We start from the raw sequence: 57,250 nt of genomic DNA, 5'->3' as shown, positions 1-57,250 counted from the left end.
TATAGATTGTCACATTCTTCGCATATGTATAAGAATCCTATACCCAATCTCGTGATAGGTTAAATCCAAAAGGTGCATATAAAAAAACCCTTTTGGATTCTTTTCTCCAAAAGGGGTTCGTGTGTGGACAAGATTACATTATCCACCGATATACGACATTTCAATTTTCTTTCGTTTTACTGCCGATTCCTCTGTTCTTTCTTCTGAGTAGCGGTCGTTTCGATTATTCCAGATCTGATTTAATTTGTTCATAAGTTCAGTATCTGTCATTCCATTACGCAGGTCCTCTTTCAAATCCACTCCACTTTGCGCAAAAAGGCATGTATAAAAGCTGCCATTGGCAGATATTCTGCCTCTTGTGCATTCGCTGCAGAATGTTTCGGAAACTGAAGTAATAAAACCGATTTCACTATCTGATCCCTTTAAACGATATCGTTTCGCCACTTCTCCATAATAATCAGGCTCAATAGGAATCAATTCATACCGGCTGGCTAGGATGCCCATCATTTCTTTTTTGGTCACAATTTGATCCCAATTCCATCCGTTTGAATTCCCAACATCCATGAATTCGATGAACCTGAGCGGAATTTCTTTCACCTTGCAATATTCAGCCATCGGGATTATTTCATCCTCGTTGACTCCTTTTTGGACGACCATATTGATTTTGACCTTAAGACCTGCTTGAATGGCAGCATCAATGCCAGCCTTTACTTTTTCAACACTGGCCCCAACCCCATTCATTTTTTTGAAGAGATTTTCTTCAAGTGCATCAAGACTTATATTGATTCGTTTTAGACCTGCTTCCTTTAAGCGATCGGCATAGGTCGGTAAGAGGATTCCGTTTGTTGTTAGTCCAATATCCTCTATTTCTTCTATTTCATATAATTTTCGAATTAATTGATGCAGGTTTTTTCGAATCAACGGCTCTCCACCGGTTAACTTCACTTTCCTTACCCCGAGGTTGACGGAAGCTTTTGTAATCCGTTCAATTTCTTCGAAAGAGAGAATTTCTTGTTTCGGCAGGAAAGCATAGTCCGGACCAAAAATTTCTGCAGGCATGCAATATCGGCATCGGAAATTGCAGCGGTCGGTTACAGAAATTCTCAAATCTTTAAAAGGACGCGAAAGTTGATCAATAGCTTTTTTCATAAAACGCCTTCCTTTTCAACAAAATTGGTTGGTTTTACTATAGCATTCTTTTTTAATAACGAAAAGAAATCCGGAGAGTGCTGTCTTTAACAGTTCTCTCCGGATTATGGTTTAGGCACTTGATTTCTTTATTTTTTTAAATAAAATAGTGATGCATATTAACAGGAAAATCCCCGAACACAATAAGAGATTTAATGAGGAATGCTTTTTAGCTGAATCCTCTGATGTGGAATCCTTATTGCCTTCTGAAGCTTTTGCCTTTAACTCATGCAGCGGGAACACTGCTACTACCTCTCCTGTTTTAGAAATAATTTTTAAGAATCCGCTCTTTTCCACTTTTTTCGTTACATTCTCTCCGCTGCCTTTTGTAAAGTACAAGTCATGTTCAGCTTTATAGGCATTATCTTTTTTCTTAAAGATGCTTCCTTCCGGCACTCTCTCCGTTTTGTAATGAGTCATCCCATATTCCAAAAGCTTCTTTGTATCACCATAGGCACTCTTTTTCGTAGTCCCATTCAGTGTTATGGCAGTGAGATCAATATTCTGATTTTGTGCGGTAGTGGCAAGCGTCTGACCGGATTGATCCACATATCCCGTCTTTCCTCCTGTAATACCCGGAAACGGAATTTCTTCCTTCAGCATTTTATGATGAGTGATCAGGGTTGTATCCCAGCCATCCCCATGCCACTTTAACGTTTTCGTTCCGAATATTTGCCTGAATGTTGGATTTTTCATTGCATAGTCTGTAATCTTTGCCAAATCATTAGCAGTTGTGAAATGTTCCTCATCAAACAGACCGTTCGGATTAACGAAATGTGTATGATAAACACCCACTTTACTCCGCAAATAGGCATTTATATTCTTTGAAAATTCATCTACGCTGCCGTCAAGATGTTCAGCGATTGCAATGGCTGCATCATTCCCACTATTGACCAGCATACCTTGAATCAAGTGTTTAAGTGTGACATCTTCACCTTCTAAAAGGTATACCCTTGTACCATCAACATTTGCTGCATTATGTGAAACGACGACATGGTCATTCAAATGCCCATTCTCAATCGCATAAATAGCAGTAGCAATTTTCGTCAGACTGGCTGGGTATAGCTTTTTATCACCATTCTTCTGATAAAGGATTTTTCCTGTCTTTGCATCAACAACTGATGCTGCTTCACTTTTAATATCCAATTCTTCTCCCTCTGCAGCCAATGCAGAATAGGGAGCCAAACTTCCCAGTATTAGCAAGGATAAAAAACTCACTACAATTTTTTTCATACCTTTAAACCCGCCTCATTCTATTTTCAGGTCTAGTCTACCATTTAACTTAAACAGAATGGCCGGCTTTTAGTATTTGTCATTTGAATGAAAATGAATTGAAAAAATGCAGGAAAAATACCACTGTATTGCCATGCATATAAATGAAATATTCAATAAGATTATTATTCTTCCAGCAAATCTTTCTGGGCACGGAAGAATTCAGTCCCATCATCCCGGTAATATGAATTGAGTGCAATGCTGCTGTGCATAAGTAAATTTAGCATCTTCACAGAATCATTTAGAAATTCTCCCTTATTTAACATGATGCATTCCGTCTGGCTTGCCAAGAAGACATCTGAGATTTCAGCTCGCGTCGGGGTGCCGTTTTTTGTCAGTTGATTCAAAACCCCCGTAGCCCAGATGACAGGAAGATGTGCTGCATGGCACATTCTTAGGATGTTTTCTTGGGCTGTAAGTAAGTTTTGAAATCCTGCTTCAACTGCCAGATCCCCGCGTGCAATCATTACACCAAAATTGGAATAGGTCAGACCCGTTTCTATAATTCTGGACAACTGGCGAATACCTTCTTTCGTCTCTATTTTCGCCACTAACCCAATATCCTCTCTCCCATAGGCATGCAGAATATCAGCCATTTTCTTAATATCCTTTGGATGATTTACATAGGATAAACCAATGATATCCGCATGTTCAATAAGAAAAGGAAGCAAAGCAAGATCTTCCTGATTGGGGGTGGACAATAATAAATGAACGAACGAATCAGGAAAATTGATTCCTTTTCCTTCCTTAATCTTTTTGCTTTTTTCATTTGGTGATAAAATTAGCAATTCGATAAAATCCGGCGTTAATCTTGTGACTTTCCCAAAAATAATTCCATCATCGAAATATACGCTGTCATTCAACCCTGCATTTTTCAGTGCTTTCGGGTGGCTGACTGTTAAGCATGCACATTGCCGATTCCCCCTCATTCTTCTAAATGATTCTTCGTTAAAGTAGACCCTGATGACACTTCCTTTCTTTACTTTAATAGAGGAAGGAGTTGTCTTGATATTTGTGATTTCCAACTCTTGACCACTGAAGTTAAGTTGACATTTTTGATTGATTTCAAATGGCCCTTCAGCTTCCACCAATAGAACTTGTTCACTGAGTATATCAACGACTTTTAATGTTCCATGCAGGGAATCGATTAATTTTATATGAATGTCATCCCCTGGATTTACCTGTTCAAAGAGACTAGATTGCTTTATTTCTATTTCAAAAAGGGAATCAATATTTTTAGTAAAGGGATGAGAGTCTTTCTTAATGATCCCAAGAATTGATTTCTTTACATTTTTCGATTGAATTTTTACGGTATATGGATTGAATAGGATTTTCTCAATCCTTATTTTTGGACCGGGAATATCCATAAAAATTTTGCACCGATGCAAATCTTCACCGAAACCCCTTATGAGTTGAATCAATCTGAGCCAATCTCCAGGCGAACCGTGGGCACAATTGATCCTGGCAATATCCATTCCATTTTTAATGAGCGAATCAATTTCCTCCTTCGTTGAAGTATTATCTAATGTGGCCATCACTTTTACATTTTTTTCGGTTTGATATTGGCCAAATAATTTATCAGATCTCCATTTTTTCAAACTTTTTGCTTTCCACCAGTCATACATCCTCCCGTTGTCAAATGGAGGACATCCAAGATTATATAGAATTTTTTTAATGTAGTGCTCTACATGAAAGTCTGCCATCTTAAGCGTGCCCAACCCTTCTGAATGGAGATTCTCTTCTAAAGAAACATTATTATTCGCCCATAGCTTTAAAAATTGGGATAAATTCCTGGAACTGAATTCACTATCTGTTAAATCACTTTCATCACTCTGAATAATTTCAGTAAAAAGTTCGGTCATTTTCTTATATAGGCGGCGTCTCTCCGACCAAAATTCTTTTCTTTCTGATTCCATACACTTCCACCTCTGCCTATTTGCGAATATTATCAATATATTCCTTATTGGAGATATGGTGTTTTTCCTCAGATGAAAGCGGCTGATTTTTTTTCCTTTTTGCTGTAAAATAAATTTATAAGCTGTACGAACGTAACTTTTTTCATTTTATTTCATAATACTATAGATTGAACTTATCAGATTGGGGCTTAAGACTATGATGTCATTCATTCGTTTTGCCGTAAGAAGCTTACTTGGGGTATGCTCTGGATTCATCGTATGGCTCTTTAGTTTTTTTAATTTGGATTTCACTTTTCTCCTCTCTTCCTTAACAGCAGTAGGAGCGTCTATAATCATTTATTTCATCGTAAAGTGGATTCAGCTGGCTAAAATCTATAGGAAATATGGATTGACTCGAAAAGAATATCAGTTCATCCTTAAAAATCTAAAGCAGGCAAGCAGCAAATTAAGAAGACTTCAAAGGTCCATCATGAATCTCAGGTCAATATCTGCTTTTCGCCAGTTCTATGAAACCCAAAAGCTTTCACGAAAAATCGTAAAGACAGTTAAAATCCAGCCGCATCTATTCTTCGCAAGTGAAGAATTTTTTTATAAGGATCTGGATTCTGCTGTAGAAATTACAGAAAAATATTCTCTTTTATCAAGCCAGGCGCCTGTGAATCCGGATGTGCGCCATACGCTTCAAGAAGCAAAAAACAGCATCTCGATTGTCAATTCCAAGTTGGAATCAGACTTGATGAAACTCCTCTCACCTGAAATCCAAAAGTTGAATGTTGAAATAGACTACATTAAGCTCCATAATCAATGGGACCAAAATAAGAATGGAATTAAAAAATGAGCGAAGATAGCATCATCCGCAGCAGACTTCATGCATACTCTTCCGAACTATTGACTTTTTTAAATTCCAGCCGACTCCGTCAGGTCGATAAACAGTTAAAACAATTAATCCAAACAATTGAGAAGGCAGACTTTAAAAAATTATCAGCTGCGGGCGGAATTAGAGGATTCTTTCGTATTGGCAGAGTAAAAAAATCACGTTCCACATTTTCAAATTTCAAACAGCTGGAGGTTCAAATAGATAAACTTCATCTGCATCTCGAAATGATTTCAAAAAATGAACTCATCAATGAATTGGAAAGAATTGAAGTATTAAAAGTAAAATACCAAAAGCTTTTAATAGAATTGAATGACCAATCGAGTTCAATCAGTGAGGATGAATCTAATTGGAATCAATCCATCCTATCTGAAGCATTTTCACAAGTATTATCAATGGAAGCTTCCTTGAATTACTATTTAAAATCAGTGGAGAAAGTCATTATTACCACAATACCTTCCTGGAAAAAGCAATTTCAAGCAGCCATGGATCTTGCTGTGGAGGCCGCCAGCTTTAAAGAAATGAACAAAATCCATTCTGAATTGCTGACGGACATTTCTATACTTGCATATCACGAAAAAAACTGAACCTTGTAAATAAGGTTCAGTTTTTTTTGCCTAAATGTTTGAAGTTGGGCTGGCAGGTAAAATGTATATAAACATGTATTTTACTAGGAAAGGAGGGAGAATATTGTGCTGCATCTATATAAATGCAAAGATCTAAATAAAACGAGATCTGTGATCCTCCCTTGCAAATGGAGGGAATCATTCGGACTTCAGACTGGAATGTTTGTAGAGATATTTCTTGAAAAAGAGACAATCGTCATCCAAAAAGCCGGGAATAATTCCACTCATAATCATCGGATCGTATCAGAAAAGGGAAGTGTACAGATTCCAAAGGAATTACTGAAATTGATGAAGTTTGATGAATTTGAACACTATTGCATCTTCATCGATGACAATAAAAAACGTTTTATGCTGCAGCTCATCCCTTAAGGCTCTTTTTTCAAAGTTTGTTGCTTTAACCATTAAAGCATGGTAATTTATGCAATCTATGCAGAAACTTTAGTTTAAAAAGAGCCTGGATAATCCATTTCAACGCGCAAATCAGCTATTTTCACGTTAAAATCGGCATTAAGATTTTAACAATAATCTTTACGAAAACAGCTTTCCTTAATGATGTTTTTCAGCTATTTGAACAATAGAATCAATGACTTCTTCGTGCTCCTTTTCAGCTACTTCGCTAGAAATGATTTCATCACCTAGAAGTTTGTCAATCGCCTCATGTTCTGCATATAGAACATGCTTTTGAAGGGTATCCAGCTGTTTTTCTTTAAATGCTGGATTACTTTCATATAAATCATTCAACTGGGCTTTTACTACATCTTTTCTTTTTTCATATTGTGCAATCAACTCACCCGAAACTTGCTCTGTTATATATAATTTTTGTTTGATCCGATGTATTTCCTGCACCGCAGTATCATAGCGGTGGAGCTCGGCAATCAAGTATTCGTATTCCACCATTTGTTCACTTTTCGGTTTGATTCCCAAAAATGAAATTAACGGTTTCACCGTCAAGCCTTGCACTATCAATGATGTTAAAACTACACTGAAGGAGAGAATGACGATATCCTCCCGCCCTGGAAAATTCTGAGGAAGACTTAATGCCAGAGCAATGGACAACGACCCTTTCAAACCGCCCCAATTAATGAGATGTTTCCAGTTTAAAGGGAAGCTCTTTATGAAAAACAAACTGGTATAAACGGCTATGCTGCGGGCTACTAATACAATGACGATGGCAGCAATGATCAGCCACCATTTATCTGCAAGATGTATCCTGGTTATTTCCAAGCCAACCATTAAGAAAACGAGTGAATTAGCCAATAAAGCAGCAACTTCCCAAAAGTTGCTGATATTCAACTTGGTTGTCGGGCTCATCCCGATTTTTGCTCCAAAATTCCCAAAGATGATCGATGCTACGACAACCGCAATAACACCTGATCCTTGAAGACTTTCCGAAAGCAAAAAAGAGCCGTAAAATAAAATGATGCTGAAGATAATCTCAAGAGGATAATCATCATAATACTTCGTCAGAATTGAAAATGCGTAGCCGAGACCCCCGCCAACAATCAGTCCGATTGAAATGACTTTGATGAATTCCAGAAGTCCGCTGCCGAAACCACTCCACCCTGCGTCGAGGTAGGATAATAGATAGAATGAGGAAATATTGAAGAATACGACCGCTAATCCATCGTTAAATAAACTTTCCCCTTCTACTACAATGGACAGCCTTTTCTGCACTCCTAAATTTTTAAATATGGACAGGACGCTCACGGGATCAGTTGCACTCATTAGTGCTGCAAAGACAAAGGCAGTAGAGATATTGAAGTCGAATAAGTAGTACATGCTGAACCCGACGACTAAAAAGGAAATAAGCGTACCGCCAAATGCCAGGGCAAAAATGGGCTTTTTATTATCCTTTAAATGGCTGTAAGGAAGCTTAAGTGAGGCTTCACCAATAAGCGCTGGGAGAAATAAAGTAATGACGACAAAGTGAAAGATTTCCCCTTGAGTGATAAATGTCTTTAAAGGTTCAAGTGCTGGAATGTTAAAGCTTCCAATCAAAGCCCCAAATACAACTAAAACGATTGGATATGGCTGCTTGAATTTCTTGGCTGCCGCAGTAATACCGGCAGCGATCATGATCATCAGCAGTCCAAGCTCAAATACATAATGCGGATCTAATTGATGCAAAAAATCACCCCAACTGTTTTCTGGAAATTTATACATCTATTATACCCATACTTTACTGCTGGAAAATAGAGAAACGACAAAAAAGATCGCCTCATTGGAGGCAATCTTTTTAATGGCAATGACAGCTGGAACGCTTGGAAAGAACCGGGACATTGCACCATAGAGGAAGTTTTCTTTGTTTCTTTAGGTACTTCCATCCGTTTTCATTAATATCCTCAATATTGTTCTTCACTTCATTCAATTTTGCTGTCATCATGATAAAAGTTCCATATTCCATATTAATCATCTCCTGTTCTTGATGATTTCATTATATGGAATAGAATATCCAGCCACATTCTCTTTCCGAATGATTTTCATTTCATTCCGAAGACTGATTTTTCCTCAGCCTTTTTAAATACTTTTAAAAAGCAGCTTGCGAAGCAAAGGAAACAGGATTTCCGGAAGCTCTTCAATATTGCTTACAAACAAACTGAACCTGCCATACATATTTTGAATGACCTTCTTCTGACTTTCTTCGATGGGATCCTTTGAAAGGAACACATTAATGACCTCAATGCCATTCTTCCTTGCATCCAATACTGCTTCATGTGTATCAACAATACCATTTTGTTCATAGCCAGCCGCTGCAGGCTCACCGTCAGAAAATACAAGCAGGAATTTTTGTTTTTCAAATCTTCTATTCAGTCTTTCATGTGCGAGCCTTATTGCAAATCCATCCCTGTTATCTTCTTCAGGCTGCAGCTGGAGAATTTCAGGACCGCTTTGCTTCAATAATGAAGTCGAGAAGTCGATGACCGTTTTAAAATAGTTTGGCTGGCTTTCGGCAGTGGCATCGTTTGTATCCTCCCAAAAGCCCACAATTTCGTGAGGTACTTTAACTCCCTTGAGTGCTTCATGGAATAAAGTTATTCCTAACTTGGTTTCGTCCATCTTATCAAACATGGAAGCGGAACAATCGACAAGCAGACTAAAAACAGCATCGATTTCCCTGGAAGGCTCAGATTTCTTATAAAAAAGCCTGGGAAGTTCATCCGTAAAATAGCGGAGAAGCTTATTGTTCAGCCTGCCTGCATGCAAATCATTTCTGGGCTGAACCCTTTTATGCTCCAATGTTTTTTCAATCATGTTCTTTAGTTTCTTTTGGAAACTGCTTATCTCAGACACTTGTTTCTCATATATAAAGGTGTCTTCCAATTCAGGTTTCTTGGGCTCCAAATATATAGGGTAGGCAAACTGATTTTCTTTCCCATAATGATGAGAGTCTTCTGCATCTTCCATCATTTTATTTCCTTCTGATTCCAGTTTGGAATAGTCCTCCCTATCAGCCTTTTTAGATGACCCCTGGACAATCCCCAGTGCCTGATCACCCGCATCTCCTTCCCTGACCCCTTCTCCGAGCAGATCTGTCTGGGTGCCTTGGTCAAGATCAAACTGCAGGAAGCTTTTGCTCATATCCTTTGTTTCCCGATGCCATGTTTCCATTTTTTCCTCATGGACCTCTTCGTCATCTTCCTTTTTCTTGTCTTGAATATCATGATTCTTTAAAGGATCTTTTCTTTTCAAATCATCAAAGTCCATATTGAAGGAATCCAACGACGAGTATACATTTTCGGGAAGATGGAAATATTCGTTCAGCATATCCTTTTCTAAAATTTCATCCAAAACTTCTATGATCTCTAAACAAATCTTGATTGTTTCTTTAGTGGACTTTGTCTCATAAAATCTCATCATCTGCTGTTTTAAAAATGGGATTGCCAAATCGATTTCTTCATTGAAAGATGGTATATGCTCAATTGGCGAGTCAGATTGAAGCAGTAAATATAATGTATTGAAAAGGGCATCCGTAAACACACTTTTGACCATATTCACATTTTGCTGCGTTTCAAAGTAGCGTCTGTATAAAGTCCTTCGATTCTGAAAGGATTTTTTCGTTCCTGGACGTCCCTTTTTTACTAGCTCCTCAATCCTCAAGTCTTCTGCTGTCATGAACAGCTGCTTCCCAAAGCTAGTGCATCCTGTTTTTTTCAGTTTAGAAATGTAGGACAGGATTTCATTGAAGTCAGTGAACTGATGGTTTCCGATCGAACGCAGATAAACATCTGTTTTCATGCCGTCTCTCATATCCTGTTCTGATCGATGATCCCAAAAATGGCTCACAAATACTTTCTTCGCACTTACATCCAAGTAAGAATGTTTGCCAAACTCGACTTCTGTTTCTTCATCCTTTGTCAGTGTCTTGGCTAAATCAGCCAATTCCATAAATAGCATGGAGTCAATTTTCTCGTCATTAAATTGAATAAATCTCTGCATGAGATCACCCTTGCTCAAACAATGTTTCAGCTATATTTAAGATGGCTTTTTTCTCTCTGTCATCCTCCACTTTATCGATGATTGCCCGTTTAATGGCCCTGATTGGAGGCATATAGACGGCTAGATCACACGCATCAAGGAGTGCACGGATAGATGCTGCCTCCTCTGTTACCTGCCCATTGTGGACTTGTGTGACTAAATCATTGGAAAGGGAAACAAATTGATTGATCATGTTTAAATCTTTCAATTTACTTTGTTTATGGAGGACTCCCTTAAGAACATCGTTTTGAATATACGGCACCTCAATGACCACAAAACGGTTCATAAGAGCTTCATTCAATGCCACAGTCCCGACATATCCTTCATTGATGGCTGCTATAACCCCAAAGGATTCAGAAGCTTTGATGACTTCCCCTGTAAATGGATTTGTAATCATCCGGCGATAATCCAGCACCCCATTCAATATCGGCAGAGTTTCCGGCTTCGCCATGTTTATTTCGTCAATATAAAGCAGCTGGCCGCTTTTCATTGCTTTTACAACGGGCCCTTCTACAAAATCAATCACTGCTTTCCCCTCAGAATGAGTAATAGTTTTATACCCCAGCATTGCTTCAGCATCCAAATCGACTGAACAGTTGATGCTGTGCATTGGCTGCAAAAAGAATGAAGAAAGAGTTTCAGCAAGCTTCGTCTTCCCCGACCCGGTCGGTCCTTTCAAAAGGACATTCTTACCTATTGATAATGAAACTAAAGCGTCAGTCATAATGGAGACATCAGAAGCTTGATATCCTCCTTCTCCTATCAGCCTGCTTTCAACTGCACCCTTAAAATGTTCTCTTCTTTTATTAATCATTTTTTGAATATCTATTGGTAAATTCAATTGCAAATCTTCTAAGTTCATATCAGTTATTTCCTCTCTATACAATACTCATAATCCATAGTCCAAGAAGTATTCTACATGCTAAAACGTTTTCAATGCAAAGATTTGCGCTATTTAGCCCCTCTGCACGGAAATGTTCTAAATAATAGAACCTAGCCATATGTTTTGAATAGCATGAAGAAACTATTATAGAAGTTCAGATAAAATATCAAAGTTAACTATTCTGTGAATTTTTTCACCTTTAAAATCCCTTTAAAGAGAAAAAGAATTTGAGAATGAAGGAAAAATAAGCTATACTCAAACAGACAATATAGAAGGTGGCGAAAGGAATGGATTATTTGTTCGAATGGACGAGCGATCCGGTCGTTTATGCCTTTTACGCAAGTATAATATTCAGCTTCGCTGTCTTTAAAACATGGCGTTGGTTCCAGAGCAAGCCGCTTGCACAAGATGGAGTGCGTCCATCCCTGATAGGATGCTTTACAATTGCAGGAACAGCAGAAGAACAACTTTTCCTGCCTCACGTCTCTATTGCAGCACGAATATTGAAAACGGTTAAAAGACTAGAGCGGCCAACTGATGAAGAAGATCATTTGCTCCTTCTCACTGCATAATATTATTTGATTGAAATTTGAGGAGGATATACTTTGAAACGTATTATTACAATTTTAATGCTAGCAGGTTCTACACTATTACTTTCAGCATGTTCAGCAGCAACCAATAACGACAGCCTTTTTCATAAATCTTTGGTTTCCCCATTCGCTAAGGCTATAAAGGGTATTGCAGATATTACTGCAGGAAACTATGGGATTGCCATTATCATCATTACCATTTTGATTCGTACAATCCTGTTGCCTTTAACTTTAAAAACTTATAAAAACCAACAGCAAATGAAAAGCAAAATGGAAGTTTTGAAGCCAGAAATGGATAAAATCCAAAAGAAATTGAAAGCAGAAAAAAGTCCTGAGAAACAGCGTGAACTTCAGGCTGAAATGATGGGACTTTATAAAAAGCACGGCGTAAACCCATTAAATATGGGATGTTTGCCAATCCTGATTCAAATGCCTATCTGGATGGGCCTTTATTATGCGATTCGCAGTTCACATGAAATTGCAACGCACAACTTCCTATGGTTCAATCTCGGTCAGCCCGATATTCCAATGGCTATCCTTGCAGGTATCGCTTATTTCTTCCAATCAAAAGTAACTATGGTCGGGATGACAGAAGAACAGCAAAAACAAATGAAATTCATGACCCTATTATCCCCAATCATGATTCTGGTCATTTCCTTCAGTGCACCAGCAGCCCTTGCATTATATTGGGCAGTCGGAGGAGTGTTCTTGATCGCTCAGACATTGATTGCAAAGAAAATCTACAATCCGAAGGCAGAAGTGAAGCCTTCCAAATAAAACATATAAAAAGAACCTGTTTCTCCAGGTTCTTTTTGTATGTTTATTTTTTCTAATTTGAATATAAAAAACCGATTCGATTGGGAGGAGCATGTTCTTCTCGTTTAGGCAGTGCCATAAGGAGAAAGCTGATTTGACTGACATGCTGAATTAGTTTTACTTTTGAGCCATCCTCAAGTATTCCCATAAACGATATGAGACTCGGGTTAAAATAACTGATGGCATCAACATGAAATTGCATGGCATTCCCAAAAGACACAAGTCTGAGCCCTACTTCCTCTTCTTCATTCAACTGTGATTCAAAAAGAAGGATCATTTCAATGATCTTGCGATAGAAAGCACTTGCCAATTCAGGATTAATGGATTCATCTTGTAAAAGGGCATTCTCCCTTTCAGTTATGATGTTTGGCGTTTTTTTCATATAAATGCACCTCCATCTTGGATGAATCTGCCTCAGTATTTTAATCAGCAAATTAAAACATGCTGTTTGAGCCTCCTTTCGACTTTTACTATTAATTCGACAACAAGCGACATTTTTCCTTCTTATTGAGTAACAATATGTAAAATGACTTCCTCTAACATCCAACCTGGATTTACCGCTTTGGCATTCTCTTCAATGCTTCCAGATCTTCATCTACATTCTCCATTTTTTGAATGACCATTTTCTTTGAGTCTTCAATCCCTTGGTTGTAGATGCTTGGTCCTAGTTCATTAAGAAAAAAATGATAAAGGTTTTCAGCAGCTAAATCGCCTATTTCTTCACCTCTATCTTGATAAAAATATGTCTGGATTTTCCCAAGAAGCATTTGTTTTTCCTCTCTGGAAATCTTGATATCTATCATATTAAAACCGCCTTTCTTTTTTCTTCAGTATATTATAACACTGAATGCACACTTCCCTGACTGACCATTCGTTCTTTTTCTGTATAGGTATGTGAAATAACAAAAAAGGTATAATCCGATACTAACTGGATTATACCTTTCATAGAGCTTATTACATCATAGTTTGACTTCCGTCTGATGTCCCGAGAGAGTCTGCCTGGTCACATGCTCTCAAAGCCTGCTGAATTGAATTTTCCACAGATTGTTGATTGTGCGGCTCCTTGCATGCATTACAAGCTTGCTGTACTGCATGATGAATATCTCTTAGCTGGTCAGCGTGGCTCCCTGCCTCTACAGAATTCATACATGCTTTTAAGGACTCAACAGCCCTTTCCAGACTGTCGACGGATCCGAAAGCATTTTGACCCGCCTGCTGCAGCGCCTGCTTTGCTTCTTGAATTGCTTGCTGTGCATTTGTATTTGCCATTGTTGTTCCTCCATTCGCATCTTCTTCAATAGTACAAAAGTTAAGATGCGACGGCAGGAAGAAAAATATACTTAATCCCGATTATTTTACTTCTTCAAAATAGTCTTTATAAAATCCACCCATCTTGCCGCTGTTATCAATGACAAAATAATATTCTTCCGTTTCATTCTTTACTTCGTATACATTTCCTGCTGTCAGGACATTTTCCACCATATATTTCTCTGCATTTGTATGCAGGCATTTCACCTTTTTGCCTCCATTGCGCTCAGTCCAATTATAATGAATCATTGTTTTCTGCACCCTCTCTATCTTCTATGTATATTTAAGTATAATTTTTTTTATTTCCAACGGCAACCTCTTTAATACCGCACCATTGTCGATTTTGCGCATATTTTATCAAAAACTTTTTATTCTGATAAAAATAATATTATTGAATTTTTAGAATATTAGTAGTACGATATATGTTGTAAGCGTTATCAAAACGTCATGTTTACAGCTAAAACCGCTGCACCAAGACCATACATAACACTTCATTATCAGGAGGTAGAGAGAATGAGTCAATTAATGGTGAAAGTAAACAAGAAGGTAGAAGAATTTTTACAGGGCACTAAAAAAATGTATATCAATGGTGAGTTTGTCGAAAGTGCAACCCAAAAGACTTTTGATACACCGAATCCAGCCACTGGAGAAGTTCTGGCAACTGTTTACGAAGCTGGCCCTGAGGACATCGACCGCGCTGTAAAAGCAGCACGCAAAGCTTTTGATGAAGGCCCTTGGTCTAAGATGAGCGCTGCCAAGAGAAGCCGTCTGATGTATAAGCTTGCAGATTTGATGGAAGAAAATAAAGAAGAATTAGCACAATTGGAAACATTGGATAACGGTAAACCAATCCGTGAAACGTCTGGAGCCGATGTTCCACTTGCAATTGAACATATGAGATATTATGCTGGATGGTCTACAAAGATCGTTGGACAGACAATCCCTGTCAGCGGTCCATATTTTAACTATACACGCCATGAAGCAGTCGGTGTAGTAGGACAGATCATTCCTTGGAACTTCCCTCTATTAATGGCGATGTGGAAGCTCGGGGCTGCTCTGGCTACGGGTTGTACAGTAGTGTTGAAGCCTGCTGAACAGACACCTCTATCTGCACTTTATTTAGCAGAGCTCGCTGATCAGGCAGGCTTCCCTCCAGGAGTATTGAATATCGTCCCTGGATTCGGTGAGACAGCAGGACAGCCGCTGGTCGATCATCCACTTGTTGATAAGATTGCTTTTACTGGCTCTACAGAGGTCGGAAAAGTCATTATGAGCCGCGCATCTAAAAACTTAAAGAGAGTCACTTTGGAACTAGGCGGAAAATCGCCTAACATCCTTCTTCCAGATGCTGATTTGTCAAAAGCGGTGCCCGGTGCATTAAATGGCGTAATGTTTAACCAAGGCCAAGTGTGCTGTGCAGGATCCCGTGTATTCATTCAGAAGAAGCACTTTGACAACGTTGTTGCTGATATGGCTTCCCACGCGAAAAATATCAAGCAGGGATTCGGACTTCATGAAGACACGCAGATGGGACCTCTTGTTTCTCAAGAACAGCAAAATAGAGTCATGAGCTATATCGAAAAAGGACTAAGTGAAGGTGCAGAACTTTTGGCAGGCGGCGTGAAGCCTTCCGAACAAGGCTACTTTGTAGCACCTACAGTCTTCGCTGATGTTAATGATGAAATGACTATTGCTAAAGAAGAGATTTTTGGTCCTGTCATATCTGCAATGCCTTATGATGACATTGATGAAGTCATCAAGCGTGCCAATAACAGCGAATATGGATTAGCTGCTGGTGTTTGGACAAGAGACGTTGCAAATGCTCACTATATTGCCGGCAAGCTTCGTGCAGGAACAGTATGGGTGAACTGCTACAATGCTTTTGATGCCGCTTCTCCTTTCGGTGGATATAAACAATCCGGCATCGGCCGTGAAATGGGATCATACGCATTAGAGAATTACACTGAAGTGAAAAGTGTCTGGATAGCAATGAAATAAATTTACTAGTTTTAAGAAGAGCGCCTGATTGCAGGTGCTCTTCTTTTCTATTTAAATGGAAAATTCATTTAATATTCATAGAGTTCAACTCTCAGGTATGTTATCTTATGTGGAGAGATACCGGGAGGAAAGTGTATGAAGAACTGGAAGAAAAAACTCTTGCATATAAGTTTGTTTCTTTTACTGTTGACAGCAGCGTTGTATAGACCTTCAAATGAAGACTTCAATAAATGGCTTTCAACTAATTTTAATGTGGTATGCCACGGTCCGGATTGCTATCATAAAGAAATGAGCGAAACAAATATCCCCATTGTCCAAACTGGTTCATTTGAAAAGAGTGGTTATTTATTCTTCAGTACGATTCAACGGAACTTTGAAACTTCTGAAGGCAAACATGTCATCATAAAGGTTATAGGCATATACGGTCGTTTCATCCCGATTGTGGAGGAAAATACTCAATACTTATAATCTATTAATTAAAAAACGAGCCGCAGTGAAAGGTCTGCAGCTCGTTTTATTATTCAAGAATTCTTTTTAATTCGGACAATTCATTTGGATTCATTTGTAGACCTTCCACTTGAGTATATAAGTTCTTCAAGTATTGTGAACTTACATATGGTTTGGCCCCCCTCATGATTTCCCTTGCATAATGAAGGGGTGGACAAGTTTCTTTATCTTTCTTAATCACAATAAAGGTTACCACATCTTGTATCATCCCATCAGCAGCATTTATATCCACCAATGCAGGACGGTACCATCCAGGCGCAACTCCCTCGCGTTCGAATAAGTATTCAAAAGCACTCCAATCCACTTTATAAAGAACACCTTCTACAGCACCGCCATCTTCGACTATATCCCCTCTTCCTCCATCGTGTACAAGGAAGGTATATTTCATAGAAAAGTTCTCTAAAGTTCCTCCCCCTACTACTTCCTTAAAAAGATGATCCACTCTTGCTTTCGCAAATCGTTCATCATCCATACATGAGCCGTATGCGAAGTAATAGAGTTCTTGTTTTGATTTATCCGTAAAAAATTGATGGACCCTCCAATCTCCTCCTTCGATTAATTCCCTATTCAATTTTTTATCACCTGTTATGTAAATGATTGCTTCGTATTCTCCCAAATCTGTATTTACTTTACATATAGTTCGATGAAACAGGTTTCCTTCTTCCCCTTCATGATACCCTTCTAATTCATCCAGTTCGGGCAAAATGGCTTCATTAATTTCATATAGTTCCCCATACACCGTCGAAGTACCTTGAAGTTCCACAGTTGGATAGCCTGCAGTAGTGTCATACATGATTCCATTAATCCATGCTTGGCTTGCTGCCAGTCTCTCCTTTAATAGAAAAGAATGATTATTATCGTGTCTTCTTAATGTTCCATATACAAATAATAGCTTTTTACTCATATTTATCTCCCTTTAGTTTACATAATAATATTATAATAAATTTATTATTTTATTTATTAATACTATACCATTTTCTAATTATTCTGCAAAATAAAGAGGCACCGAAAATTGTCGATGCCCAACATAATTAATCTATTTTTCATGTACGAGATTTACTGCCTGCTCCCGGAGTCTGAATTTCTGGATTTTACCTGAGGCTGTCATTGGATATGAATCAGTGAACTCAAAATATTTCGGTATTTTGTGTCTTGAAATTTGACCCCTGCAGAATTCTTTTAATTCTTCCGCCGTTGCCATTACACCTTCTTTTAGAATGACCCATGCCATTACTTCCTCGCCGTAGACCTCGTCTGGTATCCCTACCACTTGCACATCCAATACCTTTGGATGTGTGTAAAGGAACTCCTCAATTTCTCTCGGATAGATATTTTCCCCTCCCCGGATAATCATATCCTTTAATCGTCCAGTGATCCGACAATACCCATTGCTCTCTTTAACAGCTAAATCACCGGTATGCAGCCATCCATCTTCATCGATTACTGATCTGGTGGCATCGTCATTCTTGTAATAACCCCTCATTACATGGTAGCCTCTCGTACATAGTTCCCCTTGAGTGCCATCCGGTACTTCCAGGTCAGTACCAGGTTTGACGATTTTCACTTCTACATTTGGCAGTGATCTTCCAACTGTTTCAACTCTTAATTGCAGTTCATCATCGGTCCTGGTCTGGGTGATGACAGGTGAGGATTCAGTCTGTCCATACGCTATTGTTATCTCACTTGCACCCATTCGGTCAATGACGCCTCTCATTACTTCTATCGGACAATTAGAACCTGCCATGATTCCTGTTCTCAGTGTAGATAAATCATATTTTTCAAAATCAGGATCATTCAGTTCTGCAATGAACATTGTCGGAACTCCATGCAGACCGGTACACTTTTCTTTTTCTACAGTTTCTAGAACTAATTTTGGACTGAACTCCTGAACCGGGATCATCGTAGCCCCTACGGATACACAAGCAAGCGTTCCAAGTACACAACCAAAACAATGGAAAAAAGGGACTGGGATGCAAAGACGGTCTTCTGAAGACAACTTCATGCATCCTGCAATATTGAACGCATTATTGACAATATTTGAATGAGTCAGCATGACACCTTTAGGAAACCCTGTTGTCCCGCTTGTATATTGCATATTGATCACGTCGTGCGGGTCGAGTTCCTTCATCCTGGCGGTCAAGGCATCATCTGAAATCTCACTTCCCCTTTCAATCACATCTGTCCAAGAAAATGTGCCCGGGAATCTCTTTTCTCCCAATACAATAACATTTTTCAACTGCGGCAAGCGTTCACTTTGCAATTGTCCTGGTTTTGAATAGGCAAGTTCAGGACAAATTTCATAAAGCATATCTATGTATGATGCATCTCTGTATTGGTCAATCAATACGATTGTTTTGGAATCAGACTGGTGTAGTAAATACTCTAGTTCTGCCCTTCTGTAATTAGTATTGACAGTTACCATCACCAATCCTGCTTTTGCGGTGGCAAACTGGCATGTAAGCCATTCAGGAGTATTCGTTGCCCAAACAGCAATGTGGTCTCCTGAATCCATTTCAAGCGCCATTAATCCTTTTGCTGCTGAGCGGCAGTAATCATCAAATTCCTTATAGGTCCATCTGAGACCTCTGTCAGCATATACCACTGCTTCATGATCGGGATGAAGGCGAGCCTTCTCTTGTAATAAATCCCCAACTGTATGCGTCAATAATTCTCCCATTCTTTGCCCCCCTTGAATCCTCTGAAATAGAATGCGCTTTCAACAATATTATCATATTATTTTGAAAATTAAAATATATTAGCTTCTTAGAAATATAGTAGAATGTCAGGCATATTTCTTACTATTTGTCGAAATAGCGGTGAGAGGTATTATTGATAAGCTGCTCCTCTGTATATAATAGTCCCGGGAAAAAGACATGGGGAAAATTGGAGAGCAAACGGTCTGGCAATCTGAATATTTAATTCGTTTGGATGTTCAAAGATTAACAGAGTCCCATTTAAGTTCAGTACATAAGGCTCACTTTCCACTTTTCCTTCTTCCAAACCAAAAGCTTTCTTCCATTCATTCATATCACTTCCGGGGTCTCTGGAAGCCATTCTAATGAGTTGAATGGATCTATTTTCATTCTCTGAAGATATTGCTCCCATTCTTTTTAGCCTATCCTTTCGATCCTGGCTGCTTTCATCCCATTGAATAAAAAAAGGCCATGGAAGACCGCTTTTTGGCTTTTCATCCATAAAGAGCATTTTCCACTTTAAAATTTTGCCATCATGTTGTGTTCTTTTACCCTCTATTAAATCTCCAGTCTGATATCCTTTTTCTTTTAATTCTATTTTCACTTTATGAATGTCATCGCACCTAAAACATAGTTGACCAAAACCTTCTCTCTCTTTCAGATCCCCCACCAGCAGCTTAATTAAAGGATTATTTGAGGCGCTTGCCTTTTCTTCATCCCTAATAAAAAGGTATTCTACATAGCTCAATCCGGCATAAGATAAAATATTGGCTGTCCCCCATTCAGTGTGGACACCCCCTGTTATCGATTTTAGATTTAGTTTTTTCAGCTCTGGTAAAATTTCTTCCCCATTGCTTCCGATAAAATGAACAATATGGTCCAATTCAAATAGCATAGTTTATCCTCCTTAAAATGTCTTATCATTAGTTTTTCCTATGTCATCAATCGTGTTTTTTTGACTTTTTTCGAACTTTTGAATTATTTTTTGATTAACCCCTTTTCAAATGTTAATAAACACGTTAGAATGTTAGAAAATATAGAAAATTCTAATTTCACAAGGAGGGCTTTACTTGAAAATTATGAGTAATGAACAGTTGGTCGCAGCATACAGAGGCGCTGAGAAAAATGGTCAGGATCGTGATTGGGTAAGACTTTTAAAAGATGAAATTAGAAAGCGCGGGATTAATCCCCTTAAACAACGTCGTTAATAATTAACTTTTAATAACTTTTGGCCGGCATGGAGTTTTTCTCTCCTAGCCGGCCTTTTTAATTTAGAAAAAAGGCGCATCCCATCGTCTTATTCGACAATGGATGCGCCTTTATAATCAACCTTCCAGTAATAGATCTTCTGGATTTTCAAGTAATTCTTTCACCATTTTTAAGAATCCAACTGCTTCTTTTCCATCAATGATGCGGTGGTCGTAAGACAATGCAATATACATCATTGGACGGTTTTCCATTGTATCCTTATCAATAGCTACCGGACGAAGCTGGATGGAGTGCATGCCTAAAATTCCGACTTGTGGTCCGTTCAATATTGGAGTGGAAAGCAAGGATCCGAATACTCCACCATTAGTAATCGTAAATGTTCCTCCTTGAAGGTCGCTCAAAGCAAGCTTGTTATCGCGGGCTTTTTTAGCCATACCAAGGATGTCTCCTTCAATTTCTGCGAAGTTTTTACGATCGCAGTCACGGATGACTGGTACTACAAGACCATCTTCAGTGGAAACCGCAACACCTACATCATAAAACTTCTTAAGGACGATTTCATCCCCTTGGATTTCAGCATTGACATATGGGTATTTTTTAAGAGCTGCAACGACTGCTTTAGTAAAGAAGGACATAAATCCAAGACGTACATCATGCTGTTCAAAGAATCTATCTTTTTTGCGTTTGCGAAGTTCCATTACCGCTGACATATCAATTTCATTGAATGTAGTAAGCATCGCTGCAGTAGATTGTACTTCTACAAGACGCTTCGCGATTGTTTGGCGTCTTCTGGACATTTTTTCCCGTACTACAGGCTTGGCATCATTTTGAGCTGGTGCAGCTGCAGGAGCCTTCGTTTCTTGTTTAGCCGGTTTAGAAGTAGGCGCAGGTTGAGAAGAATAGTTTTCAACATCCTGTACACGTACTCTTCCCATTGGATCAACCGTAGGCACTTGATTTAAATCAATGCCTTTCTCACGTGCCATTTTACGTGCAGCAGGTGAAGCGATTGGGCGGTTTTTGCTATCAGCTTCTTGGGAAGCAGCTGGTGCTTCAGCTTTTGGAGCTTCTTGAACATCTTCTTTTTTAGGTTCTTCAGTTTTTTCAGGTGCTGCAGTTGGAGCTGCTCCGCCTGCCTGTGCATTCTGATCAACAATCGCAATTACTTCACCGACTTGAACGGTATCCCCTTCGCCGGCTTTCAATTCTTTAATGACCCCAGCTTCTTCGGAAATTACTTCTACGTTGACTTTATCTGTTTCAAGTTCAACGATGTATTCCCCTTTTTCAACATGATCGCCAGGCTGCTTCAGCCATTGTGCAATCGTACCTTCTGTAATTGATTCTGCTAATTCTGGAACTTTAATTTCAGCCACTTTGATGTCCTCCTCTAAATTATCGTGTTAAAGCTTTCTGTGCAGTCCTTGTGATCGCTTCGTTTACAATCCTGGCCTGTTCTTTTCTGTGTACAATCGGATCCCCTTCTGCAGGACTGGATCTTCTGCGTCTACCCACATATTCTACTTTCACTCCGTTTGGAGCAGCTTCACACAACCGCGGCTCGACAAATGTCCAGCCACCCATATTTTTAGGTTCTTCTTGGACCCAGATGATTTCTTTCAAATTCTTATATTTTGCAAATTTTTCCCTGATGATTTCAAGCGGGAATGGATAAATTTCTTCCACTCTCAAAACATGAAGCCAGTCCATGGATTCTTCTGTTTCTTTCAATTGATCGGCAATATCAATCATGACTTTTCCGCTGCCAAGTACGATTCGTTCAACTTTATCTGCCTCTTGACCCATACCAGGCTGCTCAAACACAGGCTGGAATCCGCCATTGATCAGGTCTGCTCCTTCAGCTGAAGCCAAAGGATGGCGTAGAAGGTACTTCGGTGTCATGATGATTAGCGGTCTCACTTCTTCTTTCTGAAGGATCGCTGCTTGTCTTCTTAAGATATGGAAATACTGTCCTGCAGTAGATAAATTGGCTACAGTCCAGTTATTCTCAGCACCCATTTGAAGGAAACGCTCCATTCTCGCACTGGAGTGCTCAGGGCCTTGTCCTTCGTATCCGTGAGGAAGCAGCATGACGAGACCTGACTTTTGTCCCCATTTAGCGCGTCCAGATGAAATGAACTGATCGAACATAACCTGGGCAACGTTTGAGAAGTCCCCGAACTGCGCTTCCCAGATGACCAGCGTCTCAGGAGCAAATACATTATATCCATATTCAAATCCAACAACTGCTCCTTCAGTCAAAGGACTGTTGTATACAACAAATGAAGCTTTAGCATCATCGATATGGTGGAGAGGCAAAAGTTCTTCACCTGTTTTTTCATCATGAAGGACCAAATGGCGCTGAGCGAATGTTCCACGCTGTGAATCCTGTCCTGTAAAACGGATAGGCGTTCCGTCCTTTAAGATGGAGCCAAATGCAAGCGTTTCAGCATGTGCCCAGTCAATTTTACCATTGCCGTCAAAGACGTTTTCTCTGCGCTTAAGGATGCGCTCAAGCTTTTTAAATGGACTGAAATTCTCCGGCCAATTAAGAAGCTGAGAGTTAAGATTGCGGATATCTTCTTCGGCAACTGATGTATCTATGACAGGCAGTCCTTTTGCAACATCTTCCGGCGGCTCCATTGTCGTATCAGGATTGTCTTCTTTTGCAGGGACTTTATCAAAGGCAGCCTGAAGCATATCCTGAATTTCCTGCTCGATTTTTTCAGCTTCTTCAGCTGAAATGACGCCCTCTGAAACTAGTTTTTCAGCATAAAGTGCACGTACAGTAGGATGTTTGTGAACCAATTTATACATCATAGGATTAGTGACCATCGGCTCGTCCATTTCGTTATGGCCAAATCTGCGGTAGCCGATCAAATCGATGACAAAATCCTTCTTAAAGGCCTTGCGATACTCATAAGCAAAGAATGCAGCAGCCAAGCATGCTTCTGGATCATCTGCATTGACATGAAGGATTGGAATTTCAAATCCTTTGGCAGTATCTGAAGCATACATAGTCGAACGAGAATCATAGCTTTCTGTTGTGAATCCAATCATATTATTCGCAATAATATGGATGGAGCCTTTTGTGTTGAAGCCTTTAAGTCCGCTTAGATTCATCGTTTCCGGTACAACTCCCTGTCCCGGGAAAGCTGCATCTCCATGAATCAGGATAGCAAATGATTTTGAACCTTCTTGTACGGGCACCCCTGGAGCATTGCGGTCTTCTTGGGCAGCACGAGTATATCCTGCTACGATCGGGCTCGCTACTTCCAAGTGGCTCGGGTTATTGGCTAATGTAATCCTTGCTCTGGCAGTATCGCCTTTCTTCAATTCACGATCTCCGCCAAGATGGTATTTTACATCTCCAGTCCATCCATAGGTAATTCCTGTAGATCCTTCTGAAGGAATCATGTCCTTGTTTGGCGCATGCTGGAATTCTGCAAAAATCTTTTCATATGGCTTTTCCAAAACGTGCGCAAGAACATTCAAACGGCCGCGGTGAGCCATTCCAATGTTGACTGTTCTTGTTCCACTTTGTACAGAGTTTCCTATCATTTCATCTATCAATGGTACAAGTGTATCCAAGCCTTCGATTGAGAACCTTTTTTGGCCTACAAATGTACGGTGGATGAATTTCTCAAACCCTTCCACTTCAGAAAGCCTTTTCAGTAATGCCTTCTTCTCATCTTTGGAAAGATCACGGAAAAAGCTTCCTGTCTCCGCTGTCTTCCTCAGCCAATTCTTTTCTTCCAAGTCATGAACATGATGAAATTCAAAAGCAAGCTTGTTCGTATACACATTTTTTAAATGGTTGATTGCATCCAATCCATTCTTAACATGGGCCGGAGCATCCGCCATAAGAAATTCGATCGGTACATTCTTTAGATCTTCTTCTGTCAGATCATACTGTGAAAGTTCAATTCTGCGCGAATCCTTTTCCCTGTCATTCAAGGGATAGATATCTGCGGCAAGGTGTCCATATGCACGGATATTGTCCGCTAATTTAACTGCAGAAACAATTTTATTGAACATAGAAGGGTTCGCAGGAAGTTCATACGATGCATCCCTTTGTTCCGTTTCTGTGGATTCGGATGGAGGACCCCACTGCTCAAATAGAGCTTTTAATTCAGGATCGACACTTTCCGGGTCTTGCTGAAATTGCTCGAAAACTTCCATTACATACCCAAGGTTAAAACCATTCAAGTCATGCCAAGGATTGCTTTGGTTCGATGCTTGTTGTCTCATAATGAAAAACCTCCAACCATTTAACCTTTTTTAAGGTCCCTATCCACCATTTTATGAATAGGTGTTTCTATAATTATTATTTCAATGTAGGAATAAACCGCTTTCACATTCATTTTATCACTCTAAAGCGTCAAGATAAAGGCTAAAAACAAATTTTAAACAAATTGTCTTAACCGTCATTCCTTGTTTTTTTACTATTTTTTCTAAATTTGAAAAATAGCAGGAAACTGAATAATCGATTATTCTGAAATAACAATTTATTCGCGTTTCTTTTTTCTGGTCACCTTCCATCAAGACTAGGAAACTAGCTATTTTTTTCATTAACCATCTTACTACTATTGCCTAAAAAAACCAAATGTTTTTTTCGATAATTGTTATTTTAACTCGAAATGCGCAAGTTGCTTGTACAGAGGCGTAGAGACTGGACATTCGTATGGCGCAATTGGACAGATTTAAGGTTCCCTCTTATCCTCTTCCCCTTTTCCACCATTTTACAAACCATATTTAAATTACCTGCACCCTCCTATTCTCCAACTCTAACGAACGCATGGGCATTTGCATGCATACAATACACCATCATGAGAAAAGGATGTGTGTGGATGCAGACAGTCATCAATATCTTCAGCATCAAGGTCAACAGTGTTTCCAACAACGGCTCGATCAATATCGGCGAAGCCCTCCACAACTCTCCTACAGCAAATCAAAAATCACAGGGCCAGACAACGGCGTATGGAGATTATGCAGCGCCTGCTTCAGCAATGGAAAACGTATATATCGATCCAGATCTAAATGATCAAGGAGATATCATGGATAATACTCCGGTCATATCAAATCAAATGTAAAGGTCACTCTGAAGGAGGAGGACCATGCCTTTTCAAATTAATGTATTCAATATAAAAACGAACGGCCTCGCCAACAATGCGAATATCAATATCGGCGCCGCCGTCCACAACAGCCATACAGCCAACTCCAAATGGGTTGGAGCTACCTTTGGTCTTGGGGACCTTTCCACTATCGGCTCACTCCTAGCCAACAGTTACATTGATTTTGATGTAAGCGACCAGGATCAGATTGCCAATCCGTCCGCCCCTATTACAAATCAACTATAACCGAGATTTCAGAATTATGAGAGGATGACATGGAATGTTTCCTTGGAATATGATGTTCCCATTTAATAAAGATATGAAAAATATGATGAAGGAAATGAAGCCGAATGAAGTGGAGGGATATGTTGAAAATATCATGTCAAAAATTTTCCCCGGACAGGGCCAATCCATGTTCAATCCAGGGGACATGATGAAGCAAATGAACATGAATCCTTTTTTACAACCAAATGGGGCAGGAGGATCTTCAACAGCCCGGTCTGCAAATGAAATCCATGCAGATGTATTCGAAACATTTGAAGATGTATTTGTCCGTATTCCTGTGAAGGACGAGGGAAACATCAGCCAGCTTCGGGTATATCATACGACAAATCAAGCTATAGTAGAAAATATTCCAAATCCGGGAGAACGACATGTCATCACCCTTCCCGCCCTTGTCAGAAAGAAAGGCTCCTATGCCCAATATAAAGACGGGATACTCGAGATTAAGATTCCTAAAAGCATTGATATGCAGTTTACAGAAGTAGACGTCTCTGAAAAGGCTTGAGACGTCTTTTCTTTTATTTATGGCTCAATACATACATGAAAGCCCTTTTTCTTTAATATGATGTAGTTAAGAACAAATTGGGAGGCGCCTCCAGATGGATATGGAAAAGTTAAAACAATGGCTTGATCTGACGAAACAATACCAATCAGAAAATTTTTGGCATCAGGTTTTCGATCAGAATTCAACAAGCGAAGAACTATTCGGCCCTTTTCCACAGGGGCAGCAAACCGGAAGGAAGTTCCAGGGACCAACATCCACCTTCCCCCTTTGTGATGTATATGAAAAAGATCAATTATTGTTTATCGAGGTCGAAGTGCCTGGATTAAGAAGAGATCAGCTGGATATAAAATTGGAAGACAACAAGCTGGTTATTAAAAGTACTTTTAAAAATTTTCAGCCTTCCATCCGTTATTTTAAGAAAGAACGGTTAAATAAAGAATTCGAGAAAAAGATTCACCTGCCCTATGATATAGACCCAAGGAATATCAAGTCTTCCTTGCAGCAGGGTGTATTAACCATCCAATGCCCTTTTGAGAAAAAGCAGGGTGGAGTTTCTATTCAAATTGATGAAGTGGATGAATCTTCTTCCCCCGGCTGGTAAAAAGATTTTTAATGCAGATAGTCTTTTTGGAGGTGCTAAATGTTTACATGGCGTAAGAAAAAGCAGTCAGCTGATTGGCACCGCCTGGAGAAAAAAATAGATCGGCTATCCCATTCATTAGAAAAAATCCAAAAAACGCAAATTTCCATTTTGGATCAATATAAAGAAGCTGCCCATGGAGACGGGGAGCATTCTAAGATTAATATTGAAAATTTAAATGTAGATAAAGTGATAGTGGAAAGCCTGGAATATAGTAATAATTTCGGGCAGCTGGGGATTAAAGAATTAACCGGTAAATTGAATATCGGGACCAGTTATGAAGGAAAAAGCAGTAAAAAGCTGAAAAACAAGAAAACTAAACAGGAATCCGAAGAACGCGAAGCTGCTTCGCCTATTCCAAAATTAACTATGAAAGCAAAAAAATACGAAGAAAAGTTGAAAAATAAGACCCAATCAATAGAAAGAAAGATGTCTGGAAAAGCAGAATTAAAAGAAACCAGTGAGGACTGAACCTTACTGGTCATTTCAATTTAAGATTTGAATGGAAGAACAAATTGGACGCGGGTACCTTCATCGACTTGGCTTTCTGCCGTGATATTGCCGCCATAGCCTTCTATGATTTGTTTCGCAATGGCCAAACCTAAGCCATTCCCGCCTTTCTCACGGCTGCGCGCTTTATCCACTCGATAGAATCGGTGAAAAATGCTGGAAAGCTGGTCTTCCGGGATACCTATACCCTTATCCTCTATGATGACCTTCACATCTTGTTCCATTTCTTCTATTAATATCGTAATATTTTTGTTTTTATCTGAATATTTCACTGCATTATCAAGAAGGATGATGAGAACCTGCTCAAGATGGTGGTCGCTTATTCCTACCTGATGGCTAAGGTTCCCTCTTTGATCAAATATGAAGGTATATTCCTTATGAAGGAGCTGAAAATTCTTCAGTACTCTTTCAATTGTCGAGACGATGTCTGCAGAAGCCTCACCATCCCCTTTTTGAATTTGCTCAGCACGGGACAGCTCCAGCAGTTCTTGAACGAGATATTTAATCCGATCCAATTCCTGCAGTGAGGCAAACAATGACTCATCCAGGATGACCTCATCCTTTTTCCCCCATCTATTCAATAATGAAAGGTGCCCCTCCATGATTTGGATCGGAGTCCTCAGTTCATGCGAAGCATCTTCGACAAACTGCTTTTGCTGCGCAAAAGAGCGTTCAAGTTTGTCCATCATTTCGTTGAATATAACTGTCAGTTCTCCGATTTCATCATGTGAGCGGCTCGGCTCCATCCTCTGCTGAAACCCTCTCCGCTGTATCATTCTCATAGCATTGGACAGTTTCTGCAATGGTTTAAGGAAATTCTTTGCCATTAAAAACCCAAAGACCCCGCTCAATACTAGCGCAGCCAATCCGAACATACTCATGACAAACCAGAGGTTATTCATCATCTGATGATATCTGTTCAGCGGATATATGACTTCAACGTATCCATTGAACTGTCTGGATTGGATAGGCATTCTTCCAACATACAGCTTTTTACCGTTTGTCTGGAGCTGCATGATGGTTTTTCCATCGACGGGCTGAAACGGGATATAGTAATAGGGATCCTGTTCATTATGGACAACAAATACTTCTTTTCCTGATGTATCCGTGATCCTGATCGTCTGGTTTTTCTCTACGATTTGTTTGATTAAATCTTCACTGTCTGAAAGATCGGCCATGTCGATGTCCGGCCCTCTTTGTTTATAAAAAATAGCCAATTCATCAAGAACTTGGCGTACGTTATTTTCTTCTTCATTCAGAAGCCAATTGCTGATGACATGATATTGAAAAAAGCTGAAAATAAAAAAGGTGAAGAAAATAGCCGTACTGGCGCCAATCGACCATTTTACCTTAAGGGAGCAGTTGTTGAACCAATTCAGTAATTTATTCATTTTCTCATCACATAGCCCGTCCCGCGTACAGTCTGTATATAGCTTTCTTCACCGGGATTATCGATTTTATTTCGAAGGTATCGAATATACACGTCAACCACATTGGTTTCAACTTCTGTTTCATAGCCCCAGATTTTATTGAGGAGTGCTTCCCTCGTCATCACAATGTTTTCATTTTCCATCAAGGTCTGCAAAAGTTCATATTCCCTCTTGGTCAAATCGATTACTTCTTCGCCCTTTTTTACAATCCTTGATTCTTTCTCCAAAGTAATATCCCTGAATGTAAAAACTGTCATGGTTTGTTTCGCTGGTACTGCAGTTTCCATCCTGCGGAACACAGATCTGAGCCTCGCCAGCAACTCTTCAATGGCAAACGGCTTTACTATATAATCATCTGCTCCATGATCAAGACCTGAAACCCTGTCCATTACACTGTCCCTCGCTGTGATCATGATGATAGGCGTTTCCTTCACATGACGAACCCTTCTGCAGACCTCCATGCCATTCAGGCTGGGAAGCATCAGGTCAAGAAGAATGACATCCCAGTCCTGTTCAAGTGCCTGTTCGAGGCCTTCCCTTCCATCATTGCAGACAGCAGTTTCGTACCCTTCGTACTGAAGCTCCAATTCAATGAACCTTGCCAGATTTTTTTCATCCTCTATAATTAAAATCCGCTTCATTATTCACACCTGCTTTTTAGACAATAGGTCAATAGTATAATGCCCTTATTTTAACCGACTTTTTTGAAAAATTAAATCTGTAATTGCATGTACGATCTCTATAGATTGAAAAGCTAATAGCGAAATGGCTGATAAACTGAAGAATGCAATCGGTATAAGTCTAATCCAAAACATATCCATACGCCTCCTTCTTTATACATTCCATTGTGTCAAAAAAACATTAAAATCAAATGAAAAACTGTTAATAATACTTTAAAAAAAAGAGGGTTGATCCAAGAATCAACGCGATTCCGGATCAACCCAAAGCAGAAACTTTAGAATGGGTATTATAAGGATAAAACACAAATGCAGAACAAAACCGGCTGCTAATGGCCTGTTCTACAATCATATAGTTCATCCAGTCCTTAAAAAGGGGGCTGCCATCCTTGTCCTAACTGAACACCATAGTCATCATAAAACACAAAAAAGAAAATGGAATGAAAGAAAGATTAAAATTTCATTAAAAAATATCCAATTGTAAAACTATGAACCAAAATCTCTCCGTAATAACGTTGCCCCCATCCTACATTCTATTTAACTAGCAATTGAAAGATTTGAATGAGTTTGATACCATTAATGCATAAATTTCAGAAGATTACGACTTAATTAAGAAGGTGTCTGTTTTGCCAATATCCTATCAAGCATTTCCTTTAGGCGATTCTGCCATTATGCTGAAATTCGGCCAATCCATCTCGCCTGCAATTAATAAAAAGATCCATTTGGCCTGCACTATGATCGAGCAGGCCAATTTTCCTTTTGTAAGGGATATAGTACCCGCTTTTACCACATTGACCATTCATTATGAACCATTTCATTTTGATTCTATTCATCCATACAAAAAGATGGAAGATTTGATTGCTGGTGTTCTGCTTAAGGAAGAGTCAAACATTCAGGGTGAACAAAGACAAATCGAAATACCTGTTTGCTACCATTCCAAATTCGCATTAGATCTCGAAGAATTATCAATCAATAAACAGCTTTCGAAAGATGAAATAATTGAGGCGCATATATCACCGGTCTACTCTGTGTATTTCATTGGATTCTCACCGGGATTCCCGTTCTTGGGTCCGGTTGACAAGAAAATTGCTTCCCCTCGGAAAACGAATCCCAGAATTTTAGTGCCAAAAGGTTCTGTTGGAATTGTTGGCAGCCAGACTGGCATTTATCCCGTCAGCAGTCCAGGCGGATGGCAGATCATTGGAAGGACTCCAATCGATCTGTTTAACCTTGAAGATTCCCCTCCTGTGAAATTAACACCTGGAATGGATGTAAAGTTCTATCCAATAACATTAGAAGAATTTGAGAATTGGAGGGAAGATTGATTTCCTATGAAAATTTTAAAGGCAGGTTTAATGACCACCATTCAAGATTTAGGAAGGTTCGGCTTTCAAAAATATGGGATTACTCGCTCAGGCGCCATGGATCCATTTGCTGCTAAGTTGGCTAATCTTCTTGTCGGCAATAACATGAATGAAGCAGTATTAGAATTCACTTTAATCGGACCTACAATTAAATTCTTGCATGACAGCCTCTTTTCCATCGCCGGAGGAGACTTTTGTCCTCGTTTAAATCATCGCCCTATTCCAAACGGAGCACCTATAATAGCCAGGGAAGGCGATATTCTTGAAATAAAGAATTCCACAAAAGGGGCAAGAGGGTATCTTGCCGTAAAAGGAGGAATTGATGTTCCGGGATCGTTGGGAAGTAAATCGAGTGACTTAAGATTAAAAATGGACGGACTGTTAGGGAGAAAGCTGAAAAATGGCGACTGCATCCCAGTGGCGAAATATGGAGAGTTCTCCTCCTCACAAACGAACTGGCGGCTTAGTCCGCAGATTTTTTCTTATCTCAAAGAAGCAGAGATCCGTGTTACAGATGGCCTGCAAAAAAACTGGTTTCAAATGGAGAGTCTTAACGCTTTCTGCAATAATCCCTACCAAATCACTTCTGAATCAGACAGGATGGGTATGCGTTTAGATGGAGAAAAACTGGAACGGAAAACGGATGAGGAGTTATTGACCGAAGGAGTGGCTATGGGTACAATTCAAGTTCCACCTTCCGGTAAGCCGATCGTGCTAATGGCCGACTGCCAGACGACAGGCGGCTATCCGAAAATTGGACAAGTCATTACAGCCGATTTGCCGATCTTAGCTCAAAAAAAACCAGGCGAGTCCGTATTTTTTTCATTTATTACAGTTGAAAAAGCTCATCAGCTGATGTTTGAACAAAATAGTTTACTTAATGAAATAAAATCATCCATTCAATTTAAAATTAAGGAGATGAATTAATGTTTAGCATTGATTTGAATTGCGACTTAGGAGAAAGTTTCGGTTCTTATTCGTCAGGAAATGATGCAGAAATCATGAAGTATATCACATCAGCGAATATTGCGTGCGGGTTTCACGCCGGTGATGCCATGGTGATGAAAAAGACTGTCCAATTGGCAAAAGAAGCTTCGGTTAAAATTGGGGCACACCCCGGATTTCCTGATCTGCAAGGATTCGGGAGACGCCAAATGGTATTATCTTCAGAAGAAATATACTCCATCACACTGTACCAGCTGGGAGCACTGGAAGGATTCCTTCGCAGCCATTCCCTCACGCTAAATCATGTAAAGCCCCATGGAGCTTTATATAACATGGCAGCAGACCATGCTCCTTCCGCCGCTGCAATTGCCAAAGCAGTCTATGATTTTGATAATTCACTGATCTTTTATGGACTATCAGGAAGTGAATTGACAAGAGCAGCTGAATCATTTGGATTGAACGTGGGTTATGAAGTCTTTGCCGACCGATCCTACATGCCTGATGGTAAATTGACGCCTCGCACCCATGAAAAAGCGTTGATTTCAAACCTTGACCAGGCAGTCAACCAATCATTGCAAATTATTACTAAGCAGACGGTCACCGCCATTGACGGCACTGTCATCTCTATGAAAGGGACTACCATTTGTCTTCACAGCGATGGACCTGGTGCACTGGAGTTGGCCAAAAAATTGAATAAAGAACTGAAATCTGCAGGAATCAAGATTAAAAGTTTAGAAAAGGAAGCATCTTAATGAGGATGCTTCCTTCTTATTGGTTGAGTGATTTTATTTTTGCAAATTGGTTTGTTTTGCTTGAAAAGCAGCAATTTCACTGTATCCTTGGTCGAACATGCCAGAAAGCCGTTCAAATATAGGGTAAAGCTGTTTATAAACATCATTAGTATTTTTTATAGGGTGATGCGCATGTACAGAGCCCACCATTTTATCGACAATTGACAAGTCCTCTATTTGACCAAGTCCATACATCCCAAGCACGACTGCCCCTAAACAAGAGCTTTCAAAACTTTCAGGAACATGAACCTCATATCCAAACACATCCGCCAGCATCTGCCTCCAGACCTTTGAACGGGCAAAGCCCCCTGTTGCCTGGATTTTCGCCGGCACTCCTGTCAACTCTTCCATTATGAGTAAAACGGAATAGAGATTCATTACAATCCCTTCAAGAACAGCCCTGATCATGTGCTCTTTTTTATGGTGCAAGCCTAATCCGAAAAATGATCCCCTTGCGTCTGCATTCCATAAAGGGGCTCTTTCCCCTGACAAATAAGGATGGAAAATCAGTCCTTCCGCCCCTGGGGAAACCTTGTCGGCCATCTCTGTGAGCAAATCATAAGCATCCACACCGAGCCTTTTTGCTGTTTCTATTTCTGATGCCGCCAATTCATTTTTCGCCCAACGGAATATCATGCCTCCGTTATTGACCGGTCCTCCTATCACCCAATGTTGATCCGCCAAGACATAGCAGAACGTCCTGCCCAATGGATCTGTTCTTGGCTGATCGACTACTGAACGGATAGCACCGCTCGTACCTATGGTCAATGCAGCAACACCTGGTTTAATAGCATTCACTCCAAGGTTGGATAAAACACCATCACTTGCTCCGATAATAAAATTCACCTCTGGATCGACTCCCATCAATTCAGCGAAATCAGGTGAAATCCCCTTAATCGAATAAGTAGTAGGCACTAATCGGGATAATTGACTTGGGGTGATTTTCGCAAGATTCAGAGCCTCATAATCCCAGTCCTTCTCCTTTAAATTAAATAAACCAGTTGCAGAAGCGATGGAATGGTCGACGATATATTCATTGAATAACTTATAGAAAATATATTCTTTGATTGATATAAATTTCTTAGTCTTCTTTACCAATTCCGGGTGCTCTGCGTTCAGCCATAGCAGCTTCACAAGCGGGGACATCGGATGGATAGGTGTGCCTGTCCTTAAGTAAATCTCATGCCCTCCGTTATTTTTCAAGTATTCAGCCCATGCAGCGCTTCTATTATCAGCCCATGTAATGGATGGAGTAAGCGGCACCCCATTTTCTCCTATGAGAATAAGGCTATGCATTGCAGAACTGAACGAAATGAAATCCAGCTTTTTGCTTTCTATCCCGGATTCCTCAATGCATGTCCTGATTGAATGCTGGACAGCCAAAAATATTTCATCTGGATCCTGTTCTGCAGTGGAGGGAGTCGGAGTATGGAGTGGATACTCTACCCCCGAACGGTGCAGGGCTTCGCCTTTTTTATTGAAAAGGACCGCTTTCGTACTCGTGGTCCCAATATCCACGCCGATCATATATGGTTTCAAAGTCATTTTCATTCCTCCCTAAAAGCAAGTCAAAGAAAAGGAAGAGAGGCGCTGCCCCCTTCCTTCATTCAATAATTTCATTTTATGCAATAAATAATCCGATTACAAACACCACTATAAAACCGGTGAGTGCTACTATAGTCTCCATGACTGTCCATGATTTAAGAGTATCTTTGACATTGAGGCCGAAGTAGCGGTTTACTAGCCAAAAACCTGAATCGTTGACATGTGAGAAAATGGTTGCCCCTGAAGCTATGGCGATAACAATCAATCCAAGCATAGGGCCTTCAAGTCCCATAGTGGAAATAAGCGGCGAAATCAAGCCTGCTGCAGTGACCATGGCAACTGTTGCAGACCCTTGTGCTACACGGACGACAGTGGCAATGATGAAGGCCAAAAGAATTGGAGGCAAGTTTGATCCTGCCATCATATCCCCAAGTACCTGTCCAACGCCTGAATCAATCAATACTTGTTTAAACACGCCCCCGGCGCCTGTAACTAAAATGATGATTCCAGCCGGCTCCAATGCTTTTGTGGCAATTTCCTGCACCTCATCCCTTGTGTATCCACGTTTAGTTCCCAAAAGTATAAACGTCAATATTGTGGCAATTGTCAAAGCAACAAAAGGATGGCCCAAGAAAGTAAAGAATGTACGCAGATTATTCCCTTCCGGCAGAACCGCACCAGTAACAGTGTTCAATAAAATCAATACCAATGGAATGGAAATCAAAGAAGCAATCAAGCCGAAACTTGGAAGATCTTTATCATATAGCTTCCCTTCTGTTGCCTGATCCTTCATATACTCAGGCATTTCAGCGTGAATGCGCTTTGCAATGAATTTCCCGAATACCGGTCCTGCCAAAATCATTGCAGGAACCCCGGCAATCGCTCCGAATAAAATGACCCATCCTAAATCCGCGCCAATCAAATTAGCAACAGCGATAGGACCCGGCGTTGGCGGAATGAAGCTGTGGGTAACAGCCAACCCTGCCAGTAGCGGGATACCATAAAACAAAAGGGATTTTCCCGTCTTCTTTGATAATCCATAAACGATTGGAACCAAGATAATGAACCCTACATCAAAAAATACCGGGATGGCTACCAGGAATCCAGTGATTCCCAACGCCCACTGAGCATTTTTTTCCCCAAACTTTCCAATGAGTGTCTGTGCCAATCGTTCAGCACCGCCTGAGACTTCTAGCATTCTTCCGAACATCGCTCCTAAACCAACAACGACTGCTACAAATCCAAGTGTTCCCCCCATACCCTTTTCGATGGTTTTCACAACATCGCCAAGAGGCATTCCAGCTGCGATGCCAACTAGAAGACTGACTAAAATGAGAGCTACGAATGCATGCAGCTTCGTTTTCATAACCAAAAATAACAAAAGAAAAATTCCTGCAAGCGCTACCAAAATTAACGTGCTGTCTGACATATCTATTTCCTCCAATCAATTTTACTTCACAAAACTATGTAAATTATTTGCTGCAAGAAAAAAATTCGAGTAAAAACTACTAAACTTGAAAAAAATTTCTTTCCCGCATTTCTAATTATAGAAAAATATTTTTCTTTTGCAACCGTTTTCACGAAAATATTTTTCTTTTTTTCATTATGATGTATACTATTTTTGAAAGCACTTTCAGGAGGTAGTCCCTATGAATCTATCTTGCATAGGCAGTATTCGTACAAATTATTCCATTCTTAGTGATACAGAAAAAAGAATAGCGGACTATATATTAAAAAATCCGGAACAGATAATCCATCGTTCGATCAACCAATTAGCCGATGAATTAAACGTAGCCGATTCAACTGTTTTTCGTTTTTGCAAAAGAATAGGCTTTAAAGGATATCAGGCATTAAAAATTTCTCTCGCTTCAGAAGTAATGGGAGCATTAAAGGATATTCATGAGGAAATTAGGCAAGGAGACAATGTTTTGACTGTTTCCGAAAAAGTTTTTCAATCCAATATTAAAACCATTGAAGATACCATGCACCTATTGGATCAAATGACTATGGATAATGCAGTTGAAGTACTGTGCCAAGCCAAAAAGATTTTCTTTTTTGGCAATGGGGGCTCAGGAATAATCGCAATGGATGCTTATCACAAATTTATAAGAACAGGCCTTCCTGTTTACGCCTCCACTGACAGCCATATACAATTAATGACCGCTTCACAGATGACGCCAGATGACTGTGCAGTTTTCATTTCACATTCCGGCTCAACGAAAGATATTCTTTTAGTACTTGATATTGTGAAAGACACTGGTGCATCTTCCATCGGAATCACCAATTTTTCAAAATCACCATTAAGCAAAAAGGTCGATATATCCCTTTTCACTTTATCGGATGAGACGGATTATCGTTCAGAGGCATTATCCTCACGCATCGCACAGCTCACGCTGATAGATGCCCTTTATGTAAATATCATGATGAAACAAGCTGACAAAGGACAGGCAGCTCTTCAAAAAATGCGGCAAGCCATCTCATTAAAGCGCATATAAAAACGCAGCCCTTTTATTAAGGACTGCGTTTTCTTTATGATAAGTTATCCTGTTTTATACATAATGCAAAAAACTTTGAGAAAAGAGCCATGATCAAACCCCTTTTTTATTCCCCCATACATAGGTATGAAGCTGCGGGAGTACTCTCACGTCATTTAGTTCTGAGGATTCCATTACTTTGTCGATCAGATTTTCGTATTGATCAACCAGTCTTCCAAGGAGCTTTTCATCATCCGTCTCCGTCAATGAATCATTTCCAGTCTGCAGATAAAATGGGACATCAGGATATCTGGTATGGACATCTTTTGCATATGCCAGATCTTCATCATTGAAGATCACCACTTTTAAGCTGAAATCCCTCTCATTTGTCTGTAACTTTTCTACAATGTCGGAAAGAATCGAGAAATCAGTCTTCATCAGTGAACTCGGAGGCTTGGGGGAAATCGTCAATTCATCGATTTGTAAAAACCAATCCTGCCACTTGCTTCCCTGAGTTTCTAATGCCGTCTTGATACCATTCTCATGAAGAATATCAATAAGCTGATGAAGATCTTTTAAAAGGGCAGGGTTCCCGCCAGAAATGGTTACATGTGAAAAGCGGCTCCCACCTGTTTCTTTTAACTGGGAAAATATTTCTTCTGCCGTCATCATATTGATATCTTCCTTGGCGGAGCCATCCCATGTAAAAGCCGAATCACACCATGAGCAGGAATAATCACATCCTGCAGTCCTGACAAACATCGTTTTCTGGCCAATAACCATTCCTTCTCCTTGAACGGTTGGGCCGAAAATTTCAATTACCGGGAATTTTTTCATTAAGAATTCCCCCTCTTGGGACGATAGATGACATAGCTTGTTGGGGTCTCTCTTAAAAACACTTGCAGACAGACAGGCTTATTAGACAAGGTATCCAGATGCTCCTGAATGATTTCTGCCACTTTCCTTGCAACAACCTCGGTCGTTGGATAATCCTCTGCATTCTCATCAGAGAAGAGTCCATCTTCATTGAGTAAGGAATGATCAAAACGATCATGGATCAATTGTTTTATCTTTTGAAAATTGATCAAGAATCCCGTTTCATCTAATAGATCCCCAGCGATGGTCACATTGGCAAAATACGTATGGCCATGTACATTCATGCACTTTCCAGCCCTTTCATCGGGTACGTAATGAGCGGAAGCGAACTGAAAATCTTTATTTAATTCATAGGAGTAGTTATGGGCCGGTGAAGGATAGATTTGCTGAATCATCGTGCATCTCCTCCTTGCCTTTTTTCCAAATACTGCTCCAATCCACGGGCTCGCAGCTTGCAAGCAGGACATTCACCGCATCCGTCGCCTTTGATTCCGTTATAGCATGTAAGTGTTTTTTCTCTGATATAGTCAAATGCACCGAGCTCATCCGCGAGCTCCCATGTTTCAGCTTTATCGAGCCACATCAATGGTGTATCAAGGACAAACTGATAGTCCATCGCTAAATTTAATGTGACATTCAGGGATTTGACAAATACATCCCTGCAATCGGGATATCCGCTGAAGTCGGTCTCGCAAACACCGGTAATAATATGCTTTGCACCTTTTTGCTTCGCCAATACTGCAGCGAATGATAAGAATAAATGATTTCTTCCATCAACAAACGTACTTGGAAGTTCACCATCACTTTCTTTTATTTCAATATCCGTCCTTGTCAGGGCATTAGGTGCCAGCTGATTTAATAAGGACATATCTAAAATATGATGTTCGATATTCAATTCCTGTGCAATTTCCTTTGCACATTGGAGTTCCAGATTATGGCGCTGGCCATAGTCAAATGTGACAGCAATGACTTCCTCAAATCTTTTCATTGCCCAAAACAGGCATGTCGTGCTGTCCTGGCCCCCACTGAAAACAACAATTGCTTTTTGATTTATCATGATCCTCGATCTCCTCCCATTATTGTCAGCATATCGCTTCAGGAAAGAAGAAAGAGATTCTCTGAACGGCTCTACGTAGTTTAGAAAATAGAAAAAAACCATATCAAAATGATACCGTTTTGATCTTAGTTTTTTATAGAGGGAGTTCACGAACCTCTCCTGCCCATAAAGACAGAATTCTTCTATTAATTCCTTTGTACTATATCATAAAACGGAGAAAAACGCACCCCTTGCCAACTATGTAAATTAATTAATTTTTTCGTATGGATATGCAAAAACCTTATATCAATTCTATTTAAATACCCCATAAATTCTTATTTTTATTCAAAAAACCGCATTCCTGATATTTCAGAAAATTGATGATCAGCAAGGATTCCAGTAAAATAGTTCAATGTGTCTAAGAGCGGAAAATAATTATATCTATATTTCCAAGGAGGAGAAAAACGATGGCTTCATATGCAGACATTTTTGCTCCAACAGAAGAAAGATCAAAAGAAGAATTGATAAAAGAAAAGGATCAATTGGAAATACAACTATTCAGGATGCAGCAAAGCATGCAAGAGATTGCGAAAAAGTGGGATGTACTGGGGATTGACCAAACGAAAGAAGATAACTGGGTCGTTGTTTATGCATTAAATGATGGGAATCAATGCAAGGTAATGGTGAACGATTGTGAAACGACCTTCCAGGGGGTTTGGGACTTTTCCATCCATGCCACATATGCAGATAACGATTCGATCCATATCGGTGACATCAAAGGTCCGGCAGATAGAGGCTATGGTTCCATCTGCATGAAACATTTAAAAGAAATAGCTAAAGATCAAAATATCCCTTCCATAACAGGTGACATTGCAAAAAGGGATTGGGATCACGTGGACAGGCTCATTCATTTTTATGAGAAACATCAGTTTGACGTAAGCATCGATAAGAATACAAAATCCGGAGAAATCATCTGGGTCAACGAATAAGAGGGTATCCCAAGATGGATACCCTCTTTCTTTATCTTAAAAATCCTCCTTCTGAATGGATGACCTGCCCTGTGATCCATTCAGCTTCAGGGCTTGCCAAAAAGGCCACCAATCTTGCAGCATCCATCGGCTGACCAGGTCTCCCAAATGGAAATCTTCCGTTTAACTCCCGCTTTATTTCTTCTGTCATCCATCCAGTATCTGTCGGGCCTGGATTGACTGCATTCACCGTAATCCCTTTTGGTGCTGCTTCCGCTGCGAGCGTTTTCGTGAACGCTTCAACTGCTCCTTTAGAGGCGGCATAGGCTAATTCACCAGGCATTGCTCCAAGCGACTGCCCTGAGGTCATATTAATGATTTTCCCTCTCACCCCAAACGAGATGTTTTTACAGAATTCACTGCTCAGCAGTGCCGTATTCCTTATATTGACGAAGTAGTGTCGATCCAGTTCCTCAGCATCCAATTCTTCGTAATTGCTGCGAGTAGAATAGGCTGCATTGTTTACAAGTACACACAATTTGCTCTCGAACTGGTTTGCTCGATCCATAATGTCTTTATAAGCATCTCTACAGCTTAGATCAATCTCTATCCCTTCAGCCTTAACTCCTTTTTCTAACAGTAATTCAAGCAGCTTCTCATGCTCATTTTGGCTGTATTCGTCATGGTGAATACGGTCATATGAAGGCCAATACGTGTAAAGGATATCGAATCCTTTATCCGCGAGAGCCAGACATATAGCAGCCCCTATTCCCACCATCCGGGTAGCACCGGTAACAATAGCCATTTGATTTAAAGCTCGATCACCATAGATCTTCATCAAGTTCCCCCATTCCGATTTCATGAAGCTTCCCTTCTTCTAGATCTTTATAGATCTCTCGCAGCCAGACAAGTTCTGTTTTCAGCTGCATCCACACGCCAAGGATAATGTACAGCTTCGCTCGATCTTCGGATTCCTTTTTGACTGAATAAAGGATTTTGATTTTATTGAGGAAATCTTCAGTATCCCTAATTTTTTTTATCAGCCTTTCTTTTACCTGCTCTGGATTGGCATAGTTCGCAAAAGAAAGGGCAGCGTAGATCGGTTTAGAAATCTGCTCCTTTTGACCAAGCTGCTTCATCAAAATGAATTCGAATTCCGCTTTTCCTTTTGATGTAATGCGATAAATCGTTTTATCAGGACGGTTGGTGTCTTTTACTACCTCCGCCACTTCAATGAACCCCTCTTCTTTTAGCTTGTCAAAAGCATAATAAAGAGAACCGGGAGCCATTTTAATATAAAACTTCATTTGACGGGACTTCACTAGCTGCTGTATTTCGTAGGGATGTTTTTCTCCTTCCATCAACAACCCCAGTACAATCAGTTTCATGCTCATGCACGTCACCTTTTTCTTTTATTTTGGCTCTTTTCTCAAAGTCTGTTGCTTTTAACCAAATTTAAAACCGAATGCAAATAAAAATAAACATATTTAGCTTGAAAAGAGCCTAGATACTCCTTTTCAACGCGCCAAACGGCTAATATCACGTTAAAATCGGCAGTAAGATTTTAACAACAATGTTTACGAAAACAGCCTATATTTTCAAGCTTCATTATTTTGCTTTCATCGTTTTTTTACTTGGCTGAAGTCTTGTGCCGCCCATCAGGAATACGGTGATCAGCGCCAGTGCTAATGGAATCAATGCATAGGCAAAGGCAGTTGTAATAGAGGATGACATAGCATCAGTAATTTTATCCAAAACAAATCCAGGAATCTGCTTTCTCATCTCAGGCTGGAATATCTCCTGAGGATTTCCAAATTTATAACCCCCTCCAGCTGAACCTTTAAAAGCATCCTGAAGATTATTGGTAAACACTTTAGACTGAATGGCACCAAACACTGTAATTCCGATGGTCATTCCGAATGAACGGAAAAATGCATTGGTAGAGTTGGCAGAACCCCTGTATCTTGGATCTAAATTGTGCACCGTTGCGTTTGGGAGCAGAGAAAATGAAAAACCTACCCCAAATCCGGACAGTATCATAAATAGAGTCAACAAAATGCGGCTGGTGTCTGGAGTCATGGTAGCAAGAAGCACCATCCCTGCAATAAACGATATTATGGATACAAGCATGATATTCCGATAGCTCGTTTTTGCCATGAATATCCCTGCAAATGCACTACCCACCACAGAGCCAAGCATCAATGGCGTCAAAATGAAACCTGCATTTGTCGCACTTCCTCCATAAACAGCCTGAACAAAAATTGGGATGAAGATGGTCAAGATAATGAATGATGCTCCATATAAAAACGCCAATATCTGAGACGCAGCGAAAAGCCGTCTTTTAAACATCCAAAATGAGATGATCGGACTTTCAGCTTTTCTCTCGACAAACATGAAAACAACGAAGAATAGCACAAATGAAGCGAAAAGTCCGATAATGCGGATGGATGCCCACTCATATTCTTTGCCGCCCAATTCAAGAGCGAACATAAGACTCACCACTGAAATAATTAATGTGGAAGCACCCCACCAATCAATTTTTTGCTTTTGAAGATTTGATTTTTCTTTATAGGCAGTCAATATGAATATTAAAGATAAAATTCCGATTGGTACATTTACATAAAAAATCCAATGCCAGCTGATGTTATCTGTCAAATAAGCACCGATCAATGGTCCAAAAACGGAAGCAGAACCGAACACAGCACCGAGGAGTCCTGTGATCTTCCCCCTTTTTTCCGGAGGGAATATATCAAATACAATGGTAAACGCAATCGGCATCAAAGCCCCGCCGCCGATTCCTTGAAGTGCACGAAATAGGCTCAGCTGGGTAATCGTTTCTGCCAGCCCGCACAAGGCCGATCCAATGAGGAAGATTGCCAATCCAAAGATATAGAATCTTTTTCGCCCATACATATCAGAGAGTTTCCCGAATATCGGCATCCCTGCCATGACAGCAACCATATAGGCAGAAGTCACCCATACAAATTTATCAAGACCCCCTAAATCTGATACGATTGAGCCGAGGGCAGTCGCCACGATCGTATTATCCATGGCGGACATTAGGATGCCAAGCAGCAGTCCGGCTACAACAAGCTTTACATTGCTTCCTTTTTCTATCATTATAATTGCCCCTTTCCATTATGAAGTTGGTTCTATTTATTATATTCAAATTTGAGTAATAAACCAATACACAATGTGCTCAAGCGTTTAAAAAATCTCCTACGGGTGTATAAATACTATATACCCTGGAGGAGGTGGCACCATTGTCGATTATTTTTAACGAGCAATTCGAAAAACCAAAAGGGTGGATGGGAAAATTAGCTGGTAAAATAATGGCATGGGACAATCGGAAAATCAATCGTTGGACCATTGACCAGCTGGACATACAAAATGGTGATCTGATCCTGGAGATTGGTTATGGTCCAGGCTATTGCATATACTCCATATGCAAGGAAAAAATGAATGTAAACGTACATGGCATAGATATCTCCAACACAATGTTTGAGACTGCTTCAAAAAAGAACGAACGCTTCATAGAAGAAGGAAAAGTCTGTTTATATGTAAAAGACATCTCTCAATATCACCCTCCGCATAAGTACGATAAAATCTTTTCTGTTAATAATTATCCGCTATGGGAAAAAAGGAAAAAATCACTCGGTGCGATGTATGAAATGCTTAACGTCGGTGGAAAAGCAGCCATTACCGTTCAACCGAGGGAAGAAGATGCAGACGCAGAAAAAACCCACCGGCTTGCAAAAGTCATATCAGACGAACTTCAATCTGCAGGATTCACCCATATCAGAGTTTCATTTAAAAAAGTTAGACCCGTTCTCACTGTTTGCGTTACCGCTATGAAAACGGAAGAAAAAAAGGAGTGATCCTGCTGATCTCAACAGGACCACTCCTTTTCATTTAACTGCAGTCACTAAATTTTGGATTGCCTTTTCATCTTTATTTTGAATCAGCTCTATGATCTTGCTTCCTACAATGACACCATCACAATAGCCCGCCATGGCTTTGACCTGTTCCGGTGAAGAGATTCCGAACCCCGCCAGCACAGGAACTGGACTGACTTTTTTTATTCTTTCTAAATAATCACCGACTTCATTTCCAAATCCATTCCTTGTACCAGTAATCCCCTTAACTGTCACAGCATAAAGAAAGCCTTCCGATAGACTTGCTATCTTTTTAATTCGCTCTAAAGTGCTTGTGAGAGTTGCTAATTGGATCAAGGCGATTTCAGATTTCTTTAACGCATCAGCTAATATATCCATTTCTTCAACCGGGACGTCAGGTACAATTACTCCTGAAACACCAGAATTTCTGCATTCTTTAGCGAATTCTTCTACACCAAAGATAAAGATGGGATTGATATAGGTCATTAAAATAATCGGGACATCCAGCCTTTCTTTAAATGTAAATAGACATTTCAGCACTCCACTTAGACTGGTATCTGCTGATAAGGCCCTTTTGCCTGCTTCTTGAATGGTCGGGCCGTCCGCTACAGGATCAGAAAAAGGGATGCCCAATTCGATTGCCGTTGCACCAGCTTCCTGAAGGAATAGGATTTGATCCTCCAGCTTTTCTAATCCTCCGTCCCCCGCCATGATATAAGGAACGAATGCTTTTTCCCCTTTGTTAAGCGTGCTGTGAATCGCCTGCTCTAATTTCGCTTTACTCATTCTCATTCCCTCCAAGCACTTCTTTTACTGTTTCGACATCTTTATCGCCGCGTCCGGACAAGCAAATGACCATCGTCTCATTTTCGGCCATTTCGGATGAAAGTTTAATAGCATAAGCAATCGCATGCGAACTTTCCAATGCTGGTATTATCCCCTCTGTTTTGGCAAGAAGTTGAAAAGCTTCGAGTGCCTCTTCATCTGTTACTGAGGTGTAAAGCACCCTGTTTTCTTCCTTTAGAAAACTGTGCTCCGGCCCCACACCCGGATAATCCAGGCCGGCAGAAATGGAATGTGCTTCTTGAATCTGCCCATTTTCATCCTGAAGGAGATACATCATGGATCCATGGAGAATTCCCACTTTTCCTTTTGTCAATGAAGCGGCGTGCTTCTCAGTATGGAGGCCGGAGCCGGCAGCCTCCACTCCATACATCCTTACACCTTCATCTTCCACAAATGGATAGAACATCCCCATTGCATTGCTGCCGCCGCCAATGCAGGCCACCAAGGCATCAGGCAGCCTCCCTTCCTGCTCGATGATTTGTCTTTTTGTCTCAGAGCCTATGACACTCTGAAAATCACGTACCATCTGTGGAAATGGATGAGGGCCTAATACCGATCCCATGATATAATGCGTATCATCGACATTGGAAACCCAATAGCGAAGTGCTTCATTAACGGCATCCTTCAATGTGGCGCTGCCTTGGCTGACCCCCCTGACTTCCGCACCGAGAAGTTCCATCCTGAACACATTCAATTTTTGTCTCCTGATATCTTCGTCTCCCATATAAATGACACATTCCAGTCCGAGCAAGGCACATACTGTTGCAGTGGCCACCCCATGCTGCCCGGCACCTGTTTCCGCCACAACTTTTTTCTTGCCCATCCTGACTGCAAGCAGCGCCTGGCCGATTGTATTATTGATTTTGTGCGCCCCCGTATGATTTAAATCTTCCCTTTTCAAATAAATCTTTGGACCGCCAAGTTTTTTCGATAGATTTTCTGCATAATAGAGCGGTGTCTCGCGTCCGACATATTGTTTAAAATAATAATCTACTTGTTCCTTGAATTCAGGATCTACTGAAGCATTGTTATAAGCTTCCTCTAATTCAATTACAGCCTGCATCAGCGTTTCAGGAATATATCTCCCTCCAAATTTCCCATAATGTCCTCTTTCATTCGGCTGATTATATAATTTCATTTAATTCCCCTCCAATTGATTGAATGCTTCCTTTGCCATCTGCGTAAATTTTTGCATTTTTATCGGATCTTTTTCCCCGTCAGTTTCCACGCCGCTTGAAACATCGATCATTTCCGGCTTTACGATATTAATTGCTTCTACTACATTTTCTATTGTAAGTCCCCCGGCTAAAATGATTTTCCTTTCAGATTTACTGAGATCCTTAAGTAATGACCAATCAAAAGATGTCCCATTGCCGCCCCTGTATTTTCCTGCAGGACTATCAAGCAAATAATAATCCACTTGATAAGATGACAATCGATTGAGATCCTCTTTCTTCCTTATTGAAAAAGATTTAACGACTGGAATTTTAACTCTGCTGCAAAATTCAGGTGTTTCGTCACCGTGCAGCTGCACAAAATCCAGATTGGCTTCATTTATGCAGCGGTTGATCACTTCCAATTCCTCGTTGACGAATACCCCGATTTTCTTAACGTGCTGCGGCACTTTCCTTGATATTTCACGGGCTGCCTCAATTGATATACGCCGCTTGCTTTCAGCAAAAACAAAGCCGATTGCGTCTGCTCCAGAACGCACTGCTTCAAGTCCAGCTTCTACTGTTTTAATACCGCAGACCTTTACTTTCACCTTGCATCAACTCCATCAAATGACACTTTTAAATTTTTCATCGAAAGAGCGATGTCTCCTGATCTCATTAATGTTTCGCCGACTAATATCCCCTTCGCACCCGCCTTTTCTGCGCGGATAGAATCTAGTGATGATTTCATGCCGCTTTCACTGATTATCAATATGTCTTTTCCTCTGATTTCTCCTGCCAGTTCTTCGGTTGCAGCAAGATCCACGATAAAAGTTTTCAAGTCGCGATTATTGATGCCGATAATGTTCGCCCCTAATCTCATAGCTGTTTGCAACTCCTCGGCGTTGTGTACTTCAACCAACACTTCCAAGCCTTGATCTAAAGCTTCACTGTACAGTTCCCTCAACTGATGTTCCTCTAATGCAGCGACAATCAGCAGAATAACATCTGCTCCGCTTGCTTTCGCAATATGAATCTGGATTGGATCAATGATGAAATCCTTGCAAAGGATCGGAAGGGATACATGCTCTCTTACCCTTCGCAGATCCTCCATGCTTCCCGAGAAGAAAGGTGCATCCGTCAATACCGAAATGGCATCAGCCCCTGCTTCCTCATACTGGACTGCTTGCATGACAGGATCCATTTCGCTGTTGATTTCTCCTTTAGAAGGTGAAGCTCGTTTGATTTCAGCTATAACATTCATCTTTGTGGAAGACATAAAAGAATCGTACATTGATTTGACTGGTTTTCTGTCCAGGATTTCAGGAAATTTTTCAGTTTTAAGCCTCACCACTTCTTTTCTTTTCTCGGTAATGATTTTTTCAAGAATAGTCATTTCAAATCACCTTCCTGTCACTTTTAGCGCTATAGTCAATCAAATACTCCAGTTTAGAAAGGGCAGCTCCGCTATCTATGCTTTCAGTAGCCAAATGAATCCCTTCCTGGATTGTGCCGGCTTTTCCGTTGGCAAAAATTCCGATGCCTGCATTGAGAAGTACTGTATCCCTATAGGCCCCATTTCTTCCTTTTAGCACGTCCAATAAAATCTTTGCATTATCAGACGCGTCGCCCCCAATGATATCAGTATTGTCATACATCGGGAGCCCGGTTTCTTCCGGTTGCAAGGTGAACGGGATCAGCTCACCTTCGTCAAGGAGCACCATATGATTTTCTCCAGCAAGTGACGCTTCATCCATAAATCCGGATCCATTCACGGTAATGCCCCTCCTTCTCCCCAATTGATGGAGAGCCATAGCCATCTTCTCAAGCATGTCTCTTCTATAAGTGCCGACCAGCTGTGTATCCAGGTTCACCGGATTCGTCAATGGACCAATCAGATTAAATATAGTGGGGATCTTTAAATCATTTCGCACTTTCATGATCCGTTTCAAACTGGGATGGATTTTAGGAGCGAAAAGAAATGCAATTTCATTTTCCATCAGGATTTCTTCCATTTGAGCTGAGTGCAATTCAAGCGAAACCCCTAAATGCTCAAGCACATCAGCACTTCCTGTTCTGCTGGAAACACTTCTATTCCCATGTTTCGCAACTGGAATCCCTGCTCCTGCAATGACAAAAGCTGCCGTCGTACTGATATTGAAACTATGGGAACCATCTCCGCCTGTCCCGCAGTTGTCCATGACTCCAACTGGAGCATGTTGAATCTTCATTGCTCTGTTCCTTAAAACAGATGCCAGTCCGGTCATTTCTTCTGTGGTTTCTCCTTTTGCCTTTATTCCCATCAGAAATGCAGCAATTTCAGCTTCTGTAATATTTGGAGAAAATAAATATTCTGCAGCCTCCATCATCTCCTCCAACGTCAGGGACTCAGCCTCAGCCAATTTTTGCAGATATTTCTTCATTTCTCCCGACCATCCTTTCCACAAGTTCAATAAAATTCTTGATCAATTTCTTCCCTGTTTTTGTCCCGATTGATTCAGGGTGGAACTGTACGCCGAAAATCGGATACAACACATGTTGAACTGCCATGATTTCTGAGTCATCCATTGCACTCGCTGCCACTGTCAGGCACTTAGGGATGCTATTCTTTGCAAGAACAAGCGAGTGGTACCTCATGACTTCAATAGGCTGCGGGAGATATTCAAAAATCCCCAATCCTGTGTGTTTAATCAAAGAAGTCTTTCCATGCTTTGGCTCTGCTGCAATGCTGACTTCTGCACCGAAAGCTTCTCCGATAGCTTGATGCCCCAGACAGATCCCTAATATCGGAATCTCACGGTAGAATTCCTTTATCAATTCCAGACAAATCCCTGCCTGCACCGGACGGCCCGGTCCAGGCGACAAAACAATTGCTTCAGGCTCAAGATTCCTTATTTCACTTAAAGTCACTTCATCATTTCTCTTTACAATCACTTCTTTATTAAATTCAGCTATATATTGAAACAAGTTATAAGTAAATGAATCATAATTATCTATCAGTAAAATCATTTTGAAACCTCCAGAAGTGCTTTCGCTTTATTCAGCGTTTCCTGATATTCAAGTTTAGGAATTGAATCATGCACAACCCCTGCACCAGCCTGAACATATGCTTTGTGATCTTTTATGACCATCGTTCGAATGGCCAGGGCAAAATCCATATTCCCATTGCCATTGATATAGCCGATGGCTCCGGAGTATACTCCCCGCTTGTTTTTTTCAAGTTCATTGATGATTTGCATAGCACGTATTTTAGGTGCCCCTGATACAGTTCCAGCAGGAAGGCAAGAAATCAAAGCATCGATGCCGGTCAAATCATCATTGAGAATTCCTGTGGCTTCAGACACGATGTGCATCACATATTTGTAGCGTTCAATCGCCATAAACTTTGGAATAGTGATGCTCCCGACTTCACAGACCCTTCCAATATCATTCCTGCCAAGATCCACGAGCATTTTGTGCTCAGCAAGTTCCTTTTCATCGTTCAGCAATTCTTTCTCGAAAAATAAATCCTCTTCTTGCGTTTTCCCCCTTCTTCTCGTACCTGCGATAGGGTTTGTAGTCAAGATTCTTCCATTAAGCTTTATGAAACTCTCCGGGGAAGAACCGATCACCACGTAGTCATCAAAATCCAGGTAAAACATATATGGGGATGGATTGGTCTTTCTCAATTTCCTATATAAATCAAACGGACTGCCTGTAAAATCTGCTTGGAGCCTTTGTGAGAGAACAACTTGAAACACATCTCCATTTTTGATGTATTCTTTTGCTTCTTTCACCATATTTTCAAATTCTGCTTGTGAAATTTCCTTTTTGAACTCCATCGCTTTACCAACAGGCTCATTTGGCCTTAAATCCGTTTCAATCATATTTTTTATCTCAATAGCGTCCTTTTCGAGTTCTTCACCAGTGCGGTTCCTTGACAGTGTCGTGCAAATGATATGCACCTCTTGGCTTATGTGGTCAAATACAATAACATCTTGATAAACCATAAAGTGAAGATCCGGCATTCCAAGTTGATTTGCTTTTTCACTGCCGATAAACTCATGCTGCCGGATAACGTCATACCCAATGTATCCGATGGCTCCTGCTGAAAACGGATATTCTCCTGAAACGTCAGTGGACGGCAAAAACTCTTCAAGGACTCTCAATGCCTGACCGCTTTTTTCGAGCTTGGTTCCCTTCAAATGATCGACCAATTTTACTTGTTCACCGAATGCTTTCACTTCCCTTACTGGATTGAAAGCGATAAATGAATATCTCCCTGTTTCTAAATGTTTCAAGGAACTTTCCAGCAGACACTTTTTCCTGCCTTTCACCCGATGAAAAATGGAAATCGGAGTCAAAGAGTCTCCTTCCATTTTTATTACTTTACATCTCTGCTCTACTTTCTCTTCTGTTGTTCTCATGAACCTCGCCTCACTATTCTCAAAATAAAAAAGTCCCCTAGATGCACAAATGTATTGTGCTTCTAGAGGACGATATTACCGTGGTGCCACCTCGATTGGTTTAGGACATAAGGAAAAATGCCTCAAAACCCACTCTTCAAATACGGGAGCCTCCTCATCACTGTTGAGGTCCGATATTCTATCCTTTTAACGGTGGAAATCCGTGCACCCCTACTCTCATTCAAGATGCCGCTCGCAAGCCCATTCAACAAAACCTATCGTACCGGGTTCTCACCATTCCCGGTTCTCTGTAGCGAATCAGTCAAGTCTACTCCCCTTGCTCATCGTTTTATCCTATTCAATTCCCTAATGTCTTTTCAAAAAAAAATACAAAAAGGCCCCTCTCCATAAAAAGGACGAGGGACCGTGGTGCCACCTTTATTAGCTAAAAAAGCCATCTCAATCGCATCCTGCATGGACATTGCCTGCTTTAATGCGCGCCTCTTGTAACGATGAGGATCATTCGCCAAAGCCTACTGATCAAAAGACGTTCGGTCTGGAAGCTCGGAAGGCCATTCATCCTTACGCCCACACTGGTTTGCACCGGCCACCAGCTCTCTAAAGTGTTTGCAGGGACTACTCTTCTTCGTCTTCGCTCAAATCATTTAATTGTTTATTATGTTAGTACGAACCACTCACACTTGTCAAGAAAAAATATTAATCGCATTTTATGCTGCAGCAAGAGTTGGGGTGAATCTTCAGGAATGGAGGGCATCCAATTTTTTATTCAATTGGATTTTCCACGCCTCAGCAAGCTCATTTACTTTTAGGATATTATTGATTCTATCCTCATTCCTAAAATCGTGGAAAAGCGTTTGATTGGCCTCTAGAACACTGATTTCTAACGGATGGCGATCAATCAAAATGATTTCGGAATCTTGACGGATCATTCCTTCCTTTAATACTTTTCCAAAGTATCCTGTATAGCCCGTTTCAAAAACTCGTTTCAAAAATCGATCCTCATGATTATGCTTGGAAATCGTGGAGCATGGAATTCTTCCTTGAGAGATCTGTATGACTGCTTCTCCGATTTGATAAATATCCCCAATGAAGACTTCTGCTTCCCTCATTCCATCAACTGTTAAATTTTCTCCGAAAGCAGGTATTTTCAATTGGGACTTAAACTCTGCTTCCCACATAGCGTAATGTTCAAATGGGTAAAAACAGACCGCTCTTTCTTCTCCACCATGGAACTCTGGATTTGCCACACCGTCGCCATTGAAGCAGTCTTTTGCTAAAAAGGCCTCTGGAACTGTATCTTTCGAAATCCCTGACACATAGTTTTTGGATTGATACGTTAGGTTTTTAGGTTTCCCCACACTTAATTGGATAATTTTCATCTTCATTCCCCTTAAATAAATATTTGCTCAATAGAGAATTATAATAACAGCGACTATCAGGAAAGGAATCATTGATTATGGATCATACAGAAACATTCCCTTCTGCTTCAGGATGTTCTCCAGCCGATAAAAAGATCAAAAATAAAGGGCTGCAAAATCAACGATGGGCCATCATATCATTGGCTTCAATCCCACTAATCATGACACTTGGCAATTCCATGCTGATCCCAGTCTTGCCGGTTATGGAAAAAACCATGGGTATCAGTTCACTTCAATCCAGTTTAATCATTACGGTTTATTCACTGGTTGCCATATTTCTCATTCCAATCGCAGGATATCTTTCAGATCGCTATGGAAGAAAAATTGTCATTATCCCCAGTTTGATTATTGCAGGTCTCGGCGGGCTTTTATCCGGATGGGCTGCCTGGTCATGGGCAGACCCTTATAAATTCATACTGGCAGGCAGGGTTCTGCAAGGGATAGGGGCAGCAGGAGCAGCTCCGATTGTGCTTCCACTGGTTGGTGATATGTTCAGCAATGATTCTGAAGTTAGCTCTACATTGGGGATAATTGAAACCGCCAATACTTTCGGAAAAGTGTTAAGTCCCATTTTAGGGGCTTTTCTTGCGAGCTTCGTATGGTACCTCCCATTTTTTTCTTTTCCAGTTTTTTGTTTGATTTCAACTTTACTAGTTTTATTCCTTGTGAAAAAGCCTAAAAATCAGAATGAAGCTTGTTCTTTTAACGTTTTTCTACAAAACACAAAAGAAATCTTCAGTAAACATGGGAAATGGCTTTTTGCTGTTTTTCTGATTGGGATCATCCTCATGTTCATTCTTTTTGGCTTATTATTCTTTCTTTCAAACGAATTAGAGAATAAATATGGATTTGAAGGCATCAAAAAAGGATTTATCCTTGCCATCCCACTTGGATTCCTTTGTGGAGCCTCATTTATTACCGGAAAAATCATCAAAGAAAATATGGTCTTGATGAAATGGATAACTGTATTCAGTATTGTACTGACAGGAATTTCGGTAATATGTATAAATTTTATTGATTCCCTTCTATATCAAACCGTTCTATTTTCATTAAGCGGGATAGGGATAGGCGCCTCCCTTCCATGTCTGGATGCATTAATCACGGAATCAATCGAAAAAAATGAGCGCGGCACCATTACTTCTATATACAGCTCCATGCGTTTTATCGGAGTGGCAGCAGGCCCCCCAATAACTGCGTTAATGATGAAGAACAATGATAGTTGGATATTCGTCCTATTCGCGGTTCTTTGCGGGGGAGCCATCATTATGGCTGCCATGCGAATAAACCCGGATAAAAAAGCTGCAGTCCAGCCAAAATGATGGATTGTGAAAAAGCTCGCCTTCTCTTAATTTTGAGAAGTGAGCTTTTTTAATTAGTCAAACTTGATCATGGATGAGTCAGCAACAGGTTCATACCCGATTTCCATATATATTTTGTTGGAAGTAGGGTTGTCTAGATCTGTATATAAACCACAGAAAGCGTAATCCTTTAGAAGTTTACGGCTCAATTGAGATACGACAGCTGATGCATATCCCTTTTTTCTTTCTTCTCTTGGCGTAAATACAAAGTTTACGACGGCAACATTTTTTGCACATCTGGCCTTCCTTGCCATAGAGACAATTTTATCATTATGTTCCCATAAATAAATGGATTTCTCTTGTATCATCGCAGCTGCACGTGCTTCTGCTTCTTTCTCTGATAGAGGATGTTCGCCTGTATCTTCTATAAAAGACAGCAGCCAATGGGTGATCAACCCAGATTCTCTTTCATCGGCGAGTCTCATATTCCCCTCTGATGGAGAAGTCTTCTTGACTTCCCTTAATTGATAAATTCTTTGTCTCATGAGCATTTCCCGGCTTTGACCTGTCGTACTGGTCCACTCCTCAGCAAAAAAATCTGCTGTTTCTTTCTCAGCCACAATGCCAGGTATTTTAATTGCTGCTGCCTGGAGATTTTTAACTGCCTGACGAATGGATCCTTTCCAGTCCTTATTTTTGTCAACGCTGATAATTAAATTATGCGGCGGTGTCATCAAAAAAAAGGCATTTAGATCCTGTCCATCTTCTATGGCTGCAATCAATACATCATTTCGTTCCGATCTCTCCAGCTGATACATTAGTCCAAGCGGAAGATTGTTTTTAGCTTCTTCCTTCATCAGCAATGCTTCAGCCCGTTCTTTGATTTCAGAAATTGTGTTATATACATTCCATTCCATGATAAGCAACCTCCAACATTGATGAGGATATAATTAGATGCATCATGGGCATAATCCTTTTTTTTTGGAGGATGTTTTTAATCAGATTAACATTTATATGGCCATATTCTCATTTTTCTTTTGAGAAGTGATAGAAATCACACAAAAGAGGACCAAAGAGATAAGAATTGGAAAAACCACTGTATTCATCCCCAGAAAATTAGGAGCAAACTTATCAAACAGCATATAGGATGCCATTCCTCCAATCATGGAAGACAACGCACCATATTTGTTTCCCCGCTTCCAGTAGAGGCCTAAAACGATTGGCCATATGAATACCGATTCCAACCCTCCGAATGCATAAAGATTCAGCCAGATCAATAAATCAGGCGGGTGGATTGCCAGCAGGAAAACTGCAATCCCTACAATAGCGGTGATAAGAAAACTTGTCCTTTTTACATTTTTTTCAGAAGCTTCAGGATTGATATAGTTAATATAAATGTCTTTTACAACTGCAGATGATACAAGAATCAGCAGCGAATCAACTGTAGACATGATTGCTGCCATGGGGGCTGCCAGAACAACTCCGGCAAGCCATCCCGGCAAAACCTTCAAAGCCAGTGCAGGCATGACTTTATCGCCAATTTCAATCCCTGGGACAACTGCTCTGGCCAGTACACCGATCAGATGCATACCGAGCATGATCATTCCGACCACAACGGTACCTATTATTATAGCCCGGTGCATGGCATTTGCATTTTTGTATGACATTGCCCTCACCGATACTTGAGGAAGGCCCACAACCCCTACCCCGACTAAAATCCAAAATGAGGATATGTACAAAGGTGTCAGACTGCGATCATTACCGTATGGGGATAGAAGATCGGGATTTTCCTGACGCAGGGTATCCATGATATTTTCCATCCCGCCACCGGCAATGATCGTTGCAATCAAGAGTATGATGGTCCCAAGGAGCATGACTACACCTTGTATACTGTCTGTAATGGCTACAGCACGAAAACCTCCGATAAGGACATAAATCAAAACGGAAGCAGCAAAAATGGCTAGGGCCGTCATATAATTGATCCCTGTTACAGATTCGATCAGTCTTGCACCACCGACCCATTGAGCTGCCATGGATGAAAATAAAAAGATAATGATGCTGACCGCCGCGATAATGCTCACCCATTTGCTTTGATAACGTTCCTTTAAGAAATCAATTAAGGTAATGGCATTGTATCTCCTTGCCATGATGGCGAACTTTTTCCCTAATACCATCAGCACAAAATATCCTGTCACAACTTGAGACATAGCAAGGAGGACCCAGGCAAGACCAACATTATAAGCGGCACCCGGCCCTCCAATAAAGCTTCCTGCACTGCCATAAGTGGCAATCATCGTCATGGCAAGAATGAAGCCGCCCAGTTCCCTGCTCCCAAGAAAATACTCCTGTAGAAAAGACGCCTTCGTATTAACAAATTTTGAAGCATAAGCACCTGCAATAAAAACAAGAATTAAGAAAATGAGCAAGGGGATTACAACTTCCCAATTCATCTTTCGTTCCCCTCCTCTTCAAATGGAACTTCTTTAAAGAGGAATTTGACGGATAAAATAACTAAAATCGTAATAAAGACAAATCCAACAATGCAGCTATAGAAAAACCATGACGGCAATCCCCATATGTATTTATATCCGCTTACCGGACCATTGCCCATTCCATAGGCAAAACCATACCACCATAAAAAATGGATCACTGCCAATAGCAAGCCGATTTTCAACTCCCGATCAGCTACTTTAAATCGCCAATCTCGTTTTTCTTTTTCTTTCAAAATACTCCCTCCTATGGCCTCTGCATATCTTTTAAAAATGCAGTTATATAAATACTGTAAATAAAAAGGAGCACACTTAAGCGCTCCTTTCAATATTATACATATTTATTTTAATTTTTTGCAGGCTTTTTAAGCAATCCTGCTATCAATGCTGTAACGAAAGAACCGATAAGGATAGCAGCCAAATATAAGAATGGATTTCCTTCGACTACCGGGAAGACAAAAATTCCTCCATGAGGAGCCGGCAATCCGATTCCAAATGCCATGGCCAATGCCCCTGCAACCGCAGAACCAATGACAGACGCCGGAATTACCCGCAGTGGATCCGCTGCCGCAAAAGGAATGGCACCCTCAGTTATAAAGGATATCCCCATGAAGTAGCATGCGAATCCTGCCTTGCGTTCAGCATCGTTGAACTTTTTCCTGAAAATAGTCGTTGCGATGGCCATGCCAAGCGGGGGAACCATTCCTCCAGCCATGACAGCCGCATGTGGAGCATAGTTGCCTGCTGAAATCATCGCCAGGCCAAAAGTAAAGGCAGCTTTATTGATCGGACCACCCATATCAACAGCCATCATACCGCCCAGTATCAATCCAAGTATAACCAGATTTCCTGTTCCAAGTCCGCCAAGCCAGTCCTGGATCCCAGTGTTGATTGCACTTAGAGGAGATACTAGATAGAACATGATAATACCTGTTAAAAAGATTCCAAGAAGAGGGAAAATCAAGACAGGTTTAAGCCCTTCAAGCACTTGAGGCAGATTTCGGAAGAGACGCTTTATGCCTACTACAATGTATCCGGCTAAAAATCCTGCAATCAAGCCTCCGAGAAATCCCGCGTGGCCATTTGCCGCCATTAATCCGCCGACCATACCAGGTGCAAACCCAGGACGGTCTGCAATACTCATCGCAATAAATCCTGAGAGTACCGGCACAATCAGGAAGAAAGCGTTGGCTCCACCGATTGTGTTCAGAATTTCTGCAAATCGATTATATTCATCACTCTTAGGATCTGCAGAATGAATACCGAACATAAAGGAGATGGCAATCAATATTCCTCCTCCAACAACAAAAGGCAGCATATTGGAAACACCATTCATCAGATGTTTATAAAATCCGTTTCTACTTTCTTTTTCTCCAGATTCTTTATCCGCATTCTGCTCACTGCCTCCTGCATATTGAGGGGCATCACCATTAACTGCTTTTTCTAATAGTTCCTTCGGCCGTTTTATCCCGTCTGCAACAGGCACTTGAATAACCGGTTTACCTTTAAAACGCTCCATTTCCACCTTGGTATCTGCTGCAACGATGATTCCGGGTGCGGCAGCAATTTCCTCTTTGGTCAAGATGTTTTTTGCCCCTCCTGATCCGTTTGTTTCAACTTTCACTTCAATTCCAAGCTCTTTTGCTTTAGCTTTTAATGCATCAGCTGCCATATAGGTATGCGCAATACCAGTCGGACAGGCGGTTACGGCCAAAACCTTCCCTCTTGAATCTGTTTGTAATGAATCCTGTATAATGTCTTCCTCTTCTTCTACCGAATCAAAACGGTCGATGATTTCAATCACTTCATCTTTCGAAGACGCATTCACCAAAGAATTTCTCGCTTCAGAATTCATCAATATCGTAGAAAGCCTGCTCAAGGCTTCAAGATGTGTTTGATTAGCCCCTTCAGTTGCAGCAATCATGAAGAATAAGTGTGCTGGCTGTCCGTCAAATGAATCGTAGTCTATTCCATCAGCAGATTTCCCAAAGGCAATTGCAGGGGATTTAACCGCAGATGTCTTGGCATGTGGAATTGCCACACTATCGCCAATCCCTGTTGTACTTTGTTCTTCCCTTTTTAAAATAGCTTGTTTATACATTGCTGCATCATTCAACTTTCCATCATCCTCAAGAATGGAAACTAATTCCCCAATCACTTCATCTTTTGACGCAGACTGTAAATCAAGCATCATTGTATCTTTTGTCATTAACTCTGTAATCTTCATTGG

General features: G+C 40.5%; 58 protein-coding genes, 1 riboswitch and 2 other annotated features. Of the genes, 20 read left to right on the top strand and 38 right to left on the bottom strand.

Going from position 1 to position 57,250, the window contains the following annotated elements:
- Positions 1 to 138 precede the first annotated feature (138 nt).
- The 3 genes from moaA to DFR59_RS10095 form a co-directional block, all read right to left on the bottom strand.
- The gene (gene moaA / locus DFR59_RS10105; RefSeq protein WP_114745495.1) at positions 139 to 1,149 is read right to left on the bottom strand and encodes a GTP 3',8-cyclase MoaA; all 1,011 of its coding nucleotides are present in this window, start codon (positions 1,147 to 1,149) and stop codon (positions 139 to 141) included.
- 111 nt (positions 1,150 to 1,260) lie between these two features.
- On the bottom strand, positions 1,261 to 2,421 hold the full coding sequence (locus DFR59_RS10100) for a D-alanyl-D-alanine carboxypeptidase family protein (RefSeq protein ID WP_114745494.1): 1,161 nt from the start codon (positions 2,419 to 2,421) through the stop codon (positions 1,261 to 1,263).
- Between the two features lie 164 nt (positions 2,422 to 2,585).
- Positions 2,586 to 4,376 (bottom strand): pyruvate kinase, encoded by a 1,791-nt coding sequence (locus tag DFR59_RS10095; RefSeq protein WP_114745493.1) that lies wholly within the window; start codon positions 4,374 to 4,376, stop codon positions 2,586 to 2,588.
- Positions 4,377 to 4,572: 196 nt separating this feature from the next.
- On the opposite strand from DFR59_RS10095, the gene DFR59_RS10090 reads away from it, so the two are divergent.
- The 3 genes from DFR59_RS10090 (at position 4,573) to DFR59_RS10080 (ending at position 6,245) form a co-directional block, all read left to right on the top strand.
- Complete coding sequence (locus DFR59_RS10090) at positions 4,573 to 5,214, top strand: 5-bromo-4-chloroindolyl phosphate hydrolysis family protein (RefSeq protein ID WP_114745492.1); 642 nt, start codon at positions 4,573 to 4,575, stop codon at positions 5,212 to 5,214.
- Positions 5,211 to 5,837 (top strand): toxic anion resistance protein, encoded by a 627-nt coding sequence (locus DFR59_RS10085; protein ID WP_114745491.1) that lies wholly within the window; start codon positions 5,211 to 5,213, stop codon positions 5,835 to 5,837. Before DFR59_RS10090 ends, DFR59_RS10085 begins: the two co-directional genes overlap by 4 nt.
- A gap of 105 nt (positions 5,838 to 5,942) precedes the next feature.
- Positions 5,943 to 6,245 (top strand): AbrB/MazE/SpoVT family DNA-binding domain-containing protein, encoded by a 303-nt coding sequence (locus tag DFR59_RS10080; protein WP_114745490.1) that lies wholly within the window; start codon positions 5,943 to 5,945, stop codon positions 6,243 to 6,245.
- Positions 6,246 to 6,422: 177 nt separating this feature from the next.
- Here DFR59_RS10080 and DFR59_RS10075 read toward each other — a convergent pair whose 3' ends face one another.
- The 4 genes from DFR59_RS10075 to DFR59_RS10065 all read right to left on the bottom strand — a co-directional run bounded on the left by DFR59_RS10075 (position 6,423) and on the right by DFR59_RS10065 (position 11,214).
- Entirely contained in the window at positions 6,423 to 8,003 is a 1,581-nt protein-coding gene (locus DFR59_RS10075) for a cation:proton antiporter (protein ID WP_114745558.1), read from the bottom strand.
- A 109-nt stretch (positions 8,004 to 8,112) separates the two neighbouring features.
- On the bottom strand, positions 8,113 to 8,280 hold the full coding sequence (locus DFR59_RS20070) for a hypothetical protein (protein WP_158538363.1): 168 nt from the start codon (positions 8,278 to 8,280) through the stop codon (positions 8,113 to 8,115).
- Between the two features lie 113 nt (positions 8,281 to 8,393).
- A complete protein-coding gene (locus DFR59_RS10070) occupies positions 8,394 to 10,313 on the bottom strand; it encodes a vWA domain-containing protein (protein ID WP_114745489.1) in 1,920 nt (639 codons plus the stop codon).
- Positions 10,314 to 10,317: 4 nt separating this feature from the next.
- Positions 10,318 to 11,214, bottom strand: a complete 897-nt coding sequence (locus DFR59_RS10065; protein ID WP_114745488.1) for an ATP-binding protein — start codon at positions 11,212 to 11,214, stop codon at positions 10,318 to 10,320.
- A gap of 308 nt (positions 11,215 to 11,522) precedes the next feature.
- On the opposite strand from DFR59_RS10065, the gene DFR59_RS10060 reads away from it, so the two are divergent.
- Together DFR59_RS10060 and yidC are read left to right on the top strand one after the other, a co-directional pair.
- Positions 11,523 to 11,807, top strand: a complete 285-nt coding sequence (locus DFR59_RS10060) for a hypothetical protein (protein WP_114745487.1) — start codon at positions 11,523 to 11,525, stop codon at positions 11,805 to 11,807.
- A 33-nt stretch (positions 11,808 to 11,840) separates the two neighbouring features.
- Positions 11,841 to 12,602 (top strand): membrane protein insertase YidC, encoded by a 762-nt coding sequence (yidC, locus tag DFR59_RS10055; protein WP_114745486.1) that lies wholly within the window; start codon positions 11,841 to 11,843, stop codon positions 12,600 to 12,602.
- Positions 12,603 to 12,654: 52 nt separating this feature from the next.
- Here yidC and DFR59_RS10050 read toward each other — a convergent pair whose 3' ends face one another.
- The 4 genes from DFR59_RS10050 to DFR59_RS10035 all read right to left on the bottom strand — a co-directional run bounded on the left by DFR59_RS10050 (position 12,655) and on the right by DFR59_RS10035 (position 14,198).
- Positions 12,655 to 13,023, bottom strand: coding sequence for a DUF6173 family protein (locus DFR59_RS10050; protein ID WP_114745485.1), 369 nt, complete (start codon positions 13,021 to 13,023; stop codon positions 12,655 to 12,657).
- Positions 13,024 to 13,195: 172 nt separating this feature from the next.
- Positions 13,196 to 13,444 carry a DUF2164 domain-containing protein gene (locus tag DFR59_RS10045; protein ID WP_114745484.1) on the bottom strand — a complete coding sequence of 83 codons (249 nt, stop codon included), beginning with the start codon at positions 13,442 to 13,444 and terminating at the stop codon, positions 13,196 to 13,198.
- Positions 13,445 to 13,595: 151 nt separating this feature from the next.
- Positions 13,596 to 13,910, bottom strand: coding sequence for a hypothetical protein (locus DFR59_RS10040; protein WP_114745483.1), 315 nt, complete (start codon positions 13,908 to 13,910; stop codon positions 13,596 to 13,598).
- Positions 13,911 to 13,991: 81 nt separating this feature from the next.
- A complete protein-coding gene (locus DFR59_RS10035) occupies positions 13,992 to 14,198 on the bottom strand; it encodes a DUF6501 family protein (RefSeq protein WP_114745482.1) in 207 nt (68 codons plus the stop codon).
- Positions 14,199 to 14,462: 264 nt separating this feature from the next.
- Here DFR59_RS10035 and DFR59_RS10030 point away from each other — a divergent pair, with 264 nt between their 5' ends.
- Complete coding sequence (locus DFR59_RS10030) at positions 14,463 to 15,947, top strand: aldehyde dehydrogenase family protein (RefSeq protein ID WP_114745481.1); 1,485 nt, start codon at positions 14,463 to 14,465, stop codon at positions 15,945 to 15,947.
- Between the two features lie 135 nt (positions 15,948 to 16,082).
- Entirely contained in the window at positions 16,083 to 16,415 is a 333-nt protein-coding gene (locus DFR59_RS10025; RefSeq protein WP_114745480.1) for a hypothetical protein, read from the top strand.
- Positions 16,416 to 16,464: 49 nt separating this feature from the next.
- On the opposite strand, the gene DFR59_RS10020 is transcribed toward DFR59_RS10025, so the two are convergent.
- From DFR59_RS10020 to DFR59_RS10010, 3 genes are all read right to left on the bottom strand, one after another.
- Positions 16,465 to 17,358, bottom strand: coding sequence for a gamma-glutamylcyclotransferase family protein (locus tag DFR59_RS10020; protein ID WP_114745479.1), 894 nt, complete (start codon positions 17,356 to 17,358; stop codon positions 16,465 to 16,467).
- Positions 17,359 to 17,490: 132 nt separating this feature from the next.
- Complete coding sequence (locus DFR59_RS10015) at positions 17,491 to 19,131, bottom strand: AMP-binding protein (protein WP_114745478.1); 1,641 nt, start codon at positions 19,129 to 19,131, stop codon at positions 17,491 to 17,493.
- A gap of 149 nt (positions 19,132 to 19,280) precedes the next feature.
- Entirely contained in the window at positions 19,281 to 20,042 is a 762-nt protein-coding gene (locus tag DFR59_RS10010) for a VOC family protein (RefSeq protein ID WP_114745477.1), read from the bottom strand.
- A 184-nt stretch (positions 20,043 to 20,226) separates the two neighbouring features.
- On the opposite strand from DFR59_RS10010, the gene sda reads away from it, so the two are divergent.
- Positions 20,227 to 20,355, top strand: a complete 129-nt coding sequence (gene sda / locus DFR59_RS10005; protein WP_342768314.1) for a sporulation histidine kinase inhibitor Sda — start codon at positions 20,227 to 20,229, stop codon at positions 20,353 to 20,355.
- Between the two features lie 117 nt (positions 20,356 to 20,472).
- On the opposite strand, the gene odhB is transcribed toward sda, so the two are convergent.
- Together odhB and DFR59_RS09995 are read right to left on the bottom strand one after the other, a co-directional pair.
- Positions 20,473 to 21,732: a 2-oxoglutarate dehydrogenase complex dihydrolipoyllysine-residue succinyltransferase gene (gene odhB / locus DFR59_RS10000; protein ID WP_114745475.1), complete on the bottom strand. Its 1,260-nt coding sequence runs from the start codon at positions 21,730 to 21,732 to the stop codon at positions 20,473 to 20,475.
- Positions 21,733 to 21,751: 19 nt separating this feature from the next.
- Positions 21,752 to 24,607 carry a 2-oxoglutarate dehydrogenase E1 component gene (locus DFR59_RS09995; RefSeq protein WP_114745474.1) on the bottom strand — a complete coding sequence of 952 codons (2,856 nt, stop codon included), beginning with the start codon at positions 24,605 to 24,607 and terminating at the stop codon, positions 21,752 to 21,754.
- 599 nt (positions 24,608 to 25,206) lie between these two features.
- On the opposite strand from DFR59_RS09995, the gene DFR59_RS09990 reads away from it, so the two are divergent.
- The 5 genes from DFR59_RS09990 to DFR59_RS09970 all read left to right on the top strand — a co-directional run bounded on the left by DFR59_RS09990 (position 25,207) and on the right by DFR59_RS09970 (position 27,368).
- Positions 25,207 to 25,449, top strand: coding sequence for a spore germination protein (locus DFR59_RS09990; RefSeq protein ID WP_114745473.1), 243 nt, complete (start codon positions 25,207 to 25,209; stop codon positions 25,447 to 25,449).
- Positions 25,450 to 25,473: 24 nt separating this feature from the next.
- Positions 25,474 to 25,716, top strand: a complete 243-nt coding sequence (locus tag DFR59_RS09985) for a spore germination protein (protein ID WP_114745472.1) — start codon at positions 25,474 to 25,476, stop codon at positions 25,714 to 25,716.
- 34 nt (positions 25,717 to 25,750) lie between these two features.
- Positions 25,751 to 26,257, top strand: a complete 507-nt coding sequence (locus tag DFR59_RS09980) for an Hsp20/alpha crystallin family protein (protein ID WP_114745471.1) — start codon at positions 25,751 to 25,753, stop codon at positions 26,255 to 26,257.
- Positions 26,258 to 26,351: 94 nt separating this feature from the next.
- A complete protein-coding gene (locus tag DFR59_RS09975; RefSeq protein ID WP_114745470.1) occupies positions 26,352 to 26,858 on the top strand; it encodes an Hsp20/alpha crystallin family protein in 507 nt (168 codons plus the stop codon).
- A gap of 39 nt (positions 26,859 to 26,897) precedes the next feature.
- On the top strand, positions 26,898 to 27,368 hold the full coding sequence (locus DFR59_RS09970; RefSeq protein ID WP_114745469.1) for a hypothetical protein: 471 nt from the start codon (positions 26,898 to 26,900) through the stop codon (positions 27,366 to 27,368).
- Positions 27,369 to 27,388: 20 nt separating this feature from the next.
- On the opposite strand, the gene DFR59_RS09965 is transcribed toward DFR59_RS09970, so the two are convergent.
- Together DFR59_RS09965 and DFR59_RS09960 are read right to left on the bottom strand one after the other, a co-directional pair.
- A complete protein-coding gene (locus tag DFR59_RS09965; RefSeq protein ID WP_114745468.1) occupies positions 27,389 to 28,798 on the bottom strand; it encodes a HAMP domain-containing sensor histidine kinase in 1,410 nt (469 codons plus the stop codon).
- Entirely contained in the window at positions 28,795 to 29,478 is a 684-nt protein-coding gene (locus DFR59_RS09960) for a response regulator transcription factor (RefSeq protein ID WP_114745467.1), read from the bottom strand. Before DFR59_RS09960 ends, DFR59_RS09965 begins: the two co-directional genes overlap by 4 nt.
- A 662-nt stretch (positions 29,479 to 30,140) precedes the next feature.
- Between DFR59_RS09960 and pxpB the strand changes: the two genes are divergently transcribed.
- From pxpB to DFR59_RS09940, 3 genes are read left to right on the top strand one after another with little or no spacing between them, the layout of a single operon-like run.
- Positions 30,141 to 30,839, top strand: coding sequence for a 5-oxoprolinase subunit PxpB (gene pxpB, locus DFR59_RS09950; RefSeq protein WP_245948441.1), 699 nt, complete (start codon positions 30,141 to 30,143; stop codon positions 30,837 to 30,839).
- 6 nt (positions 30,840 to 30,845) lie between these two features.
- Positions 30,846 to 31,805, top strand: a complete 960-nt coding sequence (locus DFR59_RS09945) for a 5-oxoprolinase subunit C family protein (protein WP_114745465.1) — start codon at positions 30,846 to 30,848, stop codon at positions 31,803 to 31,805.
- Entirely contained in the window at positions 31,805 to 32,575 is a 771-nt protein-coding gene (locus DFR59_RS09940) for a LamB/YcsF family protein (protein ID WP_114745464.1), read from the top strand. The genes DFR59_RS09945 and DFR59_RS09940 overlap by 1 nt, the downstream gene beginning before the upstream one ends.
- Positions 32,576 to 32,608: 33 nt before the next feature.
- Here the strand turns inward: DFR59_RS09940 and gntK are convergent, their stop codons facing one another.
- Positions 32,609 to 34,159, bottom strand: a complete 1,551-nt coding sequence (gene gntK / locus DFR59_RS09935) for a gluconokinase (protein ID WP_114745463.1) — start codon at positions 34,157 to 34,159, stop codon at positions 32,609 to 32,611.
- 76 nt (positions 34,160 to 34,235) lie between these two features.
- Entirely contained in the window at positions 34,236 to 35,588 is a 1,353-nt protein-coding gene (locus DFR59_RS09930; RefSeq protein WP_114745462.1) for a GntP family permease, read from the bottom strand.
- Between the two features lie 220 nt (positions 35,589 to 35,808).
- On the opposite strand from DFR59_RS09930, the gene DFR59_RS09925 reads away from it, so the two are divergent.
- The gene (locus tag DFR59_RS09925) at positions 35,809 to 36,654 is read left to right on the top strand and encodes a MurR/RpiR family transcriptional regulator (RefSeq protein ID WP_114745461.1); all 846 of its coding nucleotides are present in this window, start codon (positions 35,809 to 35,811) and stop codon (positions 36,652 to 36,654) included.
- Positions 36,655 to 36,747: 93 nt separating this feature from the next.
- Here DFR59_RS09925 and queE read toward each other — a convergent pair whose 3' ends face one another.
- Genes queE through queC form a run of 3 tightly spaced genes read right to left on the bottom strand, consistent with a single transcriptional unit; the run spans position 36,748 to position 38,566 of the window.
- On the bottom strand, positions 36,748 to 37,470 hold the full coding sequence (gene queE / locus DFR59_RS09920; protein WP_114745460.1) for a 7-carboxy-7-deazaguanine synthase QueE: 723 nt from the start codon (positions 37,468 to 37,470) through the stop codon (positions 36,748 to 36,750).
- The gene (locus tag DFR59_RS09915) at positions 37,470 to 37,904 is read right to left on the bottom strand and encodes a 6-carboxytetrahydropterin synthase (protein ID WP_114745459.1); all 435 of its coding nucleotides are present in this window, start codon (positions 37,902 to 37,904) and stop codon (positions 37,470 to 37,472) included. The genes queE and DFR59_RS09915 overlap by 1 nt, the downstream gene beginning before the upstream one ends.
- Complete coding sequence (queC, locus tag DFR59_RS09910) at positions 37,901 to 38,566, bottom strand: 7-cyano-7-deazaguanine synthase QueC (protein ID WP_114745458.1); 666 nt, start codon at positions 38,564 to 38,566, stop codon at positions 37,901 to 37,903. The genes DFR59_RS09915 and queC overlap by 4 nt, the downstream gene beginning before the upstream one ends.
- 119 nt (positions 38,567 to 38,685) lie before the next feature.
- Positions 38,686 to 38,729: riboswitch (PreQ1 riboswitch) on the bottom strand.
- A gap of 283 nt (positions 38,730 to 39,012) precedes the next feature.
- Here queC and DFR59_RS09905 point away from each other — a divergent pair.
- Positions 39,013 to 39,534 carry a hypothetical protein gene (locus DFR59_RS09905; protein ID WP_114745457.1) on the top strand — a complete coding sequence of 174 codons (522 nt, stop codon included), beginning with the start codon at positions 39,013 to 39,015 and terminating at the stop codon, positions 39,532 to 39,534.
- A 31-nt stretch (positions 39,535 to 39,565) separates the two neighbouring features.
- Here the strand turns inward: DFR59_RS09905 and DFR59_RS09900 are convergent, their stop codons facing one another.
- The 3 genes from DFR59_RS09900 to DFR59_RS09890 form a co-directional block, all read right to left on the bottom strand.
- A complete protein-coding gene (locus tag DFR59_RS09900) occupies positions 39,566 to 40,375 on the bottom strand; it encodes an SDR family oxidoreductase (RefSeq protein WP_245948440.1) in 810 nt (269 codons plus the stop codon).
- Entirely contained in the window at positions 40,335 to 40,907 is a 573-nt protein-coding gene (locus DFR59_RS09895) for a PadR family transcriptional regulator (protein ID WP_114745455.1), read from the bottom strand. The genes DFR59_RS09900 and DFR59_RS09895 overlap by 41 nt, the downstream gene beginning before the upstream one ends.
- Positions 40,908 to 41,121: 214 nt before the next feature.
- Positions 41,122 to 42,633: an MDR family MFS transporter gene (locus DFR59_RS09890; RefSeq protein ID WP_114745454.1), complete on the bottom strand. Its 1,512-nt coding sequence runs from the start codon at positions 42,631 to 42,633 to the stop codon at positions 41,122 to 41,124.
- A 143-nt stretch (positions 42,634 to 42,776) separates the two neighbouring features.
- On the opposite strand from DFR59_RS09890, the gene DFR59_RS09885 reads away from it, so the two are divergent.
- Positions 42,777 to 43,391 carry an SAM-dependent methyltransferase gene (locus DFR59_RS09885; RefSeq protein ID WP_245948439.1) on the top strand — a complete coding sequence of 205 codons (615 nt, stop codon included), beginning with the start codon at positions 42,777 to 42,779 and terminating at the stop codon, positions 43,389 to 43,391.
- 30 nt (positions 43,392 to 43,421) lie between these two features.
- Here DFR59_RS09885 and trpA read toward each other — a convergent pair whose 3' ends face one another.
- The 8 genes from trpA to DFR59_RS09845 all read right to left on the bottom strand — a co-directional run bounded on the left by trpA (position 43,422) and on the right by DFR59_RS09845 (position 51,200).
- Positions 43,422 to 44,195 (bottom strand): tryptophan synthase subunit alpha, encoded by a 774-nt coding sequence (gene trpA, locus DFR59_RS09880; protein WP_114745453.1) that lies wholly within the window; start codon positions 44,193 to 44,195, stop codon positions 43,422 to 43,424.
- Positions 44,188 to 45,393 (bottom strand): tryptophan synthase subunit beta, encoded by a 1,206-nt coding sequence (gene trpB, locus DFR59_RS09875; protein ID WP_114745452.1) that lies wholly within the window; start codon positions 45,391 to 45,393, stop codon positions 44,188 to 44,190. The genes trpA and trpB overlap by 8 nt, the downstream gene beginning before the upstream one ends.
- Entirely contained in the window at positions 45,394 to 46,020 is a 627-nt protein-coding gene (locus tag DFR59_RS09870; RefSeq protein WP_114745451.1) for a phosphoribosylanthranilate isomerase, read from the bottom strand. It lies immediately after the preceding gene.
- Entirely contained in the window at positions 46,017 to 46,805 is a 789-nt protein-coding gene (trpC, locus tag DFR59_RS09865; protein WP_114745450.1) for an indole-3-glycerol phosphate synthase TrpC, read from the bottom strand. The genes DFR59_RS09870 and trpC overlap by 4 nt, the downstream gene beginning before the upstream one ends.
- Before the next feature lies 1 nt (position 46,806).
- On the bottom strand, positions 46,807 to 47,832 hold the full coding sequence (gene trpD, locus DFR59_RS09860) for an anthranilate phosphoribosyltransferase (RefSeq protein WP_114745449.1): 1,026 nt from the start codon (positions 47,830 to 47,832) through the stop codon (positions 46,807 to 46,809).
- Positions 47,804 to 48,418 carry an anthranilate synthase component II gene (locus DFR59_RS09855; protein ID WP_114745448.1) on the bottom strand — a complete coding sequence of 205 codons (615 nt, stop codon included), beginning with the start codon at positions 48,416 to 48,418 and terminating at the stop codon, positions 47,804 to 47,806. The genes trpD and DFR59_RS09855 overlap by 29 nt, the downstream gene beginning before the upstream one ends.
- Entirely contained in the window at positions 48,415 to 49,815 is a 1,401-nt protein-coding gene (trpE, locus tag DFR59_RS09850) for an anthranilate synthase component I (RefSeq protein WP_114745447.1), read from the bottom strand. The genes DFR59_RS09855 and trpE overlap by 4 nt, the downstream gene beginning before the upstream one ends.
- Positions 49,816 to 49,877: 62 nt before the next feature.
- Positions 49,878 to 50,148: a binding site (T-box leader), on the bottom strand.
- Positions 50,149 to 50,203: 55 nt separating this feature from the next.
- Positions 50,204 to 50,456: a binding site (T-box leader), on the bottom strand.
- A gap of 96 nt (positions 50,457 to 50,552) precedes the next feature.
- A complete protein-coding gene (locus DFR59_RS09845; RefSeq protein ID WP_114745446.1) occupies positions 50,553 to 51,200 on the bottom strand; it encodes an MOSC domain-containing protein in 648 nt (215 codons plus the stop codon).
- A gap of 71 nt (positions 51,201 to 51,271) precedes the next feature.
- Between DFR59_RS09845 and DFR59_RS09840 the strand changes: the two genes are divergently transcribed.
- Positions 51,272 to 52,552, top strand: coding sequence for an MFS transporter (locus DFR59_RS09840; RefSeq protein ID WP_114745445.1), 1,281 nt, complete (start codon positions 51,272 to 51,274; stop codon positions 52,550 to 52,552).
- Between the two features lie 53 nt (positions 52,553 to 52,605).
- Here the strand turns inward: DFR59_RS09840 and DFR59_RS09835 are convergent, their stop codons facing one another.
- The 4 genes from DFR59_RS09835 to DFR59_RS09820 all read right to left on the bottom strand — a co-directional run bounded on the left by DFR59_RS09835 (position 52,606) and on the right by DFR59_RS09820 (position 57,247).
- The gene (locus DFR59_RS09835) at positions 52,606 to 53,448 is read right to left on the bottom strand and encodes a GNAT family N-acetyltransferase (protein WP_114745444.1); all 843 of its coding nucleotides are present in this window, start codon (positions 53,446 to 53,448) and stop codon (positions 52,606 to 52,608) included.
- A gap of 93 nt (positions 53,449 to 53,541) precedes the next feature.
- Positions 53,542 to 54,981, bottom strand: coding sequence for a sodium/pantothenate symporter (panF, locus tag DFR59_RS09830; protein ID WP_114745443.1), 1,440 nt, complete (start codon positions 54,979 to 54,981; stop codon positions 53,542 to 53,544).
- Entirely contained in the window at positions 54,978 to 55,259 is a 282-nt protein-coding gene (locus DFR59_RS09825) for a YhdT family protein (RefSeq protein ID WP_114745555.1), read from the bottom strand. Before DFR59_RS09825 ends, panF begins: the two co-directional genes overlap by 4 nt.
- A gap of 107 nt (positions 55,260 to 55,366) precedes the next feature.
- Complete coding sequence (locus tag DFR59_RS09820) at positions 55,367 to 57,247, bottom strand: PTS fructose transporter subunit IIABC (protein ID WP_114745442.1); 1,881 nt, start codon at positions 57,245 to 57,247, stop codon at positions 55,367 to 55,369.
- Positions 57,248 to 57,250 lie beyond the last annotated feature (3 nt).

This window comes from Falsibacillus pallidus, assembly GCF_003350505.1.
GTDB lineage: Bacteria > Bacillota > Bacilli > Bacillales > DSM-25281 > Falsibacillus > Falsibacillus pallidus.
The sequence above is the reverse complement of the archived record's forward strand: the minus strand, read 5'-3'. Positions and strand labels throughout refer to the sequence as shown.

What these genes read in the sequence shown, in the direction of transcription:
- moaA (WP_114745495.1), bottom strand. Translation starts at nt 1,149, where the DNA reads ATGAAAAAAGCTATTGATCAACTTTCGCGTCCTTTTAAAGATTTGAGA.
- DFR59_RS10100 (WP_114745494.1), bottom strand. Translation starts at nt 2,421, where the DNA reads ATGAAAAAAATTGTAGTGAGTTTTTTATCCTTGCTAATACTGGGAAGT.
- DFR59_RS10095 (WP_114745493.1), bottom strand. Translation starts at nt 4,376, where the DNA reads ATGGAATCAGAAAGAAAAGAATTTTGGTCGGAGAGACGCCGCCTATAT.
- DFR59_RS10090 (WP_114745492.1), top strand. Translation starts at nt 4,573, where the DNA reads ATGATGTCATTCATTCGTTTTGCCGTAAGAAGCTTACTTGGGGTATGC.
- DFR59_RS10085 (WP_114745491.1), top strand. Translation starts at nt 5,211, where the DNA reads ATGAGCGAAGATAGCATCATCCGCAGCAGACTTCATGCATACTCTTCC.
- DFR59_RS20070 (WP_158538363.1), bottom strand. Translation starts at nt 8,280, where the DNA reads ATGGAATATGGAACTTTTATCATGATGACAGCAAAATTGAATGAAGTG.
- DFR59_RS10070 (WP_114745489.1), bottom strand. Translation starts at nt 10,313, where the DNA reads ATGCAGAGATTTATTCAATTTAATGACGAGAAAATTGACTCCATGCTA.
- DFR59_RS10065 (WP_114745488.1), bottom strand. Translation starts at nt 11,214, where the DNA reads ATGAACTTAGAAGATTTGCAATTGAATTTACCAATAGATATTCAAAAA.
- DFR59_RS10060 (WP_114745487.1), top strand. Translation starts at nt 11,523, where the DNA reads ATGGATTATTTGTTCGAATGGACGAGCGATCCGGTCGTTTATGCCTTT.
- DFR59_RS10050 (WP_114745485.1), bottom strand. Translation starts at nt 13,023, where the DNA reads ATGAAAAAAACGCCAAACATCATAACTGAAAGGGAGAATGCCCTTTTA.
- DFR59_RS10045 (WP_114745484.1), bottom strand. Translation starts at nt 13,444, where the DNA reads ATGATAGATATCAAGATTTCCAGAGAGGAAAAACAAATGCTTCTTGGG.
- DFR59_RS10040 (WP_114745483.1), bottom strand. Translation starts at nt 13,910, where the DNA reads ATGGCAAATACAAATGCACAGCAAGCAATTCAAGAAGCAAAGCAGGCG.
- DFR59_RS10035 (WP_114745482.1), bottom strand. Translation starts at nt 14,198, where the DNA reads ATGATTCATTATAATTGGACTGAGCGCAATGGAGGCAAAAAGGTGAAA.
- DFR59_RS10030 (WP_114745481.1), top strand. Translation starts at nt 14,463, where the DNA reads ATGAGTCAATTAATGGTGAAAGTAAACAAGAAGGTAGAAGAATTTTTA.
- DFR59_RS10025 (WP_114745480.1), top strand. Translation starts at nt 16,083, where the DNA reads ATGAAGAACTGGAAGAAAAAACTCTTGCATATAAGTTTGTTTCTTTTA.
- DFR59_RS10020 (WP_114745479.1), bottom strand. Translation starts at nt 17,358, where the DNA reads ATGAGTAAAAAGCTATTATTTGTATATGGAACATTAAGAAGACACGAT.
- DFR59_RS10015 (WP_114745478.1), bottom strand. Translation starts at nt 19,131, where the DNA reads ATGGGAGAATTATTGACGCATACAGTTGGGGATTTATTACAAGAGAAG.
- DFR59_RS10010 (WP_114745477.1), bottom strand. Translation starts at nt 20,042, where the DNA reads ATGCTATTTGAATTGGACCATATTGTTCATTTTATCGGAAGCAATGGG.
- sda (WP_342768314.1), top strand. Translation starts at nt 20,227, where the DNA reads ATGAGTAATGAACAGTTGGTCGCAGCATACAGAGGCGCTGAGAAAAAT.
- DFR59_RS09995 (WP_114745474.1), bottom strand. Translation starts at nt 24,607, where the DNA reads ATGAGACAACAAGCATCGAACCAAAGCAATCCTTGGCATGACTTGAAT.
- DFR59_RS09990 (WP_114745473.1), top strand. Translation starts at nt 25,207, where the DNA reads ATGCAGACAGTCATCAATATCTTCAGCATCAAGGTCAACAGTGTTTCC.
- DFR59_RS09985 (WP_114745472.1), top strand. Translation starts at nt 25,474, where the DNA reads ATGCCTTTTCAAATTAATGTATTCAATATAAAAACGAACGGCCTCGCC.
- DFR59_RS09980 (WP_114745471.1), top strand. Translation starts at nt 25,751, where the DNA reads ATGTTTCCTTGGAATATGATGTTCCCATTTAATAAAGATATGAAAAAT.
- DFR59_RS09975 (WP_114745470.1), top strand. Translation starts at nt 26,352, where the DNA reads ATGGATATGGAAAAGTTAAAACAATGGCTTGATCTGACGAAACAATAC.
- DFR59_RS09970 (WP_114745469.1), top strand. Translation starts at nt 26,898, where the DNA reads ATGTTTACATGGCGTAAGAAAAAGCAGTCAGCTGATTGGCACCGCCTG.
- DFR59_RS09965 (WP_114745468.1), bottom strand. Translation starts at nt 28,798, where the DNA reads ATGAATAAATTACTGAATTGGTTCAACAACTGCTCCCTTAAGGTAAAA.
- DFR59_RS09960 (WP_114745467.1), bottom strand. Translation starts at nt 29,478, where the DNA reads ATGAAGCGGATTTTAATTATAGAGGATGAAAAAAATCTGGCAAGGTTC.
- DFR59_RS09945 (WP_114745465.1), top strand. Translation starts at nt 30,846, where the DNA reads ATGAAAATTTTAAAGGCAGGTTTAATGACCACCATTCAAGATTTAGGA.
- DFR59_RS09940 (WP_114745464.1), top strand. Translation starts at nt 31,805, where the DNA reads ATGTTTAGCATTGATTTGAATTGCGACTTAGGAGAAAGTTTCGGTTCT.
- gntK (WP_114745463.1), bottom strand. Translation starts at nt 34,159, where the DNA reads ATGACTTTGAAACCATATATGATCGGCGTGGATATTGGGACCACGAGT.
- DFR59_RS09930 (WP_114745462.1), bottom strand. Translation starts at nt 35,588, where the DNA reads ATGTCAGACAGCACGTTAATTTTGGTAGCGCTTGCAGGAATTTTTCTT.
- DFR59_RS09925 (WP_114745461.1), top strand. Translation starts at nt 35,809, where the DNA reads ATGAATCTATCTTGCATAGGCAGTATTCGTACAAATTATTCCATTCTT.
- queE (WP_114745460.1), bottom strand. Translation starts at nt 37,470, where the DNA reads ATGAAAAAATTCCCGGTAATTGAAATTTTCGGCCCAACCGTTCAAGGA.
- DFR59_RS09915 (WP_114745459.1), bottom strand. Translation starts at nt 37,904, where the DNA reads ATGATTCAGCAAATCTATCCTTCACCGGCCCATAACTACTCCTATGAA.
- queC (WP_114745458.1), bottom strand. Translation starts at nt 38,566, where the DNA reads ATGATAAATCAAAAAGCAATTGTTGTTTTCAGTGGGGGCCAGGACAGC.
- DFR59_RS09905 (WP_114745457.1), top strand. Translation starts at nt 39,013, where the DNA reads ATGGCTTCATATGCAGACATTTTTGCTCCAACAGAAGAAAGATCAAAA.
- DFR59_RS09900 (WP_245948440.1), bottom strand. Translation starts at nt 40,375, where the DNA reads ATGAAATCGGAATGGGGGAACTTGATGAAGATCTATGGTGATCGAGCT.
- DFR59_RS09895 (WP_114745455.1), bottom strand. Translation starts at nt 40,907, where the DNA reads ATGAGCATGAAACTGATTGTACTGGGGTTGTTGATGGAAGGAGAAAAA.
- DFR59_RS09890 (WP_114745454.1), bottom strand. Translation starts at nt 42,633, where the DNA reads ATGATAGAAAAAGGAAGCAATGTAAAGCTTGTTGTAGCCGGACTGCTG.
- trpA (WP_114745453.1), bottom strand. Translation starts at nt 44,195, where the DNA reads ATGAGTAAAGCGAAATTAGAGCAGGCGATTCACAGCACGCTTAACAAA.
- trpB (WP_114745452.1), bottom strand. Translation starts at nt 45,393, where the DNA reads ATGAAATTATATAATCAGCCGAATGAAAGAGGACATTATGGGAAATTT.
- trpC (WP_114745450.1), bottom strand. Translation starts at nt 46,805, where the DNA reads ATGACTATTCTTGAAAAAATCATTACCGAGAAAAGAAAAGAAGTGGTG.
- trpD (WP_114745449.1), bottom strand. Translation starts at nt 47,832, where the DNA reads ATGAAGAAATATCTGCAAAAATTGGCTGAGGCTGAGTCCCTGACGTTG.
- DFR59_RS09855 (WP_114745448.1), bottom strand. Translation starts at nt 48,418, where the DNA reads ATGATTTTACTGATAGATAATTATGATTCATTTACTTATAACTTGTTT.
- trpE (WP_114745447.1), bottom strand. Translation starts at nt 49,815, where the DNA reads ATGAGAACAACAGAAGAGAAAGTAGAGCAGAGATGTAAAGTAATAAAA.
- DFR59_RS09845 (WP_114745446.1), bottom strand. Translation starts at nt 51,200, where the DNA reads ATGAAGATGAAAATTATCCAATTAAGTGTGGGGAAACCTAAAAACCTA.
- DFR59_RS09840 (WP_114745445.1), top strand. Translation starts at nt 51,272, where the DNA reads ATGGATCATACAGAAACATTCCCTTCTGCTTCAGGATGTTCTCCAGCC.
- DFR59_RS09835 (WP_114745444.1), bottom strand. Translation starts at nt 53,448, where the DNA reads ATGGAATGGAATGTATATAACACAATTTCTGAAATCAAAGAACGGGCT.
- panF (WP_114745443.1), bottom strand. Translation starts at nt 54,981, where the DNA reads ATGAATTGGGAAGTTGTAATCCCCTTGCTCATTTTCTTAATTCTTGTT.
- DFR59_RS09820 (WP_114745442.1), bottom strand. Translation starts at nt 57,247, where the DNA reads ATGAAGATTACAGAGTTAATGACAAAAGATACAATGATGCTTGATTTA.